Source organism: Nocardia sp. CNY236, from assembly GCF_000482385.1.
Taxonomy (GTDB): Bacteria; Actinomycetota; Actinomycetes; order Mycobacteriales; family Mycobacteriaceae; genus Nocardia.
The window spans coordinates 1-57,671 of sequence record NZ_AXVD01000004.1 but is presented as its reverse complement, the minus strand read 5'-3'; the positions used below and the strand labels follow the sequence as shown (position 1 = coordinate 57,671).

Sequence of the window (57,671 nt, the reverse complement as noted above, 5' to 3'; positions counted from 1 at the left end):
TGGTCTCCGAGTCGCTGTAATCGAGCGTGCCGACCTCGAGGTCGACGCGGCCGTCACGGAGCGAGGCGGTATCTCCGGACACATCGGGAAGGAAGCGCACCGTGACCCCGGGGGCTTGTGCCTGCACGGCGGCCAACAATGGGGTGGCGAGTTCGGCGAGCACGCCCTCGCCTGCCTGCACCGCAAAAGTACGGCGCAGTCCCACTGGATCGGTGGCATTGTTCGGAGCCAACAGCGCGCGACCGCGGGCAACGAGCACACTCACTTCGGAGCGCAGTTCCAGGGCACGTGGCGTCGGGGCCAACGTCCGGCCAGCGCGTACGAGCAGCGGGTCACCCAGTGCTCGACGCAGACGAGCCAATGCGCGGCTCATCGCCGGAGGCGAGCTACCCAGTCGCTGCGCGGCCAGGGTCACGCTGTTGGTATCCAGCAAGGCGTCCAACGCGACGAGAAGGTTCATATCCAGCGTTTCCATGCCAGAACTATCTGGAGACCGGCCCGCGGTCTTCGTCGTAGGCAAGCGATTGCGCCTCCACCGTGGTTGGGCGCGGCCCCGCAGCGGAGTGCCGGTGACCGGCCAGCCTGCGATAGGACTCCGGCCGGATCGGACGCAACCACTGGGCCGCGCGGGTGGCCAGTGGTAGCCGGAACTTCAGGTCGGCGAGCATCTCATCGACGGTCTGAATGGATGCTGGGGTGTTCACGGCTCCGCGTGCGCGTCGCCCGTGAGTGTGTTGCGCCATCCAACGCAGGCGGTCGTCGACCTGCTCGCCCAGTGTGGTGGCGGGAGGCAAGTGCAGCCGCCCGGCGAGCAGCGCCGCGGTCCAGTGTGCGGCGACTTCGGCACTCAGCGTGCTGATCAGTGACGGGTTGTAGCCCACAAAGGTCAGCTTCGGCACATCCAGGGGCAGAATCTGGCGGTACAAACGGAAATTGCCCCGCTCGTCGGTCAGTTTGCGCTGTATGTAGGGAGCGAGAAACGGCACGTGCTGCTGGAAACCAGTAGCACACACGACGACATCGGCTTGCAGCACCTGCCCAGTGGACAGTCCGACGGCCGGAGCGGGCCCCGGGCCGCCGATCATCTCGGTTATCGTCGCATCTCGGTGGACCACTATGCGCCCCGCGGCGACTCGGTCGAAAAAGCCGTTGGTCGCGATGCCGACACCGCTGTCGGCGATCTCTTCGAATCGACCATCGGGCACCAGTCCGAGTTCGCGTAGTCCCAAACGTTTGGTGACCAGCTCCTGGATTAGATCGAAGTTACTGATACGCACCGATTCGCCGGGACCGGCCAGGAAGCGAGCTACCCAGCCAGGCCGCACCGAGTCGAAGTGCGCCTCGCCGAACCGAGTCAGCATCAGCCGTTCGTAGTCGAGCATCCGGCTCGGAGTGCGAGGCACCTTCCACACCAGCCGCCGGGCCACGACATCGGTGGAGGCCGCGACATCGCTGACCGCGGTGGCAATCTCACAGGCGGAAGTGCCGTAGCCAACGACGACGACCGACTTTCCGCGCACCGATTCCACATTCAGAAACTCCGAGGAGTGCCATAGTTGACCGCCGGCCTGCCGAAACCACTCTGCACCGCGGTATTCCGGCATCAGCGGCTCACCGTATGCGCCGTTGGCGACGACCAGATGATCGCACGACCTGCGATGAATTCCCTCCGCATCACGCAGCTGCAAGAGCCATCCGGTGTCCACTGGGTCGGCAGCCAGCACATCCGTGCGCAACCGTAGGTGCTCGGCCAACCCGAAATGCTCCGCATAGGCCGCCAAGTACGCCTGCATGTGGTGTCCGTCCACGACGTGCGGGTAGGTCGCGGGCATCGGGAAGTCCGAGAAGTGGAACGTGGCCTTCGAGTTCTGCGCGCGCAGTCCCGGATATCGTCGGGTCGCACTCCACACACCACCGACATCGGGAGCGCGGTCGAACACCTCGACCGAAAAACCCTCCTGTTTCAGCACTTTTGCGCAAGCGAGACCGGCGACACCCGCACCGACGATCCCGATGCGGTGTTCGCATGTCATGGGCAGGAGATTACGTCGCCGGCGGCCTCCAGCAAAGTCGGTTGGATGAAACCGCTACTCAACTAGGCAGACCGGCCACTGCCACAGGAAGGTCGCGCAGACCGCGGATCACGATGCTCTCTCGCCAGTGCAGGTCCGCAGTGTCGACCGTGAGCCGCATGTGGGGAAAGCGCTGGATCAAACGGGTCAGGGCAACCCGGGCCTCGAGCCGTGCGAGTCCCGCCCCCAGGCAGTAGTGGATTCCGTGTCCGAAAGCCAGGTGACCATGTGCCCCACGGTCCGGGTCGAACGTCGACGGCGCGAGGAATTGCCGTTCGTCATGGTTGGCCGCAGCGACCGAGACGAGAATTACCTCCCCTTCGGGAATCATGGTGTTACGCACGACTATAGGAGCTGCGGTGTAGCGCAGTGTCGCCACGTTCACGGGGCCGTTGTAGCGCAACATTTCTTCTACCAGCGGCGCAACGCCGTCCGGGTTGTCGCGCAGGGCGCGCCATCGGGACGGATCGTCGAGCAGCGCGAGCGCGGTATTGCCGATCAGATTCACCGTGGTCTCGTGTCCGGCCACCAGAATCAGGAATGCCATCGAGATCAGCTCATCATGGCTGAGCCGATCCCCGTCGTCACTGATGCGCAGCAACTCCGACAGCAGATCGTCACCGAGCCCCTGTGATCTGCGCCAGGAAATCATGCCTTCGAAATAGTCGACGATGGCATCGGTGGCAGCGCGCATACTTTCCGGCGTGGACATCGGAAGGTCCACCACCTCCGCCGACCATTTCTGGAAGCGCTCCCGGTCTTCCACGGGCACCCCGAGCAACTCGCAGATCACTGTGACCGGCAGCGGGAACGCGAACTCCTCGAGGAGATCCACGTTCGCGCCGGCGCTCACCTTGCGATCGACGGTATCGAGAAGTGCGTCCGCGATCGCTTCGACACGGGGCTCGAGCGCCGCCATCCGAGCCGGCGCGAATGCCGGGACGACCAGTTTGCGCAGCCGGGAATGCTGCGGCGGATCGGTATTGAGCAGATGATGCCGCAGGCGCTCGTTGACGGCGGTGACACCGCTGTTGCCCACCGAGGTCCGATGCGCACGGGCGCCGGCCGCGGTGTGCGGATCCTTGCACACGTCCGGATGGCGCAGTACCTCCTTGACGACATCGAAATCGACCACCAACCAGGCATTCACGCCGGTGGGCAACTGGATTTGGTGCACCGGCCCTTCTGCGCGAAGCTGCTCGTAGAAGGCATACGGTGTTTGAAAGAAATCCGCTGGTAGCTGCTTCATCCCCATGGGTCCCCTGCATTCGCGAGTGTTGTTGCGGTCCTTCCATAGTGATACATCGATTCGATGACGGCCAGCCCTCTGGTGTGCCGACCGCGTGGGCTCAGCCGAACGTATGCTCTGATAGAACGATGAGCAACCTGCCAGTCATTGTCGACCGGGCCGGGCTGTGGGATGCCGAGGCGCTCAGCGATGTTGCGGCAGCTACCTTTCCGCTCGCCTGTCCTGCAGACGCGACGCCCGATGACATCCAGATCTTCGTGAGCGATGTATTGTCGAGCGAACGCTTCGGCGAGTATTTGAACGACCCGGAGCGAGTCGTGCTCAAGGCGCGGGCGGACGACGAGATCGTCGGCTATGCGATGCTGGTCCTGCGCGATCCCCAAGACCCTGCGGTGGCCGAGGCAGTCGACCTGCACCCCGCCGTCGAGCTCAGCAAGATGTATGTGCTACCCGGTCACCACGGCACCGGGGTGTCCACTGCACTCATGCGGACCTGTCTGCGCTGGGTGCGCGCAGAGGGATACCCCGGTGTGTGGCTCGGCGTCAATCGAGAAAACCTCCGGGCACAACGCTTCTACACTAGGCATGGTTTCGAGGTGGTCGGAGCGAGAACCTTCGTCGTGGGCCGCCAGCTGCACCATGACCATGTGATGCGGTTGATCTTCCGACCCTGACCCGGCGCCACGTCCAGCCGATACCAGCTCACGGATCGGCACTGTGTCGCGCAGCGCTATCAGCACGTCGCGCAGCGCTATCAGCAACGTCGCGCAGCGCTATCAGCAACGTCGTGCAGCGTTATGCAGCAACTTCGAATCGCGACAGTGCGAGCAGCCGTGAAATGGCGCGCAGATACTTCTTGCGATAACCACCTTCGAGCATCTCGGCGGAGAAGATTTCGTCCAGCTTCGCCCCCGACACCGTGACCGGAACGCTGGCGTCGTAGAGCCGGTCGGCCAACACGACGATGCGCAGCGCGACGGCCTGATCGGTCACCGGATGCACATTGTCGAGAAACACCGACGACACCCCGGAGATCAGCGCGCCATACTTCGACGGATGCAATGTGCTCAGGTGTTGTAGAAGCGCATCGAACTCATCGAACGTGGAACTCGTTGTTCGCGCGGCTCGCTCGGCCAACGCTTCGGAGGTCACCGGCGGCGGCGCCGGCGGCAGATCACGGTGGCGGTAGTCCGGGCCGTCGACGCGCACCGGCTCGAAAATCGCGGCGAGCTTTGTGATCTCGCGCAGGAAATCCTGTGCGGCGAAACGCCCTTCACCGAGCTGGCCGGGCAGGGTGTTGGACGTAGCGGCGATGGACACACCTCTTGCGGACAGCTCGGTCAACAACCGAGACACCACCATGGTGTCGCCCGGATCATCGAGTTCGAACTCGTCGATGCACAGTACGCTGTTGCCCGCGAGCCGTTCGACCGCGTTGGTGAAGCCCAGTGCGCCGACGAGATTGGTCAGCTCACCGAAAGTGCCGAAAGACTTGGGAGCGGGCGCCCGATGGAATATCGAGGCCAGTAGGTGGGTCTTGCCGACGCCGAATCCGCCATCCAGGTACAGGCCAACCCCCCTGACCTGCTTCTTCTTGCCGAACAGGCTCTTTCTCTGCGTGGCCTTACCGATCTGGGCGACCCGCACGGCGAACTGCTCGGCTTTGCCGACCGCAGCGGCCTGACTGGCCTCGTCCGGGTCGGGAATGTAGGAGGCGAAACTCACTTCGTCGAACATGGGTGGCGGCACCATTTGGGCGACGAGTTGGTCGGCCGGAACCTCCGGGTGACGATCGACGAGGCGTTCTTGCATGATAGGAGCCTAGAGACGTGATCTGATGTGGTGTCATGCAGCGTAGCCACAATGCGATCCAGCTCACTGACCTGAGCCCGGACCATCTCTCGCGGTTGTACGCCTTCCCCTCGAGCCTCGACGCGCCCTGGGTGCGCGCCAATCTCGTTTCCAGTATCGACGGCGCTGCTACCAGCGCAAACCTATCGGGGGGACTGGGCACACCCGCCGACAAGACGGTGTTCGTCTTGTTGCGCGAACTCGCCGATGTCATCCTGGTCGGCGCCGGCACGGCACGGGCCGAGGACTACGGTGGCGCGCGCACCGACCCACAACGGCGCCGCGCGTTCCACGAGCAAGGCATCGGTGGACACCTCGATGGAGCGCCACCACCGATCGCAGTGGTCACGGCGAGCGCAGCAATCGAACCGAGCGCACGACTGTTCACCGACACCGAGGTGCCGCCATTGATCATCACGACCGCCACCGCGCCCGCCGACCGGAAACGACGACTGGCGGACGCGGGCGCCGAGGTGATCGAGGCCGGCGATGTCGCGGTGACACCCCACCGCCTGGTGCGGGCGCTGGGCGCCCGCGGCCTGCTCCGAGTGCTGACCGAGGGCGGCCCGCATCTGTTCGGCGAACTGTTGGAAGCCGAGTTGATCGACGATTTGTGCCTGACCACGGCTCCAGTGCTGATCGGCGGCGCGGCCCGGCGAATTTCGTTGTCCGCCTACGAGATGCGCACCCAGATGGCCCGTGCACACATCCTGTTGGACGACGACGGGACGATACTCGCGAGATGGGTCCGTCGATGAATCGTCATCGGAACCTGGCAGGCTGTAGCAATGCGCTGGACTCGGGCCGCCGTGCTTGCCGCCACTGTTTCGATAGCGACCGCCGGGTGTGGCGTAGGACCGTCGGATCGCCCGGCGGTCGCGCTGCAGCGTCCGGCTGTCGCCGATACAACGACGACCTCGGCGAACCCGCCTCCGCCACCGGATGCCGAACGACCCGAAACCGATCTCGGGTGGGGCGAGTGCCCTCGGTCCGTCCTGGATTCGCTCGACCTGGAATCCGCGTCCACCGAGGTGATCTTCGACTGCGCGGAATTCGCAACCCGGATCGACGCCGCCGGGGCGATCATCGGCAACTTTCGGGCAGGTGCTATGCGGGCACGGCTGCCCCAGACTCCCACAGATGCGCCGCCGGTGGTTCTGACCTCCGGCGCGAGCCGGGCCTCGACCGCCACGCTGGCCGGGCTGGCATTCGGATCGGCCGCCCCGCTGTTGGCGGCCCACCCCATTGTCGCGGTCGATCGGCGCGGCATCGGCCGATCCCAGCAGATCGACTGCCTGCCACCGGAGATCCGCCGCGGTTTGGCCGACAACGCCCAATTCGGCCCTGACTCCAGCGATCCTGTGGCACAGATGATGGCTCTCAGTCGCGACGCGACCATCGCGTGTCGCGACTTCCTCCAACCGTACGTAGGCACCTTCGACGCACCGCACGCCGCCGACGACATCGATGAGTTGCGCAAACTGTGGCAGGTCGAGCACATCATGCTGCTCGGGATCGGTAACGGCGCGAATGTCGCGCTCAGCTATGCCCGCAAATACGGCGACCACCTCGCACGTCTGATCCTCGATTCCCCGGAACCGGTCGACACCGATGCGGTCACCCGTACCGAATACGCCGTCGAAGGCGCCGAGGCCGCGGTAGCTGCCTTTGCGCAGCGCTGTGTCGGTGTCGGCTGCTCACTGGGCGCCGATCCACGCAGCGCGATCATCGATCTGGTGAGCCGGGCCAGGGCTGGCGAACTCGGCGACATTTCGGCAAGCGCGGTACTCACCGGGCTTGCCGGCTTCCTCGGTGATCCGCGTGCCGATCAGGCCACTCGCGCCGCCGAACTGTCCGACGCGCTCTCCGCCGCCCGCGACGGCGACCTCGATCCGTTGCGTGTCGTGATCGCGCGTGGGACCGCCGCGACCGAGAGCGACGGCCAGTTCGTCAACCGATGCACCGACACCCCACTTCCGCCGACGCCGAGCAAGGCGACCGAACTCGCGAGCACATGGGCCGAGCGGTACCCGATCTTCGGCGAGGGGGCTGCTGTCGCTCTGATGAAATGTGCTGCGTGGCCGACGACGACCGCTGCGCCGATGCCGGAGACATCGACCGTTCCGGTACTCGTGCTCGGTGGCGTCGCGGACCCGGTGGTCGGCCGCGACGGCCAACCGTCGGTGACCGGAGTGCTGGGCGCGGCCGGCGTGCAATTCTCCACACTCACCTGGCAGGGCTTCGGTCACCCGGTATCGACGCATTCCACCTGTGCACAGCAGGTGATGCGCGACTACCTCGAGGGTGGTCGACTTCCCTCCGATGGTTCCGTATGCCCTGCCTGACCCGCGACCAAGCGGCGCGTCTGCCGACTCCACGCAACGAGGAGTAGCCGATCCGGTGTACCGTTCCCAAGTGTTCCTTCGCCAGCTCGAACCCCGTACTGCGCGCACCGCCACCGAGGTGATCACATTCGCTCTGTGGCCCCTGGCGGTCATGACCGTGCTCAACCGGGTCTTCATCAAAGCTGTCAATGGCTTCGTCACCGACGACTTCAAGCCGGTCTACCAGGCTTCTCTCGACTTTCTCAATGGACGGCCGGTCTATACCGCGAACTTCGACTCGGTCGATCCGCACTACCTGTACGCACCGAGTGGAACCCTCCTGATCGCTCCGATCGCGGCGATCGACTACGAGAAGTCACGCTGGCTGTTCATCGCGCTGAACGCACTCGCGATCCTTGCCGCCTGGTACCTGCTGCTTCGGCTGTTTCGCTACACACTGAAATCGGTCGCCGCTCCCGCGCTTCTGCTGGCGATGTTCATGTCCGAGACCGTCACCAATACGCTGGTGTTCACCAATATCAACGGATGCGTGCTGCTCGCCGAACTGGTCTTCATCCATCTGCTGCTACAACGACGAGACTTGTGGGCCGGAGCAGCGCTCGGACTGAGTATCGCAGTCAAGCCGACGCTGGCGCCGCTGTTGCTGATCGCGCTCGTCCGCGGGCAATGGAAGGTGTTCGTCACCGCGCTCGGTGTGCCGGTGGCGCTCACCGCGATCGCATGGCCGCTGTCGAAGGACCCGGAAAAGTTTTTCGAACGTACCGGACCCTATCTGCTCGAAACACGCGACTACTTCAATAGCTCCATTGTCGGCAACAGCGAGTACTACGGCCTGCCTCCATGGTTGGCCTGGGGCATGCGACTCACGTTCGGCGTGCTGGTGCTGCTGTCGCTGTGGTTGCTGTATCGGTACTACCGGCACGATGAATTGTTCTTCGTCTGCACCGCGTCGGGCGTATTGCTGGCCTCCGCGTTCCTGCTCAACTCGCTCGGGCAGATGTACTACTCGATGTTGCTGTTCCCCTTCCTGATGACGGTGGTGCTGCGCAATTCGGTACTGCGCAACTGGCCGGCGTGGCTGGCGATCTTCGGATTCATGAGCTACGACAAGTGGCTGTCCGACCGCTGGCAGCACATAGGTCGCAACCTGGAATACCTGCGCATCACCTTCGGCTGGGGTCTGTTGCTGATCGTGGTGTTCTGCGTGCTCGGTGAACGCTATCTCGCCGCTCGGCGGCAGCACCGACTGCTGATCGGGATCGACCCCGAATGGATGAGTTCCGCACCCGACTCACGTGATCGGCAACCACAGCGGCCGACCGCGGAACCCGGTGTGGCTGCCGGAACGCCGACGACCGAGCCGAGCAAGACTTCGGGGCGGCTGCCCGAGCAGCGAACGGACCAGGAAAATCGTATTAGCGTGGAGTCATGAGCTTCGAAACCGATGCGCCCCAGGCGCCACGTGTTCGCGTCTCGCCGCAACAGTGGCGACTGAAGCTGACCCCAGCGGAGTACGCGGTACTGCGGGAGGCGGCGACCGAGCCCGCGTTCAGCGGTGAATACGACGACACCACAACCGACGGCGCGTATGTCTGCCGGGCGTGTGGCGCCGAGCTGTTTCGCAGCACCGAGAAGTTCGACTCCGGATGCGGTTGGCCGTCCTTCTTCGATCCGGCCACCACGGATGCGGTGATCATTCGACCGGACCTCTCGCTCGGCATGCGTCGAGTCGAGGTGCGCTGCGCGAACTGCCACAGCCACCTCGGTCATGTCTTCGACGGCGAGGGCTATGACACCCCCACCGACAAGCGTTATTGCGTCAACTCCATCGCCCTGCGACTGCAGCCATCGAGCACCGCCACCGCAGCCATCGAACTCCGCGACTGAACCATCGCGCACCGCGACCGCGACCATCGCACACCGCGACCACAGCCATCGCACCAAAGCGATCGGCGACACAGTCCGGCGACGCGCCGAAGCACAGTCCGAATCGCGTCGCCGTCCAGGTGTCGGGCGCCCGAGTACAAGGGCGTCCAGGTGGTCAGGGCCGCCAGGTGATCACGGCAAGGCCGAGAGTAGTTCGTCGATGTCCACCCGAGGACCGGTGAAGAACGGGACTTCTTCTCGCACATGCCGCCTGGCATCCGTGGCCCGCAGATCGCGCATCAGATCGACGATGCGGTGCAGTTCCGGCGCCTCGAACGCGAGAATCCACTCGTAGTCGCCGAGCGCGAACGCACTGACCGTGTTGGCCCGCACGTCTGGGTAGCCACGTGCGGCCTGACCGTGTTCGGCCAAGATCCTGCGACGTTCGTCTCCGGGCAGCAGATACCACTCGTAGGACCGGACGAAGGGGTACACGCAAATGTAGTCGCCCGGTTCTTCACCGGCCAGGAAGGCCGGGATATGGCTCTTGTTGAACTCCGCGGGACGGTGCAACGCCACATTGCTCCACACCGGAGTACTCGCCCGGCCCAGCTCGGTCGTGCGCCGAAAGTCGGCGTAGGCGGCCTGCAGGTCCTGCACACGGTCGGCGTGGGTCCAGATCATGTAGTCGGCATCGGCGCGCATCCCGGCGATGTCGTAGATTCCGCGTACCGCGACGCCACGATCGGCGAGGCCGTCGAAGAACGTCGTTGCCTCCTTGGTTGCCACGCCCCGGTCCTTGCCCAACACTCCGGGCCGCACCTGAAATACCGAGAACATCAGGTAGCGAATGGTGGAGTTGAGAGCTTGGTAGTCGAGTCGCGCCATAGCCCTATCGTGCCACTCGCTCAGGCGCACCGGCATCACCGGGCGTGAACTGCTCGAGGTGCATCCGCGACTGCGGGACTCCCGCGGAACGCAATTGCCGCTGCATCTCGAGCAGGAACCCGGGAGGGCCGCAGACGTAGGCGTCGGCGTCGGCGGGCAGGTTCAGCACCGAGAGATCCACGCGGCCTTCCCGCGCTCCGGGAGTCGATTCCTCGTACCAGATTTCGACGGCGGGTTGCTCGAGCTCGGCGGCGAGCTCGAGCATCCGGTCGCGGAGCGGGTGGGTCTGCGCCCTACGGTCGGCGTGCACGATCACCGTGCGCCGCCCGGGGCTGCGTTCGGCGAGGTATTCCAGCACGCCGATCATCGGTGTCGCACCGATACCGCCCGAGATCAGGATCAGCGGTGTCGTCGCCTCGGTATCGACCGTGACGTCGCCGAACGGCAGCGTGATCTGCAGCGAATCACCGGTCTGCACATTCTCGTGCAACCACGTGGAGACCTCACCTGCCGGGAAACCGTCTTCCGCCTTTACCCGCTTGACCGCAAACGACAACGTCCCGGTGCCAGGGAGACCGATGAGGCTGTATTGGCGCAGTTGGCGCGCACCGTCGGGCAGTCGAACTCCGACCGAAATGTACTGCCCCGGCTCGAACCCCGGAAACTCGACGTCCGGATCGGCCGACTCGACCGTGAATACGGCCACACCGGAGGGATCATCGACCCGCGTCCGGACGCGCGCATCCCGAAACACGTCGCCGGCATCCACACCAGCGTCGGCATACAGACCCTTCTCCTGATCGATCAGGGTGTCCGCCATCAGCCAGTAGACCTGGGACCACGCTGCGGCAACCGACTCGTCGACTGCATCGCCGAGCACCTCTGCGATCGCGCCGAGCAAATTGTCGTGCACGATCTGATACTGGTCGGCAACGATCCCGACCGAGGCGTGCTTGTGCGCGATCCGCGACAACATGGTGGCCGGATGCGGCAGCGCAGGGTCGCTCAGGTACTTCGCGTACATGGCGACGGACGCGGCCAGCGCCTGCTGTTGCGTTCCATTCGCCTGATTGCCTCGATTGAACGTCTCGCGGAGCAGTTCCGGGTGAGCGGTGAACATGTTGTGGTAGAACACTGTGGCGATACGCTCGAGATTCGCGACCACCGCGGGCAGGGTGGTGCGGACGACCTCGGCATTGCGCGGTTCGAGTTCCGGTTCGGCACGGACCACGTCGTCTGTGTTCATGAAACTTCCTCCATCTCATTGGAAACGCTCACCGGAGCATGGGCGAGCAAACGCAACAACTCCGCTGTCGGCGAAGTGACCAAATCCTCTATCGAATAGCGATCGAGTTCGGTATAAAACGCCTTCTTTGCATCGGCGAGGATTCGACGTAGCCGGCAAGCACCGACCATGGGACATGGATGCGGTTCCGTACACGCCACGACCTCGCGATCGCCCTCCAATTCCCGAATGAGCCAACCGGCCGACGCGACACGGCCGGCCGGGGTGATGACCAATCCCCCGGACCGGCCGCGATGCGCCCGCACCAAGCCCAGTTCGACCAGCCGAGACACCGCTTTTGCGACGTACCGTTCGGACGCGCCGACCTGACGCGCGATCAGTTTGGTGGTCACCCGGGAATCCGTTTCGTCGTTCACCGCGAGCCGCATGATCGTGCGCAATCCGATATCGGTGAAGGGCGAGAGTTGCATAGCGATTACCGTACCGGCGTATTTCGCAGATTCGACTCTTCGGACGCGTGTGCTTAATTACTCTGTTCCGTGCATATTTTCGTTGCGACGCCGAAATGCCGCGCACATGAGCGAGGCCAACCCGCGGCAAATATCGTTGTGGCACAGAGAATGCGCTCGTGACATACCGAGGCCCCGTACCTGTCGCGAATCGACATCAGTGCGCAGCAACCGGCGCGGCGGGTCACCGAGGCGATGCCGGATCCGTGCGACGCAGCGCATGCGCGCCAGGACCGTCGACCGGCCGAAGGTGCGACGAGACGGGACGAGTGAAGATTCAGACGAGGATCAGCGCATTGCCTCCGCGCCGACTGCCGCGGCAATTCGCTGCGCTGCAGCATGACCGGAGGCGACGCAGGCGGGAACTCCGACGCCGTGCAGGTATGCGCCGGCAACGGCGACACGATCGAGTGTGGCGACCTCGGCCTCGATGGTGGCAATGCGGTCGGGGTGACCGGGCGCGTACTGGGCGAGCCCACCGGGCCAGCGCTGGACAACCGCCGCCGTCGGTTCGATCGCCACGCCAGTGACCGCCACCAGGTCGTCCACGGCCGCGGCAACGAGCTCGGCGTCCGGCCACGACAACGGAGCCGGGTCGCCGAACTTGCCGAAAGAGGCTCGCACGAGGGCGGTGTCACGCTGTGCGAGATGGGTCCACTTGCGACTGGACAGCGTGAACGCCTTGGCACGGAGCGGTTCTCCGGTGGCGATCAGAATGCCGGAGTTCCATGGCAATGCGGTTTCACGCGGCAAAGCGAGCGCTACGACCACCGACGAGGACACTTCGATGCCTGCCAGCTCCGCCGCTGCGGTCGGGGCAACGGCTGCGAGCAACCCTGCCGACACCGGCGCCGGGGTTGCCAGCACCACCGCGTCGACAGCGCCGAGCGGGTCGACCACCCACCCGCGCCGACCTCGGGCGAGACGAGTCCCCGCCGTCGCTGTGACGAACCGAGCCCCCGAGCTCGCCACCAGCGCATCGAGCAATACCCGGTAGCCATCGCGGAAGCCACCGAAGATCGGCGCGTCCGCAGGCTGCGGGAGCGCCGCTCGGGCGGCGGCGGTCACACTGGTTGCACCGTCGTCGAGTGCGGCGGCCAGCGCTGGGAGCGCGCCGCGGACGCCGATGGAGCGAGAACTGCCCGCGTAGACGCCGCCGAGCAGCGGATCCACGCTGCGTTCGGCAACCTGAACACCGAACCGATCGGCCACCAGACTGTAGACATCGATGTCGGAGCCCGGCGTCCAGGTGAACGGACGGTAGGGTTCCGCGGCAATCCGGGCCGACGTCGCGGCATCGACCAGCCCGTGCATCGGCTCCGCGGCTGTCGGGATTCCCATCAACGTGCCCTCCGGCAACGGATGCGCGACACCACCCGACCACACCAGCGGCCGCAGTCCTACCGGAGTCACCACGTGCGACTCGAGCCCCAGTTCCCGCAGTAGAGCGGGGACCTCCGGTCGGCGAGCGACGAACGCTTCGGCCCCGAGATCCACCGGATGTCCCGCTAGTTCACCGGTGTGGAGGATGCCTCCGACCCGGTCGGCCTGCTCGACCACTACCAGGTCGGCGCTCGGACCCAGCAAGGTCCGTAGCCGATACGCCGCCACCAATCCGCTGATCCCGCCGCCCACCACAGCAATACGCATGCCCCGACCGTATCGCGCGACCGAACCGCAGGTGCCGAGCGGCCGAGGCCCTTGTGCCCCGTCCCACACCCTCCGGCGCTACATTTCGTGAACGAGATCGACCACGGCACCGAGTGCTGCTGGGTCGGTGTCCGGGAGCACCCCGTGGCCCAAGTTGAAGATGTGGCCGGACGCGCCCAACGTGATCGCCTCGTCCGCTTCGCGCAGGATGCGGCGGACATGCGCCTCGATCGCTGCCGTTCCCGCGAACAGCACCGCGGGATCGAGATTGCCCTGCAGCGCTTTTCCAGGTCCGACCCGACGCACGGCATCGTTCAGCGGTACTCGCCAATCGACACCCACCACGTCGGCGCCCGCCTCGGCCATCGCGCCCAGCAGCTCTCCGGTCCCCACGCCGAAGTGGATCCGCGGGACGCCCGCATCGGCGATCTCCGCGAAGACCCGCTGTGAGTGCGGGAGTACGAAGCTACGGTAGTCGGCTTCGGTGAGCGCACCGGCCCACGAGTCGAACAATTGAATCGCATCGACGCCCGCAGCCAGTTGGACCTGGAGGAATGCAATGGTGATGTCGGTGAGTACGCCGAGAAGCGCATGCCAGGTTTGTGGGTCGGCATACATCATCGCCTTGGTGCGCTCATGGTTCTTGCTCGGTCCACCTTCCACCAGGTAGGAAGCGAGGGTGAACGGCGCTCCAGCGAATCCGATCAACGGAGTCTCGCCCAGCGCGTCGACCAACAGGCGCACACCGTCGGCGACTGCGCCCACCTCCTCGGGACGCAAGCGAGGCAACGCGCGTACATCCCCGACCGTGCGTACCGGGGCCGCAACCACCGGACCGGTGCCCGGCAAGATGTCCAGGTCGATTCCTGCGGCTTTGAGCGGCACGACGATATCGGAGAACAAGATGGCCGCATCGACGGCATACCTGCGGATCGGCTGCATCGTGATCTCGCACACCAACTCCGGATCGAAGCACGATTCGAGCATGCCGATGCCTGCACGCACATCGCGGTATTCGGGCAGTGAACGTCCGGCCTGGCGCATGAACCAAACGGGCCGCCGGCTCGGCCTCTCACCGGTGGCAGCGGCCAGGAAGGGGGCATCGGTCAACCGGCGACGGGTTCGAGTGCTCATCAGGGCCATCGTAGGCGGGCCCCGGCCCGGTGACAGCCCCCAGGCCGCCGTGGGTGGCTCACGGCCCGCTCGGCGTGCGGTGCGGCGCGCCTCCGACTGCACTGGGCGGGTACGGTCTACCGTCAGCACTCGTGACACCGCTCGACATCCGCGACGGCGCCGCACCGACCGAGGGACCCCATGGCGAGCCGGCTCAGTTTCGCGCCGCGGTCGAAGCGATGGGCACCGCTACTGTGCATCCCCGGATCGAGCTCGCGCCCATCCGGCCGCCGCAACGACTCGCACCGTATTCCTATGCCATCGGCGCCGAGGTCGCGCACCCGGAGGCCGCATCTGTCCCGGCCGACTCCGAGGGCGACGCCTTCGGCAGACTGATCCTGCTGCACGACCCGGACGGCGACGACACCTGGCACGGCACCCTCCGTCTGGTCGCCTATGTCCAGGCCGACATCGACGCCGCACTGGCGACCGACCCGCTGTTGCCCGAGGTGGCGTGGAGCTGGCTGGTGGATGCGCTGGAATCGCGGACCGAACCGTTCACCGCCCTCGGCGGCACGGTGACCTCGACCAGTTCGGTGCGTTATGGCGACATTGCTGGTCCCCCGCGCGCGCACCAGTTGGAGCTTCGGGCCTCCTGGACTCCGACGACGACCGACCTACGGCCGCACCTGGAAGCATTCTGCGAGGTACTGGCCTACGCGGCCGGGCTCCCTCCGGCCGGAGTGACCCAACTGCAGGTGCGCCCCGGCCCACCCGACGAGCACGCGTAGTCGCAACATCGCGCTCGACTCGCCGTGCAGCGGCGGTCGCATAGACCGACCGATGGACGACAGGTCGGCCACACTGCCAAGCAGGCACGTAGAGTTCAACACCATGTCCGTACCAGACGAATCCGAACTTTCGGCTGCGACGCCTTTGCTCGCGCCTGCCGACGGTGTGCCTCCGGTACTGGACACCGCCGCAGACATCACCGCTGCCGCCGCTCGGCTGAGCGCGGGCACGGGACCTCTGGCCGTGGACGCCGAACGCGCCTCCGGTTTTCGGTATTCGGCCCGCGCGTACCTGATCCAGTTGCGTCGAGCAGGCGCGGGCACATTTCTCATCGACCCGATTCCGGTGGCCGACGGGCTCACGGCACTGGCGGAGGCGATCAACGGCCTGGAATGGGTCCTGCATTCGGCAGACCAAGACCTGCCCGGTCTGGCCGAACTCGGCTTGCGCCCGGCTCGACTGTTCGACACCGAACTGGGTGGGCGCCTGGCAGGCTTCGATCGTGTGGGACTCGCGGCGATGGTGCAGCGCCTACTCGGCCGAGAATTGCGCAAGGGGCACGGTGCGGCCGATTGGTCCAGTCGACCGCTTCCCGACGACTGGCTCAACTATGCAGCGCTCGATGTCGAACTTCTGCTCGAACTCCGCGACGCGGTCGCCGAGACATTGCGGCATCAAGGAAAGACGGCGTGGGCGATACAAGAATTCGAACACATCCGGACGGTCGGCCCGCCGGCGACGAAGGCCGACCGGTGGCGACGCACCTCCGGGATCCACACGCTGCGCCGCGGCCGGCAGCTCGCGATAGTGCGCGAAGTGTGGTCCGTCCGGGACGCGCTGGCCCGGTCCCGTGATGTGGCGCCCGCGCGCATTCTGCCTGATTCGGCGATCATCGCCGCGGCGACCGCCGAGCCCAAATCCCTCACGCAATTGCGGGCCCTGCCGGTATTCGGCGGGCCGCGACAGCGCCGCTACTCGCGTGACTGGTTGGCCGCGGTCGAGCGCGGGCGCACGCTGCCCGACCACGAGTTACCGCCGATGGCTCAGCCCTTCGATGGTCCGCCGCCGGTCAACCGCTGGGAACGACGCGACCCGGCCGCAGCCGCCCGCCTGTCCCGGGCACGCGCCGCGATGAGTGAGCTGTCGACCGAACACTCGATACCGGTGGAGAACCTACTCGCCCCGGATTTGGTCCGCCGGCTGTGCTGGGACGGACTGACCGACTATCGCGATGCCGACCCCCGCGAGGTCGACGACTTTCTCGCCGCCGGCCGTGCCCGGCCCTGGCAACGGGCGCTCACGGTCTCGCGGTTGGCACCCGCAGTGTGCGCCCCGGACTGAGGCCCGAGTCCGTGGATACACCTCTGACTGCAGTCAGAGGGCAGCCAGCCACCCACTGATCTGTCGTGCGACATCAGCAGCGGTCAGGTCGAGTTCGGCATGCACTTCACCCCTGGAGGCGTGGTCCAGAAACTGTTGCGGCACACCGAGATCGCGAGTCGGGATGTCCAGCCCGGAGCTGCGCAGGCGGGCCGACACGGTCGCACCGATCCCACCGTGCAGTCCTCCGTCCTCCACGGTGACCACGAGCCGGTAGTTCTCGGCGAGTTTCACCAGCGTGTCGGACACCGGCAGCACCCAGCGCGGATCGACCACGGTGATCGAAGCCCCCTCGGCGTCCAGGGCATCCGCCGCGTCCAGCGCGACCTTGGCGAACGAGCCCACGGCAATCAGGAGCACGTCGCCGCGGACGGCATGCGCCGAGCCGACCTCGGGATCGGCCATGCGTAAGACGTCCACGTCATCCAGCCGCTCGATCGCTGTGATGTCCTCGGCGACACTCCCCTTCGGAAAGCGCAACGCAGTGGGTCCGTCGCCGACCGCCAGCGCCTCCGCCAATTCATCACGCAGCGTCGTCGCGTCACGCGGGGCAGCGACCCGAATACCGGGAACGATGCCGAGCACCGACAGATCCCACATTCCGTTGTGGCTCGCACCATCGGAGCCGGTGACCCCGGCCCGGTCCAGCACCACGGTCACCGGCTGCTTCAGCAAGGCCACATCCATCAGCAGTTGATCGAAGGCGCGGTTGAGAAACGTCGAATAGATCGCGACCACCGGGTGCATGCCGCCGAGCGCGAGTCCCGCCGCCGAGGTCATGGCGTGCTGCTCGGCGATGCCGACATCGAACATACGGTCGGGAAAGCGCTCGCCGAACGCCGCGAGTCCGGTCGGCCCCGGCATCGCGGCGGTGATCGCGACGATGTCGGCGCGACGCTCGGCGTGCGCGATCAGTTCGGTGGAGAACACCGACGTCCAGTCCACCGTTCGGGGGTTGTCGACGGGAAGCCCGGTCTCCGGGTCGATCGGGCCACACGCGTGCATCTGATCGGCCACATGGTTCTCGGCCGGAGCATAGCCACGGCCTTTCTGCGTCACGGCATGCACCACGACCGGGCCGCCGAAGTCCTTGGCCCGCCGCAGCGCCGCCTCGAGCGCGAGGATATCGTGGCCATCCACCGGACCGACATACTTCAGGCCCAGATCACTGAACAATTCCTGCGGACTGACGGCGTCCTTGATGCCGGCCTTCACCGCGTGTGCCATCGAATACGCCGATTCACCCACCCGGGGGATGCTCTTCAACAGACGCCTGCCCGTGTGCAGAGCATGCTCGTACGCGGGTTGCGTGCGCAGCGCGGTCAACTGGTCTGCCAAGCCACCGATCGTCGGCGCGTAGGACCGACCGTTGTCGTTGACCACAACGACGACCGGACGGTCCGGAGCAGCGGCGATGTTGTTGAGAGCCTCCCAGCACATACCACCGGTGAGCGCCCCGTCCCCCACGATCGCCACCACATGCCGATCCTGCCCACTCAGCGCGAACGCTTTCGCCAGCCCGTCCGCGTAGGACAACGCTGCGGACGCGTGCGAGGACTCCACCCAGTCGTGCGCACTTTCGCTTCGACTCGGGTAGCCGGACAAGCCGCCGCGCTTACGCAATGAATCGAACAGATCTTTGCGACCGGTCAGGATCTTGTGGACGTAGGCCTGGTGCCCGGTATCGAAGATCAGTGGGTCGGCCGGCGAGTCGAAGATTCGGTGCAATGCGATGGTGAGTTCGACGACACCGAGGTTGGGCCCGAGATGCCCACCCGTCGCAGCGACCTTCTGCACCAGAAACCCACGAATGTCCGCTGCCAGTTCGTGCACTTGCGGTATCGTCAGCCGGCGCAGATCTTCGGGCGAGTCGACCCGGGAAAGGACTCCCACCTGTACTAGCTCCCTCCGGATAGCGCATCAGATCCGATCAGTCTACGGAGCGACGACCGGCGCACCCCCGCGAGAGCCGCCTCATCACCCGAAATCGCGACGAAATGCGACTCTCGTCACACCATACTCGGCCCGCGGCGACACTGCGTCGAGTATGTGGGGAACGCTTTTTGCGCCATGGAGCCGGCGGCGCGCCTATATTCGACAACGACACCGATCGGAGGTCGTATGTCGTTCGTGCTCATCGACAGACCGCTGCCATATGTCGCTCTGGTAACGCTCAATCGTCCCGACCGAATGAACGCGATGGCGTTCGACGTGATGATTCCGCTGCGCAGCGCGCTCGAGCAGGTCAGCGCCGACAACACCGTCCGGGTCGTCGTACTGACCGGTGCAGGACACGGATTCTGTTCCGGCGCCGACCTTACCGGCTCGGGAACGGTGCCCAACGTCGAGGGGTTGACCACCACCAGTGTCGCCCGACGCTCGATGGACCTGCTCAACGACGTGATGATCACGTTGCGTCGAATGCATCAACCGGTGATCGCCGCAATCAACGGCCCGGCGATCGGCGGCGGATTCTGTCTCGGTATCGGTACCGATATTCGGATCGCCGCCGAGCACGCGTACTTCCGTGCCGCAGGGATCAACAACGGCCTGACCTCCGCCGAACTCGGTCTCAGCTATCTGCTGCCGCGAGCCGTCGGCTCGTCTCGCGCCTTCGAGATCATGCTCTCCGGTCGTGACGTCGACGCGCGCGAGGCCGAGAGCATCGGACTGGTCTCGCGTACGGTCCCCGCGGAGAAGCTGTTCGACACGTGCTATGAGCTGGCCGAGCGCATCATCGGCTTCAGTCGAGTCGGCACCGAACTCACCAAACGCATGTTGTGGAGCGGAATGGAGGCGGGCGGATTCGAATCGCATATGCAACACGAGGGCACCGCTCAGCTCTACGTGAGTCTCACCACCGGTAATTTCGACGAGGCGATGCGCGCGCACCGTGACCACCGTCCACCCAGGTACGAGGACTGACGCTCAACGCTCCAACAGCGCAAGGCATTCGACGTGATGGGTAGCCGGAAACGCGTCGAACGCACGCAGATCGCCGACTTCGTAGCCTGCGGACCGATACAGGCTCAGATCACGGGCGAACGCCGCGGGGTCACATCCGACGTGGATGATCCGCGTCGGCCCAGCCGCGGTGATCGCGGCAACCACCTGTTTGCCAGCCCCCGCACGAGGCGGATCGAGTACCACCACGTCGGGCGTAGCCGCACCCGCGTGTTCTCGCACCCAACGCTCCACCCGCTGGGCACGCAACTCCACCCCCGGCACGTCGCGCAGCGCGACCGCGCCATCGGCGACCGCAGTCCGAGAGGATTCCACCGCGAGCACTGCGCCGGATCGTCCTGCCTGCTCGGCCAAGCGCGCGGCGAAAACACCCGCTCCGCTGTAGAGATCCCAGGCGCGCCCCCCGACACGGAGCCCCGACCATTGCGCAACCAGGTCCGAATAGCGCTGCGCCGCGCCGCGATGCGCCTGCCAGAAGCCGGTTGCGGCAACCTCCCACCGCCGGCCCGACACGTATTCGATCGCGCGTCCGCTCCCGACCACCACCCACTCGTCCCGCGCGGCGTGCACGGCGGCGCGCCGGGCGACTGCATCCCGCCGGATGTCCTCGCCATCCCCGCGGCCATCCCCGCGATCGTGGCCCTGCGAGCCACGTCGTCCCGATGGCCGATCGCGATCGGGACGGACGCGGGGCGGACCGTCCACACGACCCCGGTGGGCTCGGCCACCGCTGGTCGAACGCCGACTGCCCGGTCCACGCCGGTCGGCGCCACTCCTACCCGGCTCCCCGTCGGACACCGGCGCCACCTCGACGATGTGGCGCACACCGTCGCCGTCGACTGCGATCACCACGTCGGCGCCGGGTGTCCACTGCCGGTCCACGAGTCCTTCCAACGCTCCCGGGACCGGTTGCGGGCATCGCAGATCGGTGATCACGTCGGTACTGCGGTACCGATGCACCCCAACGTGTCCGTGAGCATCGACCGTCAACCGCACGCGGGTGCGCCACCCGCCGGTCGATTCACCCGAGCCGATCGGCTCCACCGCGACCTCGCGGGTGATTCCGGCCAACCGCCGCAACTGTTCGGCCACCACGGCGGCTTTCAGCGCACGCTGCGCCGCGGGGGTGGCGAAAGAGAAATCACAACACCCGGCGCCACCGGGACCGGACACCGCACAGGCCGGCGGGATCCGATCCGGCGAGGCCTCGAGCACCTCGATGGCATCGGCTCGGCAGAACGAGCTCCCCCGATCCTCGGTGACCTGCGCCCGTACCAGCTCGCCGGGAAGCCCGTGTCGGACGAAGACCACACGCCCCTCGTGCCGGGCGACGCAGAAGCCGCCATGCCCTGGCGGTCCGAGCCGTACGTCGAAGATCCGTGTACGCCAATCGCTCATTCGGACTGCCCTGCCACCGTCATGCCCGGTCCTCGAATCCGCGCCGCACCGCACCCGGAGCGTTCACCACACCAGGTGCCTTGGCCCGGGCCGACGAGCTCAGCTGCCACGGCACGCTGGTGACCATCACCCCCGGTTCGAACAGCAACCTGCCTTTCAACCGCAGCGCGCTTTGATTGTGCAACAGCGTCTCCCACCAATGTCCGACGACGTACTCGGGAATGAACACGGTCACGACATCGCGGGGGGCGTCCTTGCGCACTCGTTTGACGTAGTCGAGAACCGGCTTGGTGATCTCTCGATACGGGGATTCGATCACCTTGAGCGGCACAGTGATATCACTGGTCTCCCATTCCCGCACCAGGGTCCGGGTGTCGGCATCGTCGACGTTGACCGTCACAGCTTCCAACGTGTCCGGACGCGTGGCGCGAGCGTAGGCCAGCGCGCGCCGGGTCGGCAGATGTAACCGAGAAACCAAGACGACCGAATGCGAGCGACTCGGCAGCACGCCATCCCATTCGTGCTCGTCCAGTTCGCGCGCGACCGAATCGTAATGCCGGCGAATCGACTTCATCACGACGAAGATCGCGATCATCGTGCAGATGGCAATGTACGCGCCGGCAAAGAACTTGGTGATCACGACGATCACCAGCACCGTGCCCGTCGCGCTGAGACCGACGGCATTGATGATCCGAGACCGTCGCATGCGCGCCCGCTGCCGGGCGTCGACCTCCGTACGCAGTAGCCGAGTCCAATGCCGCAACATCCCCGTCTGGCTGAGGACGAAGGAGACGAATACACCGATGATGTAGAGCTGTATCAGCTTGGTGACTTCGGCGCCGAAGAGCACCACGAATGCGATCGCGGCCCCGGACAACGACAGAATGCCATTGCTGAAAGCCAACCGGTCGCCCCGGGTGTGCAGCTGTCGTGGCAAGTAGCGATCCTGCGCCAGTACCGAGCCGAGGACAGGGAACCCGTTGAAGGCGGTATTGGCGGCGAGCACGAGGATCAACGCGGTCACTATGGTGACGAAGAAGAATCCGACCGGGAAGCCGTGGAATACCGCGTCGGCGACCTGAGCGATGAGTGTCTTCTGCTGATAGTCGGCCGGAGCGCCGGTCAAGTCCGAAACATTGCTGGCATAGACGACGCCGACCTTCTGCGCCAATAAAATGATGCCCATCAACAATACGATCGCGATGATCCCCAACAACAGTAGCGTCGTGGCGGCATTGCGCGACTTGGGCTTGCGGAATGCGGGCACGCCGTTGCTGATCGCTTCCACGCCGGTCAGCGTGGCACAGCCGGAAGAGAACGAACGAGCGAGCAGAAAGGCGAACGCGAGTCCATAGAGATAGCTGTCCTCGTGATCGAGGTCGAAACCGGCCGACTCGGCCCGAAGCTCGTCGCCGAATACGAAAATCCGCAGCAAACCGGTACCCAACATGAGAAACATGCCGACGAGGAACGCGTAGGTGGGAATCGCGAATGCCGTGCCCGATTCGCGCACGCCGCGCAGATTGACGGCAGTCAGGAGCACGATGGCCGCGACAGCGAAGAAAACCTTGTGCGTGGCGACGAACGGAATGGCCGAACCGATGTTGGATGCAGCCGAGGAAATCGACACCGCGACGGTGAGCACGTAGTCCACCAGCAGCGCGCTGCCCACGGTCAGACCAGCATTGGGTCCGAGATTGGTGGTGGCTACCTCGTAATCGCCACCACCGGAGGGATAGGCGTGTACGTTTTGGCGGTAGCTGGCCACCACGACCGCCATCACGAAGGCGACCGCGAGGCCGACCCACGGTGCGTATACGTACGCCGAGATGCCGGCGGCGGACAACACGAGGAAGATCTCCTCGGGCGCGTAGGCGACCGAAGACATGGCGTCGGAGGCGAACACCGGGAGCGCGATTCGCTTCGACAGCAGTGTGCGACCCAGCGAGTCACTGCGGAACGGCCTTCCCAGCAGCACTCGCTTCGCCGCCGTCGTCAACTTGGACACCAGAGCGAGCATAGGCCCTGTAGGGGAGCATGCGGCGGGGTCGTGCCTTTGCGAGATCGTCGAGGGGGAACATGGCCGGCGGAATCTCTCGACGGGTAGCGTTCGACCGGACAGACAACACGTACCGACTCCATGGCTGCAGGAACGAGGTTGCACGGTGCACGTAGTGATCATGGGATGTGGGCGTGTCGGCTCCTCGCTGGCCCATGCCTTGGTCCGCGTCGGTCACCACGTCACCGTGGTCGACCGGGACTCCGGTTCCTTTCGTCGTCTCGGATCGGACTTCCCCGGCGACCAGGTGGTCGGTGTCGGATTCGATCGAGATGTACTGATACGCGCGGGAATCGAGCGGGCCGACGCCTTTGCGGCGGTCTCCTCGGGCGACAACTCCAACATCATTTCCGCGCGCGTCGCCAGAGAAATGTTCGGAGTGCAGCGCGTGGTCGCCCGCATCTACGACGCCAAACGAGCGGCCGTCTACGAGCGGCTCGGCATCCCCACCATCGCCACGGTCCCGTGGACCACCGATCGGCTGCTGCGCATGCTGGTCGGTGACTCCAGCACCACCACCTGGCGTGATCCCACCGGAACAATCGCTGTGACCCAACTGACATTGCACGAACAATGGTATGGCCATTCGGTGGGCGAACTGGAGCAAACGACCGGCGCGAGAGTGGCGTTCATCATCCGATTCGGCCAAGGGCTGCTTCCCGAGAGCAAAACGATCATCCAGGCCGACGACACCGTCTACATCGCGGCAGCCTCGGGTGCCGTGGGTGAGGCCGTCGCCCTGGCCACGAAGCCTCCCACAATCGAGGAATGAACATGAAAGTGGCCATCGCCGGAGCCGGCGCGGTCGGCCGATCCATCGCCCGGGAGTTGCTGCGCGCCGGGCACCAGGTCATGCTGCTCGAGCGTCAACTCGACCACATCGATCCCCCGGCGGTTCCGGACGCAGTCTGGATACATGCCGACGCGTGCGAGCTGGCACTGCTCGAGTATGCCGGATTGGAGACCTACGAGGTGGTGATCGCAGCCACCGGTGACGACAAGGCGAACTTGGTGCACAGCCTGCTCGCCAAGACCGAATTCGGCGTGCGGCGTGTGGTGGCGCGGGTGAACGAACCGCGCAACGAATGGCTCTTCGACGACTCCTGGGGCGTCGATGTCGCGGTATCCACGCCGCGCCTGCTCGCGTCACTGGTCGAGGAAGCGGTGTCGGTCGGCGATCTGGTGCGCCTGATGACACTGCGCCAAGGTCAGGCCCACCTGGTGGAGATGACGCTGCCCACGGATACCGCGCTGGCGGGTAAGCCGGTACGCACGCTGACCCTCCCCCGCGACACCGCCCTGGTGACGATCCTGCGCGGAGGCCGGGTGATCGTGCCGCAACCCGATGATCCGTTCGAAGGCGACGACGAACTCCTGTTCGTCACCTCTGTGGAGGCCGAGGACGATCTTCGATCGGAACTCGCCGAGCACGGCATCAGACCCTAGATTTCTGCAGTGTCGACAACACGTCAGTGATCGACAATACATCGCAGCGACGCCACGCCTGGCTACGCAGCCGGCGCCAACTCGGCGCGCAGCTTGTTCAGTGCGCGATGCTGCATCACCCGAACCACCCCAGGGCTGGTGCCGATGGCCTCTGCGGTTCGGGCCGCCGACCAGCCGAGCACGATGCGCATCACCAAGACCTTGCGATGTGAGGGTGCGAGCACCTTCATGAGTTCCCGCGTGGCAGCACGCCGTTCGTTGGCCAGCGCCCACTCTTCGGGGCCGGCGGTCGGGGATGCGCGATCGGGAACATCGGCCATCGGGTAGATGGGGTGTTGTTGCGAGCGGCGGAAGGCGTCGGCGACCTTGTTGGCGGCGATGCCGTAGACGAAGGCCAGAAACGACTTTCCTTGGTCGCGGTAGCGGGGGACGGCATCGACGGTGGCCAGGAGAATTTCCTGCACCACGTCATCGACGGTGACCTGCAAATGCGCGGTGTTGCCCAGGCGGGAACGGCAGTAGCGTCTCACGAGGGGATGCACGAGCCGAACGATTTCGGCGACTGCCCGACGGTCACCCGCCGCCGCCGGTTCGATCAACTCTTCCAGCCGGTCCGATACTCGGCGGCTCTCCGAGGAAGCGGGATGGTTGTGGTCGGACTGAGCCAAGGTACCGCGCTCGGTAGCCATATCCGAGTCCCTCCTTGCCGATCGATGTGCCTGCGGCCGATACACATCGATCGTCTGCAGAAATCGCAGCGACAACCAGGCACCCCAGGGTGAGTTCGTCCCCACCTCGGCGGGGACGAACTCACCACCTGTTTGTTCGCCGGATCGTGGAAGAGCTCGCCGGGTCGTGGAGAACTCAACGCCTCATGCCGACGCGGTCCCGGGCGTGGGACCGACCGATTGCCGACCTACACGACGGACCACCCAGATGGTCAGAACCAGCACGGTCGCGGTCAATGGCCAGCCCATGGCGATACGCGCAAACGCCAGCCACCCGGTCCGGTCGGTGTCGTAGAGCTGCGACTGCACCAGATAGCGGGCACCGAAGACGACCACGTAGGCAGCGGTGGCCAGATCGTAGAGTCGTACCGTTCGTCGGTTGGATCGCCAGGACGAGCCGTGGCCGTTGAGCACGCTCCAGACCACTCCGACCAATGGCCACCGCACCAGAATGGATGCCAAGGACACCGCCGCGTAGAGCAAGCTGGTGTAGATACCGAAGAGGAAGAATCCCTTGGCCTCCCCCACCATATAGGCGATCAGGGCGCAGATACCCACGCCGAAGAAACCGGATACGGCGGGCTGGACAGGATCGCGGCGCACCAAACGCCAGACCAGGATGGCGGCCGCCGCACCCAGCGCGACCCAGATCGCCGCGGTCAAACCGGCAACGCTGTTGACCGGAATGAACACGAGAACCGGAAGTGTCGAGTAGATCAGGCCACTGAAGCCGCCCAGCTGTTCGAGCAGGGTCTGTCGGGAGCGGTTCTCGTTGTCGCCGGGCGGCACGAACTCGATGGAATCACCAGCGTTTGCGTCGTCGTCGCTCGATGGCATGTGCTCAGCTGTTCCCGCGCAATTCGTAGTAGGGGTTGAAGATCACCTTGCGGCCGTCACGGTCACCCACGCGACCACGAACCAAGATGCGACGCCCCGGTTCGATACCGGGAATACGCCTGCGCCCGATCCAGACCAGTGTGATGGCGTCCGTGCCGTCGAAGAACTCCGCCTGCACGGTGGCACCCGCGGATTTGGAACATGCCTCGACACAACGCAGCCTACCGACCATCGTCGCCTCATCGCCGCGCCGACACTCCGATGCTCGGCGCGCTCCCGAGGCCTTGGAAGTCTCGGCCAGTTCCTGAGCATCCAGCTGATCGATGTCTTCGGTGAGTCTGCGGCCCAGACGTCGAAAGTATCCTGAGGCAGCGGGTGACATCGTGCGCGCTCTCCTGCATAGAGCAGATGGAGTGCGGATCGCACGCCATCGTGGGGGTTTCCGGCTGTACAGCCGATGGGGCCGTACACCGCCACTGTAGATGGCTCGCGCCGCCCCCGCTACGCTCGGACCGGTGTTCGACTCCCGAGATGCCGTTCGTGTCGTGGCGTTGCCCGGCACCGGATCCGATGCCCACTTCGCTCGCCAGGCTTTCGGACCTGCGTGCACTGCGCGCGACATCGAGCTGATCGCGATCGAACCCGATCCGCGCCGCGTGGTGGCCAGCTACCGGGCCGGCTTGGCCGCGGCGGCGCACTCGGGGCCGATCATCGCTGCGGGAGTGTCGCTGGGCGCCGCCATCGCCGTGGAATGGGCGGCCGAACATACCGAACAGGTCGCCGGGATCATCGCGGCGTTGCCCGCCTGGACGGGCTCGGACGCCGGGTCCTGTCCGGCCGCGCTCAGCGCCGCGGCGACCGCGGCGCAGCTGCGCACCGATGGGCTGGCAGCGACCGTCGAACACATGCGGGCGAGCACTCCTGAATGGCTGTCCGACGCGCTGACCCGATCGTGGAATGCACAGTGGCCGCATCTGCCCGAGGCGCTGGAGGAAGCCGCGCGATATCCGTGGCCCGACACCGACCTGTTGACGGGATTGAACCTCCCGATCGCCGTGGTCGCGGCGATCGACGACCCGGTGCATCCGGTGGCGGTCGGCGAACAGTGGGCGGCGCTGGCCGCCTGGGCGCACCTGAGCCCGATCACCCTCGACGACATCGGCGCCGACCCAGCAATCCTGGGCCACAAGGGCTTCGATGCACTCCACCGAGTCCACCGCGACGCCGGGTTCAGCTCTGACCGAGCTGCTGCATTGCCGAACCCTCCGCGCCGCGCCGCGGCCCCGGCGCGATCCGCGGTGGCGACACCGGCTGTGGCCCGGATTGCGCCGCAGCCGCCCGCGCGGCCGATGTCTGCTGCTGGGCATCGACCTGGCGCTGATGAGCAGCGGCCAACTGCTCGGACAGCTGTTGTGGCAGCACCACGGGCAACGGCTCACGTACCGGCAAGGGATCCTCGCCACGCCGGACCACCGTCTCGCTGAGAATGGCGCGCGCCGCCTCGACCAGCGAGCTGCCGTCGTCGGCCGCGCGGGAGGGGCCCGCGGCAACCAACCGCACCATCCACCGATAACCGTCGACACCGATGAAACGCAGATCCGCGCCCTCGGTCACCGCAAGCAACTCCCGCCCCCACGGACCGTTCTCCACCGAGACCTTCGCCCCGTCCTGTCGCAACGACTCCGCGAGATCGGCGGCGACCAGACGCCATTGACCCGACGTCTTCGGCGCGGCGTAGGCCGCCACGGTGATCCGGCCGTGCTCGGTGGCCAAGTGCACCGCCTGCGGCAGACCTTCCGGGGTCATCTCGACCTGCAATTGGCCGCCCTCCGGGACGGGCAAAAGCACCGACCCCAGGTCGAGCCGCTGCTCGGCCACCGTCTCGAGCAGCTCGGCGACATCGTTGTAGTCGTAGGGACCCGGCTGCCCCTGCGGCATGTCGGCATCGAAGTCCACTCCCGCATACGAGCGCTCATCGGTGGGAGCGTCGTCGTAATACTCGTCGGTGTAGAAATGCTCGTCCGCACCGTCGGTGTAGTCGGACTCGTAGCCGGCGGTGTCACCTGCCTCCTCGTACCGACCGCCCGCGTGCCGGCTCGACGATTTCTTCTTCCCGAACACCTTCGTCATTCCTCCTTGCCGGTCACTCGGCCCGCCCCGATCACAGCTGCGTGGTCAAACTCGCGTGACCGCCACTGGAGCCGTAACCGCTCGCACCCCGGGTGGTCTCGGCAAGCACGTCGACTTCGACGAAGTCCACCAGCTCGACGCGCTGGACGACCAGTTGTGCGATCCGGTCGCCACGCCGTAGTTCGATCGGCGTGCGCAGGTCGTGATTGATCACACACACCCGAATCTCGCCGCGGTATCCGGCATCGACCGTGCCAGGTGTGTTCACCACCGACAATCCGGTCTTGGCCGCCAGCCCCGAGCGCGGGTGGATCAGACCGACCGTGCCGACCGGGAGCGCCACAGCGACGCCGGTGCCGACCAGAGCCCGCTCCCCCGGCTCCAGAATCACATCTTGGGTAGTACACAGGTCCACACCCGCATCGCCCGGATGAGCACGCGTAGGCACAGGAATGCCCGGGTCCAGCCGCTGCAATGGTATCGGTGAAAGTGTGCTCACGGTGCACGAGCCTACGCGTCGCAGGTTTTTCGCGTGACTTAGTGTTGACTCGTGTCGGATCAGCCCCAACCCGCGACCCTGGGCCGTGAGCAGCCCGCCTCCACCTATCGCGAACGCTTGTGGGTTCCGCTGTGGTGGTGGCCGTTGGTGCTCGCCCTGACCGGGCTGCTCGCCGCGGAGATCCATATGGGAGCGCCCGGACTGCGCGCGTGGTTGCCCTACCTGGTGTTGTTTCCGATCCCGATCTGGGTGCTGCTATGGCTGAGTCGCCATCGAGTCGAAGTGGCACCGGACCGTGCCGGCACGGCCGAGCTTCGTGCTGGCCGCGCTCATCTGCCGGTGAATTTCGTCGCCCGCGCGGCCGCGGTCGCCCCGGCCGCAAAGAGTGCGGCGCTGGGTCGCCAGCTCGACCCCGCCGCCTTCGTTCGCCATCGTCCCTGGATTGGGCCGATGGTCTTGCTCGTGCTCGACGACCCGGACGATCCGACGCCGTATTGGCTGGTCAGTACACGTCGGCCCGAACGAGTCCTGGCCGCCCTCGGTATCGCGAACGCAGGCTGATACGACGCAGGCCGACACACGGTCACATCCGCGGTGTCGACGCGATTCGCCCACGATGCCGTCGCAAGCCTGTCGAACGCAGGCCTGTCGAACGCAGACCTGTCGAAATCAGGCGGCGCAATCCATGCAGATCAACTGGCCGCCCTTGTCGCTGGCCAGCCGGCTCCGGTGGTGGACCAGAAAGCAGCTGGAACAGGTGAACTCGTCGGCTTGCTTCGGAATCACCCGAACCGTCAGCACTTCTTCGGACAGGTCTGCGCCGGGAAGCTCGAACGACTCCGCGGTATCGGATTCGTCGATGTCCACGACGGCAGACTGCGCCTCGTTACGCCGAGCTTTCAGCTCCTCCAGCGAATCCTCCGACACTTCGTCGGATTCGGTGCGCCTCGGTGCGTCATAGTCGGTTGCCATGTCGTCTTCCCCTCGTCCAAACTCCGTATATCCCGGACCAGTCCGTTCATGCGCGATTCCTGCCGGAATCGGCACGACCGATACCGCCCCGCCAGTGGTGCACGTCACACGTACACCGGTCACCTATCAGAGTGGGTCTGATCGATCCACTCAGGACAGCGCTCGGTAAACGCAGGACATGCCCTTCTTGTTCCCGCGACCGATCACCGATTGCAGCTCCGGTGATTCGATCTGGGCCGCCAGACAATAGCGGACCGCGGAGGAAAAGACGCAATCAAAACACAGCCGAGTCGAAACTGACGGACAATCGACACCGGCGCAGGACCCACCGAGACCTTGCGCGCGACTCGGGACACATTTTCGTAGAGTGTATCGGTGGTTTCACTGATCACCGAAGGCAGCGCACTGGACTCCCAGGGTCGGCCGTTCGTCCGTCGCCGCCGCCTACCCTGGCTCATCATGATCTACGGCCTCGCCCTGATCTGCGGGATCGTCTGGTTGGCGGCATTCGTGACCAACGACTCCGCTACCACCGCGATGACCTGCAACTCTCCGAGTCCCCCCAATGATTCCGACGCGCCCTCCACAATGTCGCTCGGCCAACGTGTCGACCCCGGTCGGCTGGAGGATGTGGAACCGGCGCCGTTGGCGGCGAGCGCGGTACGGGTGTTGAATGCGAACAATCAACGCGGCCAAGCCGCGCACGTCGCCGCCCAGCTCGGCGATCTCGGTTTCGCGAGCGTCCCGGGAACGCCATACGGCAACGATTCGATATACGTCAATGGCGACCTGGAGTGCACCGGACAGATCCGCTTCGGTGTCGGCGGCCGACCCGCTGCTGCCGCCGTGCAACTGGTCGCACCGTGTGCCGAGCTCATCGAGGATCAACGCGGCGACGACACGGTCGATCTGGTGCTCGGCTCGCTGTTTCGAGACGTCCGACCGAGCACCGATGCCGAAGAAGTGCTGCGGTCGCTGAAGAACCCTGCGCCAGGCAACTCACCGGCGATCGACACCAAGTTGCTCGACGCAGCGCGACAGGCCCACTGCTGACCAGTGGCCGGCGCAGCTGATCGGTGACGACGGCCGATCAGTGGTCGGGAAGAGGCGCTGTGGCACCGACGCCGGCCAACAGCGCCTCGAATTCGTCGGCGATACCAGGCGCAGCAGCCGAGACCAGGTCGCCATCACCGCCGGATGCCGTCGCGGGCGGCAGGCACAGCCGTGCGCCGGCCTCCGCGGCGATCAGCGCGCCCGCTCCCCAGTCCCAGACATTGAGGCCGTGCTCGTAGTACGCATCGACACGGCCGGCGGCGACGTGACACAGGTCCAGCGCCGCAGCCCCGAACCGGCGGATGTCGCGGACCTCGGGCAGTACTCGCGCAACCAGTTCGGCCTGCCTGGTTCTGCGTCGCGTGCCGTAGCCGAACCCCGTGGCCACCAACGACATGGCAACCGACTCGGCCGAGGTGGGGCGCAGACGCTCGACCACGCCGTCGGCGCCCACGCACCGCGCGCCGAGGCCGAGGGCGGCACTGTAGGTGGCCGCGGCCTCGACATCCACGACCGCGCCCGCCACCGGCCGCCCTCCTCGGACGGCGGCGACCGACACGGCATAGCCCGGAACGCCGTAGAGAAAGTTGACCGTGCCATCGATCGGGTCCACGACCCAGTGCACGGTGTCCGTACTCGCCTCGTCGATCCGGCCACCACCTTCTTCGCCGACGATCGGGTCACCGGGCCGCTGGTCGGCCAACGAACGTCGAATCAATTCTTCGGTCTCGGTGTCGACGATGGTGACCGGGTCGGTCGCATGTCGCTTGGTTCGTACTGTTCGTTCGGGACGAGGGCCGGGCGACCCGAAGACCTCGAGCCGACGGCGGCGCACATGAGCCGCCGCGGTCTCGGCCAGATCGACAGCGACGCGGCGCAGCTCGGCCTCGTCCCCGCGCGCGACAACAGGGACCGTGCTGTCGGAGGAACGGTCGGATGCTGGTAGTGAGGATTTCCGCACCCATCCATCGGATCACAGATCCTGCGCGCACGCCCAGTCCCGGTATCGCATTACTCTTGTCGGGCACGACACAGCGGCGTCGTCGGGCAGCCCGCCACGTTTGCACAGCACGCACGGATTTCGCGGGGCCAGTGCGATGATGCCGTCAGCACACCGGCCACCACAAGGAACGAGGGGTTGATCATGTCCGCTCGGGGGCACGCGTTCGGCATCGATATCGGCGGCAGTGGTGTCAAAGGAGCCGCCGTGGACCTATCCACCGGTGAGTTGGTCCATGAGCGGATCAAGATTGCGACGCCGCACCCGGCGACACCTGAAGCGGTTGCCGGTGCAGTCGCACAGCTGGTCGCGCAGGCGCACTGGGACGGACCGGTGGGTCTCACGTTGCCTGCCGTGGTCACCGACGGCATCGCACGCACCGCAGCCAACATCAGCCGATCCTGGATCGGCACGGACGCCCGGGCACTGTTCTCCGATGTCCTCGGCGATCGTCGGGTCACGGTACTCAACGACGCGGACGCCGCCGGATTGGCCGAGGACCGCTACGGCGCGGCAAGGGATTTCGTCGGACCGGTCATGGTGTTGACCTTCGGCACCGGTATCGGGTCTGCATTGCTCTACCGTGGCACGCTCGTGCCCAATACCGAACTCGGGCACCTGAAAATCGATGGGGTGAGCAGTGAACACTACGCGGCGGCCTCGGTGAAGGAACGCGACGGGCTGTCCTACGCACAATGGGCCACCCGAGTCGGTCGCGTTCTGACCACACTGGAGAACTTGTTCTTCCCTGCCGTGTTCGTCGCCGGCGGCGGCATCAGCCGTAAGGCCGACCAGTGGATCCCGTTGCTCACCAATCGAACCACGGTAGTGCCAGCGGCGCTGCGAAACACCGCAGGCATCGTCGGCGCCGCAATGGCGATCGACGAGAACATCCTCGCTCGGGCCACGTGACACCGAGCAGACATACCATTCGAGGCGCGCACACGACACCGAGATCCCCTCGAGGCGCGCGGGCGATATGCAGATGCAGTTCCCAGCGTCGCGCCATAGGTACCCTGGTTGGATCGTTACAATGGAACGTGCCCGGCTGAGCCGGAGAACCCCGACCGGCCCTCCGCCGGTGAAACCCGACAGATCGCTCCGCCGGAATATCACTCTGGCGTGACGCCGCACGAGACCGTCACGAAAGGGCGTACGTGGTAGCCACGAATACCCGTCAGACCGCCGAATCGGCCGAAGCCGACTCCGCAGAAGTAACCCCAGCCCGGCCGGTCCGCAAGGCTGCCGCAAAGAAGGCTCCGGCGAAAAAGGCCGCTGCCAAGAAGACCCCTGGTAAGAAGGCACCCGCCAAGAAGACCGCCAAGGCGACCAAGGGTCCGGCAAAGAAAGCCGCCGCCAAGAAGGCCGGCGCCGATGGCGACGCCGGAGCCGACGAGTCGCTCGAACTCGACGACCTCGGTGAATTGGAGGTTGCCGAGGAAGACCTCGCCGACGGTGACGAGCTGGTCGACGTCGCCGACGGTGACGAGGCCGAGACCGAGGAGCCGAGCGCAGCGGACAAGGCCTCCGGCGACTTCGTCTGGGACGAAGAAGAATCGGAAGCACTGCGCCAAGCCCGCAAAGACGCCGAGCTCACCGCTTCTGCCGATTCGGTCCGCGCATATCTCAAGCAGATCGGTAAGGTGGCCCTGCTCAACGCCGAGGAGGAGGTCGAACTCGCCAAACGCATCGAAGCGGGTCTCTACGCCGCGGAGAAGGTGCGCGAGTTCGCCGACCAGGGTGAAAAGCTACCGGTTGCGATGCGCCGCGACTACAACTGGATCGTCCGCGATGGTAACCGGGCAAAGAACCACTTGCTCGAGGCGAACCTTCGCTTGGTCGTGTCGCTCGCCAAGCGGTATACCGGTCGCGGTATGGCTTTTCTGGATCTGATCCAAGAAGGCAACCTGGGCCTGATTCGAGCGGTGGAGAAGTTCGACTACACCAAAGGCTACAAGTTCTCCACCTATGCAACCTGGTGGATTCGTCAGGCCATCACCCGCGCGATGGCCGACCAGGCTCGCACTATCCGCATCCCGGTGCACATGGTCGAGGTCATCAACAAGCTCGGCCGTATCCAACGCGAACTGCTCCAGGATCTCGGCCGGGAGCCGACGCCGGAAGAGCTGGCCAAAGAGATGGACATCACGCCGGAAAAAGTGCTGGAAATCCAGCAGTACGCGCGTGAGCCCATCTCTTTGGACCAGACGATCGGCGACGAAGGCGACAGCCAACTCGGCGACTTCATCGAGGATTCCGAGGCTGTGGTTGCCGTCGACGCGGTGAGCTTCACGCTGTTGCAGGATCAGCTGCAGTCGGTGCTGGAAACGCTCTCCGAACGTGAGGCTGGTGTCGTCCGGCTCCGTTTCGGCCTCACCGACGGCCAGCCGCGCACTCTCGACGAGATCGGCCAAGTGTACGGAGTCACCCGTGAGCGCATCCGCCAGATCGAGTCGAAGACGATGAGCAAGCTGCGCCACCCCAGCCGATCACAGGTGCTGCGCGACTACCTGGACTGAGCCCCCCTGGAATGAGCCGCTGCTTCGCGCGGCTCATTCCAACGACGTCGTGGCGAAGCACTGTGCCAGCGTCGCCCGGTAGGCCCGAATCCCGCCCGAGCAGTCCTGCATCAACCGTGGGACAAGATCCGGGCGGCGGCATCGAGACCTTCCGGGGTGCCGACGACGACCAGCAGGTCACCTTCGGTGAACAGGAAGTCGGGGCCAGGGGAAGGGTGTAGTTGCCCTGCCCGCATCACCGCGACGATCGAGACCTTCGTGCGGGTCCGCATCTCGGTCTCCCCTAGGGCGCGGCCGTTGTAGGGGGACTCGTTGCCGATCCCCAACTGGCGGGTCGTTATGCCCGGCAGGTCGCGCTGATCATCTTTGAGCTTGGCGACCAGTTGCGGGGCGCCCAGCAGATTGACGAGCACCGACGCCTCGTCGGTGGTCAACCGGATCTGCGCAACGCAGGCATCGGGGTCATCGAGCTTGGAGATGATCAAGTCGATATCGCCGTTGCGGTGGGCGACCACGCCGACCCGGCGACCGGACCGGACTTCGAAGTCCTTGCGGACACCGATTCCGGGTAGTGCAGTGACATCGACGTTCACGCTCTCAAGACTAGCCGGATGTCGGTATCGCTAAACGGTTCGGTCGGCGTTTCGGCCGACATGCCGTTCCGCCGGTCGACAACGACCATCGCGGCGCCCATTCAGAGACGCCGGTCACCCATCGAGGGAGACCGGCGTCTCACGGCCCATCGCGCCCGAGTCCCGTGCGACGGCGGAGCTCATCGATCAGAACGCCACGTCGGCCGGCACGACCTACACGACGCAGCACCGACGCCCTAGGCGTGCCGACAACAGTCATGGGACGACAATGTGGTCCAGTTCCGCGGGACCGGCACCAGGTGGATGCCACACGCGTGGTGGCCATTTCGGTGCGCATGCGCGAACTGTCCATCTGGCCATGGCGAACTCGCCCGCCGCTATTCGACGATCCGGCGTGCACACCGAATCGTGTTGCGGTACAACCGGTTGTGCTGTGACATACCGGCCGGCCACGGCGCCCGCTGCGCTGGACGGCTGCGTGTGCGGCAGTATCGACAGCGTCTCCTGCGCGAGAGGTCGCCTCCGCCAGAGGCGGTGCGCGCGGCTCGCGACGAAACTGGCTGGGCGCCAGTCGTCCACGGCCGAGCGAGCAACCAACGTGTGAGTGTCGTAGGTCACGGGTAATCTCCCGGTAGACAACTGAATCAGCTGATCGAGAAGATGGCGAGCACACTCGGATACCGAACCCGTGGTGTTCGCTCAGAGCGAAAAACGCAGGTCGTGTTAGCGAAAACACACTGAGTAGCTCACGGGAACAAAGTCCCCCGTCTCGAACGTCTGACAAAGTAGTCCTACCCCTGCTGGGAAGTAGCGGTAGCGAGCCCGTGGTGAGTGACCACGAGCCCTACACCAGGCAAACGGTCGTCGGTACCGGGAGCCAGGACGGAGGAGTCATGCCAGGAACCCTGACAAGCACCCCACTGACCGCGGTGGATCGCTGCGACCGGTGCGGCGCAGCGGCCCGAGTGCGGGCCACCTTGCCCGCCGGTGGAGAGTTGCTCTTCTGCCAGCACCACGCGAATGAACACATGGATCGATTGCGTGAGCTCGACGCCGTCATCGATACGGAGTCCGCTCCGGAGCTCTGATCCGCTCCTCGCGTCCTGAGACAACAGCATCCGACAACAGAACACCGTTTCCCCAGGCAGCGGACGATCGGTGCATCGTCCGCTGCCGTTGTGTCGGCAGCCCTCCCCGAGCGGCGCGGCGACGGCTATTTGCGCCCACGGCTATTTCCGGCGCACGACTATTTCCGGCGCAGAGCGGCGATCCGCTCGTCGAGTTGTTCCGCAGTTGCCAACGCGGTCGGCGGACCTCCACATTCGCGACGCAACTCACCGTGGATCACGCCGTGCGGTTTGCCGGTGCGGTGGTGATGCAAAGCCACCAGGCTATTGAGCTCACGTCGAAGCTCACCGAGCCGATCAGCGATCACGGCGCGCTGCGCGGGACGAGCGACCGGAGGATCGGGCGCGGGCGCGGCGGCGACCGCGCTGCGATCGGCGACCTGCCTGGCCTGCCGTTCGCGCAGCAATGTCCGCATTTGCTCGGCATCGAGCAGCCCGGGAATGCCCAGGTAGTCGGCTTCTTCGTCACTTCCGGCGACCGTGGCCGTGCCGAACGACGACCCGTCATAGATGACTTGGTCGAGTTCAGCGTCCGCTGCTAGAGCGACGAAGGACTTCTCCTGCTCACCCGGCTCGTCCTGCGGTGTGCGAGCCTGCACCAACAACTCGTCGGCAAAACCGTTGCGCTCCCGGTGCGGTTTGCCGATGACGTGGTCACGCTGCAGCTCGAGTTGTGCGGCCAGATCCAACAGCACGGGCACCGACGGTAGGAATACGCTGGCCGTCTCGCCCGGCCTGCGCGCCCGGACGAAGCGGCCGATCGCCTGGGCGAAATACAGTGGAGTGGCAGCGCTGGTCGCGTAGACACCAACGGCAAGACGTGGCACATCCACGCCCTCCGATACCATGCGGACCGCGACCATCCAAGGCTGCGTGCCCGTGCCGAATTCTGCGATCCGGTTCGAAGAGTCGGGGTCGTCGGACAGCACCAACACCGGCTTCTCGCCCGAAAGATGTTCCAGTAGTTCGGCATAATGACGCGCCCGGTCCTGGTCCGTGGCGATCACCAGTCCACCCGCGTCGGGCATACCGGAGGCACGCTTCTGGCGCAGCCGGGTATCCGCGGCGCGAAGCACAGCCGACATCCAATCGCCGGCCGGATCCAGTGCGGTTCGCCACGCCCGTGCGGTCTGCTCGGCATCGAGTGGCTCACCGAGCCTGGCGGAGTATTCTGCGCCCGCGCTGTCGCGCCAATGCGCCTCGCCGGAATACGCCAGAAAGACCACCGGCCGCACCACACCGTCGGCAAGCGCCTCGGCGTACCCATAGGAATGATCGGCGCGCGACTTCGCGAAGCCGGATTCGTCGGGTTCGTAGACGACGAACGGAATCCGACTGTCGTCGCTGCGGAACGGGGTACCGGTCAGCGCCAGGCGACGAGTCGCATCGGCGAATGCCTCGGCTGTCGCCTCACCCCAGCTCTTGGCGTCGCCCGCGTGGTGGATCTCATCGAGCACCACTAGCGTCCGACGATTTTCGGTACGCACCCGGTGCCGAGCAGGATGAGCGGCGACCTGCGCATACGTGACGACGACCCCGTGATAGTCCCCCGAGGTGGCCCCCGTGGTGTTGGAGAATCGCGAGTCCAAGGCGATCCCGATCCGCGAGGCGGACTGCGCCCACTGGTGCTTGAGGTGTTCGGTCGGCGTGACCACCGTGATCTGGTCCACGGTGCGATCGGCCAGCAGCTCCGCGGCGACGCGGAGCGCGAATGTGGTTTTCCCGGCTCCTGGAGTGGCAACCGCCAGGAAATCTCGCGGCCTGGTGGCCAAGTACCGCGTCAACGCCCGTCGCTGCCAGGTACGAAGAGGAGGTCCGGGCGGCGTGGCTGCGATCGGGCCTCCCGGCGTTCCTGCTTCTGCTGCCGCAGCACGGTCCGACCCAGTCACGTATACGACCCTAATGGTCCGATACGGCCTGAAGCCAAACCAAGCGGGGCCGCCCGATCCGACATCACATACCTCCGGCCTGCGCGAGGGCCGGCCCCACCGACATGCCCTACCCGCGCCGTGCGGACTGTCGATGCAGTGCGCGATGCTGTAGGTCACGATGACCGAGCACGAGACCATTGCCGGCACCGCGTCGGGCGCCGACGCTGTGGCGAGTCGCGCCGACGCTGTGGCGAGTCGCGCCGACGCGCTGCAATCGCGAACCGCGCGCGACCGAGCGAGCGCTTGGCCAGGGCATGTCGCCCGGCAGACGGCCAACGTGATCGTGCACGTCGCGAAGAAGGCCTGGGTGGATTCGATCTTCGCCAAATCGGCGGCAGCAGCCTTCTGGCAGACGCTGTCGCTGGCACCGCTGTTGCTCGGAGTACTGGGCAGTCTCGGCTATGTCGGGGGGTGGTTCGGTCCGGACACGGTGCAGGTCGTCGAGTCCAAGATCATCGGGTTCAGCCGGGAACTGTTCAGTGCGACCGTGGTCTCCGACCTCATCGAGCCCACGGTGCACGATGTCCTCGGGCGTGGACGCGGGGCGGTGGTCTCGGTCGGCTTCGTGCTGTCGCTGTGGGCGGGATCCTCGGCCATGGCAACCTTCGTCGCCGCTATCGTCGAGGCCCACGACCAGCAGGATGCACGGCACCCGATATGGCAGCGGATCTTCGCACTGCTGCTGTATGTGCTGTTGCTGGTAGCAGCTGTGTTCATCCTGCCTTTGGTGGCACTGGGGCCGACTTTGCTCGGCCAAGCGCTTCCAGCTGGATGGCGAGCGACCGGACTACGGCTGCTGGATTTCTGTTACTACCCGGGCGTCGGTCTTCTCCTGATCGTCGGGCTCACCACGCTGTACAAACTGGCTCTGCACGCCCCACTGCCATGGCGTCGACTCTTCGGCGGAGCGCTGGTCGCCGGAGTATTCTTCATGACCGCCAGCGAGCTGCTTCGCCGCTACTTGACATGGATCTCGCGAACAGGTGTCACCTATGGCGCGCTCTCGACGCCGATTGCATTCCTGTTGTTCGCCTTCTTCCTCGGTTTCGCGGTGATTCTCGGTGCGGAGTTCAACGCCGTCGTGCAGCAGATCTGGCCGGCCCACGCCTCGCGCGTGGCACGAATCCCCGCCCATGCCACGCGGGTGGAGCGAGTCACGATATGGCTGATGGACCAGTTGATGCGAACCAGTGACGCGAGGGCCGATACCCGAGCGCAGGAACAGGTCCACACCACTGCCCCCTCCAGCGACTCCACCGGCTGCCATGCGTCAGTGGCCAGTGGCGGCCCCATTCCGAGCCCGGAAAATGGGAGCGGGCCTCGGCCGCCCTGGCCTCAGTCCCCCTTGCGTAAGCGGTCGTAGACCTTCTTGCATTCCGGACACACGGGAGAACCGGGTTTCGGCGAGCGAGTCACCGGGAATACCTCGCCGCACAGCGCTACCACGTGGGTGCCCATCACGGCACTCTCGGCGATCTTGTCCTTCTTGACGTAGTGGAAGAACTTCGGGGTGTCGTCGTCCGTCGTCTCGTCGGTCGTCGCATCTGGGCGAACCAAGGTGTCGGTGCTCACGTACTCCATGATGCCGCATCCGGAGATCGAAATGCCGACCGCGGTGTGCGTCGAAACCGCGCTAGTGGAAGACTCGGGGTATGCAGCACAACGGCGACTCCCCTTCCGCCGACGGCCGCGACCGCGAGCAGCACCCGCAGGTGGCGATGCCGACGCAGCCTCGCGGTTCTTCGGGGTATTTCCCGGGCAGTGATAGCAGGCACCCGGCACTCATCACCGAGGCGGCGCCGTCGCTGCAGGACCAGCACCGTTCGCGAGTGCGGCGGTACATGATCATCATGTCGTTTCGGATCCCGTGTCTGTTGCTCGCTGCGATCGCCTACAGCGCGGTCGGCAGTCCGCTGTTGTCCATCCTGATCATCGTTGCATCCATTCCATTGCCGTGGATCGCGGTTCTGATCGCCAATGATCGCCCACCCCGTCGCAAAGACGAACCGAGCCGGTGGGATCGCCCCCGCCCGGCCATCGAACCTCGTCCCCATCACGTCATCGGGGGCTGAACAGCCACCTCGGGACGAGCTGCAGGGCTGGATCGAGCGAACGAACGGCCCCGCGCCGTCGATCTGGTTCCCCGACACGCCGTACGCGATCGCCCCGGCTGCCGACAACACGAAACCGACCGGCGAAAATGCCCTGTACCACAGTGTTCGTCTCGAGTACCGCAGCTGCACTCTGCTCGACAAGCCCCACGCCGATACCTAGGGTGTCGCGAGGAACGAGACAGGAGTGGACATGATTCGGTGGATCTGGGTCTTCCTGGACCGGCCGGCGCAACGCTTCGACGATTGCGCACGGTTCTGGTCCGCGGTCACCGGCACCCAGCCGTCTCCGCGACGCGGTGCCCACGCCGAGTTCCTCACCCTGTTGCCCGATCCGGCACTGTTCGCCGCGGCGAACATCAAGATGCAGGCGGTGACCGGCCTTGGCGGCGTCCACCTCGACCTCGACGTCGACGACATCCCCTCCGCCGTCCGTATCGCGCTCGACTTGGGTGCCGAACTGGTCGCCAACCATACCCGATATGCCGTAGTGCGCTCCCCCGCCGGCCACTGTTTCTGTTTCACTTCCAGCAGCGCAGTCACCAGCCCCTCGGCGCCGGCAACACGGGCGCCGGACGGCACGATCTCTCGTCTGGCTCGAGTGTGCATCGACATCGGCCCCGCCGATGTCGATGTCGAAACCCGATTCTGGACATTGTTGACCGGCTGGACCTCGAGTCGCACCCGGCGTCCGGAGTTCGCACGATTGCACTCCGACGAGCAACTGCCGGTGCAACTGCTGTTCCAACGCCTCGGCGAGAATCGCCCGGCCAACGCACACGTCGACCTGGCAACCGACGATATCGCGGCCACTGCTGCTCGCCATGAGCGGCTCGGCGCGACGGTTGTGCAACGCCATGAGCACTGGATCGTCCTCAGCGACCCGAGCGACGCGCCGTACTGCGTCACCGCGAGTGATCCCCGCGAGGTCTGACTGCCGTCCGGCGCCGGCGCCGGTATGTCCGTCCGTCAGCGGTATCCGCCGCAGGAGCGGTCGCCGATGTTCCACAATCCGGAGCTTCTCAGGAACTTCTCAGACGTTAGGCAATAAAACCGCAGCTCAGAGCGGTTTACGCCGGGCGCAGCGGGGAACTTTCTCGGTGTCGGGTCCGTTGATCGGAGTGAGACACCACCGACAGGAGGCAAGTCATGACAAGCCCCGCCACCACTCGCGTGCGCGCCAGCGATTCGGACCTCGACGCCCAGAGCCCCGCCGCCGACTTGGTACGTGTGTACCTGAACGGAATCGGCCGCACGGCGCTGCTGACGGCCGCCGACGAGGTCGAGCTGGCCAAACGCATCGAGGCGGGACTCTACGCGCAGTTCTTATTGGAGACCGGCAAGCGACTGTCCGCGGTGCGCAAGCGCGATCTGGCCGTCATAGTGCGTGAAGGTCAGGCCGCTCGCTCCCATCTACTCGAGGCGAATCTACGTCTGGTCGTTTCACTCGCCAAGCGGTACACCGGTCGCGGAATGCCTCTGCTCGACCTCATTCAAGAGGGCAACCTCGGGTTGATTCGCGCCATGGAAAAGTTCGACTACACCAAGGGCTTCAAATTCTCGACCTATGCCACCTGGTGGATCAGGCAGGCCATCACTCGCGGCATGGCCGATCAAAGCCGGACGATCCGACTGCCGGTCCACCTCGTCGAGCAGGTGAACAAGCTTGCCAGGATCAAACGCGAACTGCACCAGCAGTTGGGCCGAGAAGCCACCGACGACGAACTCGCCGTCGAATCCGGTATTCCGGTGGAGAAAATCTCCGACCTGCTCGACCACAGCCGCGATCCGGTGAGTCTGGACATGCCGGTAGGCAACGACGAAGAGGCTCCGCTGGGTGATTTCATCGAAGACTCCGAGGCGACCTCGGCCGAATCGGCGGTCATTGCCGGCCTGCTGCACCATGATGTGCGCAGTGTGCTGGCCACGCTGGACGAGCGAGAACAGCAGGTCATCCGACTGCGGTTCGGCCTGGACGACGGTCAGCCGCGAACCCTGGACCAGATCGGCAAACTCTTCGGCCTGTCCCGCGAACGGGTCCGCCAGATCGAGCGTGAGGTCATGACCAAACTTCGCAAGGGCGAACGTGCCGATCGACTGCGCGCCTACGCCAGCTGAACCGCCAGCTGAACCACGGGTCCCTATGAATCGATCCCCGGGCCGCTGGCCAGTGTCCGAGTCGGGTGTAGCTCGGCACCGCCCGCGACCGGGCTACATCAGTCGGCGGGGGCCGGTGTCGAAACGGCTGGGCTCCGGGCCGATGCGGCCGCGCGCGTAGATGATCTCGGCCGAGTTCGGTGAGGCCAGGACAGGATCGAAGAACAGGTCCCGCATCTCCGGCAAGTCGTCGAACAAGGCCGAGATCCGCTGGGCCAGCTCGGCGAGGGCGGCTTTGTCGACGCGCGGACTCGCCGGAGTTCCAGACAGCAAAGGTGCCGCACGTGGTGCGTCGATCAGAGCGGCGGCTTCGTCGGCGGTCAGCGGTAGCGCGCGGTAGGCACGGTCTCCCAGCAGTTCGATTATCAAACCGGAGAGGCCGAACTCGATCACCGAGCCGAACGACGGATCGTCCTGGACGCGCAGAATGACGCCGACTCCTCTGGTCGCCATCTTCTGGATGTGCAACACGGGATCACCGCACAGGTCGACCAGGTCGGCATACCCCTGCCGGACTGCGTCGGGCCGCCAGAGATCCAGTCGCACTCCATTGAGGTCCGGCCTGGTGCGCCACAGTTCTCCAGTCGCCTTGGCCGCGACCGGATAGCCGAGTTCCTCCGATGCCGCGACTGCCTCCTCGGCAGTGCGCACCTCCCGGAACTCCACGACCGAGATGCCGTAGCAGGCCAGCAGTTGCACCGTTTCGAGATCGGTGAGCCAGCGTCCGCCGGATTCGGGCATCCACCCCGCCACCAGCGCACGCGCGCGCTCGGTGTCCATCCCTGGCGGTCGCACCACCGGGGACACCGGCCTGGTGCGCCATTCCGCGTACCGCCGCGCCCGGGCCAGCGCCTGTGCCGCGCGCTCGGGGTCGGGATACGACGGTATGGATCCGCGCACAGCACCACCGCCCACGCCACGGACCGCGAGCAGGTTCGGAACCCCCTGCTCGGCGACGAAGGTGGTGAGAATCGGCTTGTGTGCGCTGGGTACGGCAACCGCAGCGGTTCGGATCGCCTCGGCGAACGGCGCGGTCGGCAGTGGCACCGGCGGCGCGAAGACCACGATGACGGAGTCATAGTCCTCTGACCGCAGGGCAGCGACGAGCGCGTCCAGGTAGGTACCTGGAGTCGCCTGCGGTCCGAGGTTCACCGGGGCACACACCTGCAGCCCTTCGCCCTGGGCTGCCCCGACTGCCAATCGATTGAGGGTCGCGCTGTTACCGACGACAGCCAACCGTGAGCCACGTGGCAGGGGCTGGTAGCCCAGCAGCGCGGCACAATCGAAGAGTTCGGAGACCGAGTCGACCTGGATTATTCCGGCTTGAGCGAACAGATCCCGGACAATGGAGCGATCCATGTCCCCCGCCGATTGGGCTACCGCACGACCGGTACTCACCGCGACGATGGGTTTGGTCCTGGCTACCCGGCGAGCGATCCGAGAGAACTTGCGCGGATTGCCGAAGCTTTCGAGATACAACAGCACCACATCGGTGTCCGGGTCGGTGTCCCAATACTGCAACAGGTCGTTTCCCGAAACGTCCGCCCGGTTACCCGCCGCCACGAAGGTCGACAGACCGAGATTGCGCATCGCAGCTTCACCGAGAATGACTGCCCCGAGCGGGCCGGATTGGCAGAAGAATCCGATCCGCCCCCGGGTGGGCAGCAGCGGCGCCAACGTCGCGTTCAGCGCTACCGTCGGGTCGGTGTTCGCTATACCGAGTGCGCTCGGGCCGACCACACGCATGCCATGGCCGCGCGCGGCCGCGATCAGTTCGCCTTCGGCCGTCGCACCGTCGTCGCCGGCCTCGCTGAATCCCACGGTCAACACGACCAAGCCCTTGACGCCCTTGTCCATACAGTCGTTGAGGGCCGAACCGATCGCTGCGGGCGGCACCGTCACCACCGCGAGATCGACCTCGTCCGGAATCTCCCGCAATGTCGTGTATGCGCGTACCCCGCACACCGACGTACGGTTCGGATTCACCGGAAATACCGGCCCCTGAAATGCACCGGACAACAGGTTCTCCAGAACCACTCTGCCGATCCGCCCCGCGGCGGGCGTCGCACCGAGAACCGCCACCGACCGTGGTGTCAGCAGATTTCCCACACTCCGCGCCTCGGATGCCCGCTCACGGGAGTCGCGCACCGACAGCAGCGCCTCGGTCGGGTCGATGGCGAACTCCAGGTGCAGCACCGAGCCGTCTCTGTTGCGCTCCACCTGGTAGCCCGCGTCGCGGAATACCGTCACCATCACGCTGTTTTCCGCCAGCACGTCGGCGACGAAAGTTTCGATCTTGTTCTCCGCGGCAGCTCCAGCCAGATGTTCGAGCAGGATCGAGCCCAAACCACGTCCTTGGTGCCCATCGGCCACGACGAATGCGACCTCCGCAGCACGTGGGCCGGCCCGGTCCAAGAGTTCGTAGCGACCCACGGCCACGATCGCCGCGCCCAATTCCAACAGCAGTCCGACCCGGTCGTGATAGTCCAGGTGTGTGGTCCGATACAGCTCTGTGGGCGAGATCTGGGGGTATGGGCCGAAATACCGAAGGTATTTGGTGCGCTCGGATAGCGACCGATGGAAGTCCTGCAGTCGATCGGCGTCGTCGGGCGTGATCGGCCGCAGTCGTACGACGCCGCCGTCGGAAGCCAGGACGTCGGCGAACCAGTGCTGAGGAGGGGCCGAGACAGCAGCGGAGGTGTTGGTGAAATCAGTCACGAGGATCCTCCGGATCGAGCCCTAGGAGCCCGAAGGTGGCCCGGCGGGTGGCAAGCACCGCCATGTCGACAGCGCGCCGGGCACGGTCGAGCTGCGCGTCACCGATTTCACCCGCGCCTCCGGGGCCATCCCATGGGCGATAGGCGACGTCACCGCCGTCTCCCATGGTCCGCGGCAGATCCACCTGCGGTGCCGCGATCCGGATACCGTCGATCCAGCTCTGAGGGATCGGCGTCGAGGGGGCGATGGTGCGGTCCAACGCCAGAGCCAGCAGATGAGTCCAGGCTCGCGGAACGACTCGGATCAGACCGTATCCGCCACCACCGACGGCCAACCAGCGTCCTTCAGCGTAACGGTCGGCGAGTTCGCGCATGGCCAGAAAAGCCGCGCGCTGACCGTCCACGGTGAGTTCCAAGTCGGCCAGGGGGTCTTCTCGGTGAGTGTCCACGCCGCATTGGCTGACCACGATTTGCGGACCGAACGCAGCCACCACGCCGGGGACGACCGCGTGGAAACCCCGCAGCCATTGCGCGTCCCGACTTCCGGGCAACAAGGCCAGATTGACCGATGTTCCTTCCGCCGCGCCGATGCCGGTTTCTTCGGGCCACCCTGTATTCGGCCACAAGGTCGCGGGGTGTTGGTGCACCGAAATCGTGAGCACTCGAGGGTCGCCGTAGAAGGTACGCTGCACACCGTCGCCGTGATGGACATCCACGTCGATGTAGGCGATCCGATCGAAGCCGTGGTCCAGCAACCACGAGATGGCCACGGCAGCGTCGTTGTAGATGCAGAACCCGGCAGCCGAGTCGGCTCTGGCGTGGTGCATGCCGCCACCGATGCTCACCGCCCGCCGAGTGCGACCGTGCGCGATCTCACGGGCCGCGGCAAGCGTTCCACCGACGATCGCCGAGGCCGCTTCGTGCATATGGGGAAACACCGGATTGTCGGTCGACCCCAGACCGAAAGGCGGCGCTACCGGCGAACCGATCGGCTGCACGGCATGTTCGACCGCGTCGAGGTAGTCGGGTGTGTGGACGCGCAACAAGTCCGGTCGTTCGGCGGTGGCGGGCTCGAGCAGTTCGACACCCTCGAGCAGTCCGAGGCTGCGCGCCAGCGCCATGGTGAACTTCAACCGCGCCGGCTGCATCGGGTGCTCGGGGGTCCAGGTGTAGTCCAGGAACCGTTCGGTCCACACGACAGTTCCCGACCGGGCCGCACGGGACGGAGTCGACATCGGGGATTCACCACGCGATGCAGTGTCCATACTCGCAACGCTAGTGGGAAGCAGGGGAGCCTGCGCAATGTTCGTATGCAGTACAAATACAGACAAGGCGACCGCGGCCGGCTGGCGCGGACCGCCTGGTTCGTCGTGGCTCGACGGAGATCACGTGCGGAGCACGAGGCGACACGGTCCGGCACACCGGGAGTGCCGAACGTCCGTGGGTAGAATTCGTGCCGACGAAGGGGTAACAAGTGAAGGATTTGGTCGATACGACGGAGATGTATCTCCGTACAATCTACGACCTCGAAGAGGAGGGCGTGGTGCCCCTGCGCGCCCGAATCGCCGAGCGCCTCGAGCAGAGCGGTCCGACGGTGAGCCAGACTGTTGCGCGGATGGAGCGTGACGGTCTACTCCTGGTCGCTGGAGATCGCCACCTCGAACTGACCGAGAAGGGCCGCAGCATGGCCGTTGCGGTGATGCGCAAACACCGATTGGCCGAACGGCTACTCGTCGACATCGTCGGCCTCGACTGGCAGAACGTACACGCGGAGGCTTGTCGGTGGGAGCACGTGATGAGCGAGGACGTCGAGCGGCGTCTGGTCGAAGTACTCAACCACCCCACCACCTCTCCGTACGGCAACCCGATCCCCGGCCTGGACGAGCTCGGCGTCGTGCCGACCTCCGGCGCAGACGAGAAGTTGGTGCGGTTGTCGGATCTTCCGCCTGGCCCGATCCATGCCGTGGTGGTGCGTCGGCTCGCCGAGCACATTCAGACCGACCCGGAGGTCATCGGTCGCCTGCGGGAAGCGGGCGTCGTACCGGATGCGCGAGTCACCGTCGAGAACAAACCCGGTGCGGTCGTCATCACCGTGCCGGGCCATCACGGCTTCGAGCTGTCCGACGAGATGGCGCACGCCGTTCAGGTGAAGCTGGTCTGACGAGTGAAACTTCTGGTAACCGGCGGTGCCGGCTATGTCGGTGGCGTGTGCGCTCGGGTTCTGGTCGAAGCCGGGCACGAGGTGGTCGTGGTCGATGACTTGTCCACCGGCAATGTGGATGGAGTCCCTTCCGACGTACGGTTCGTCGAGGGCGATGTGGCGGCCGCAGCACCTGCGCTGTTGAGCTCGGAAGTCTTCGATGGTGTGCTGCACTTCGCCGCGCAGTCGCTGGTCGGCGAATCGGTGCAGCAGCCTGAGAAGTATTGGCGCGGCAACGTGGTGAAGACGTTCGAACTGCTGGAAGCTATGCGGCGCAGCGGCACGCCACGACTGGTGTTCTCCTCCACCGCGGCAGTTTACGGAGAACCCGAGCAGGTGCCGATCACCGAGTCCGCGCCGACCCGACCGACCAATCCCTACGGCGCTTCGAAGTTGGCCGTCGACCATGCCATCACCTCCTACGCGATCGCGCACGGACTGGCAGCGACCAGCCTCCGATACTTCAATGTCGCGGGAGCATACGGGGGTCTCGGCGAAAACCGAGTCGTGGAAACTCACCTCATCCCGCTGGTTTTGCAGGTCGCGGCAGGGCACCGCAAGGCGATCTCGGTTTTCGGCACCGACTGGCCCACACCCGACGGCACTGCAATACGCGATTACATCCATATCCGCGACCTCGCGCAGGCCCATCTGCTGGCGCTTGCGGCCGCGCGCGAAGGCACCCATGGGATCTACAATCTGGGCACCGGCACCGGCTTCTCCGTTCGTGATGTGATCTCGGCGTGTGAGCGCGTCACCGGTCTGCCGATTGCCGTCCAGGAAGCTCCCCGACGTCTCGGGGATCCGGCGGTGTTGATCGCCTCCAGCGCCCGCGCTGTCGCCGAATTGGGTTGGCGCCCCGACCATGAGGACCTCGACGAGATCGTCAGCGACGCTTGGGAATTTCTACGGTCATTGGGCTCTGGCGCACACAGCGCGAAACAGTGAGCGGCGAGCGCCGCGCGCCGATCTCTCACCACCGCGGCCTCTCGAGGTCGACACCGACGCTCCCCGCGATCCGGTAGCCGCTACGGGCGAGTCGACGTAGCTGGCGTGGGTGCATACCGACTCGCCGGGCGGCATCGAGGAGTCCCGCCATCGAATGTCCCGAATCAGCCGCCAACGCGGCCTCGAGCGCGATACCGGCGAGTGGACCATCACCCCGAACATAGGCACTGTAGGCGAGCAGCACGGCCGCGTCGGCGCGGTCGGTACCGGACAATGCGCGGGTCAGCGTGCCCCATAGCTGTTCGGCCGCACCGGCATGTTCACCGACTGCCAAGGCGAACATGGCGTCGCGCACGGCTCGAACACGCAAGGTTGCAGCAAGTTTCGCAAGTTCGGGCGGCGTCGGTGTAGCGCCGGAGGCGACAGTGGCCACCTGCCACAGGACGTAGTCGAGTGCCTGCCCGACGTAGCCACGCGGATCACCCTCACGCGCTGCCCGTGCGTATTGTTCACCAGCCAGGTCGAGCGCGGCTCGCAGATGGTCCGCTACCTCGGCGCACGCCTGTGGATCCACCGAGACCGCGCTGGTGAGCTCGGCACGCGACCCACGTAGCGGCCTGCCATCGAGTACCTGCAGCAACGCAACCGGCGAGGCGGCCGGATCAGGCAGCACGCCGTGCCGATCCGAGCCGAGCAGCGTCCACCATCGTTGCCCGCCGGCGATCATGCGGATCGCCCACACCGCGCCCAATTCGACACCGAACGTGGCCAGGCGATCGCCGAGCGCACCTCCCAACGCACCCTGACCGTCGTCGGCGCCACCGCGACAGTCGGGATCCGCCGGTCGCGGTCCGAACATGCGGTCATCGACCAGGACCGCGAACACATCCACCGCGAAGGTCTGCGCGCAGATCCTTGCCACGGCGGTAGCCACCATCTCGGCACGCGCGCTATGGTCATCGGTCGAATCCAGGTCGAACCGAACGACCGAATACACCTGCGCACCGGCGGCGCCTCGACGCCGCAAAACGAACACGACTATCGATCGTTGCGGGGTGAAGCCCAACATCGCCGGCACCGCGCAGATCAATTCTCCTGGATCGTGCACCCATACCGAGCGTTCCGGCGAAGCCGGAACGCCTCGCTTCGCGGCGGCATCGCTTCGGCCGCGTATGACCCTGTGCGTTGCACCTGCCCGTGGCCCGGTCCCGGAATCCGGCGCCAGCGAACGTTCATCCCGCGCATCGGTACGGTCGGATCCGGTCTCGGGCCGAGCGTTCGCCGACGCCGGGCAGGTCCACATGTCTCGACTTCGCGGTCCACGGTGGGACGAGCCGCCCGTGTCGTCGGCGGGCCCAGCATCGAGCGATCCAGCATCGACCGATCTGGCATCGACCGATCTGGCATCGACCGATCTGGCATCGAGCGATCCAGCATCGAATGATTCAGAAGGAAACGGTGTCGCAGAAGTCATACGTCGAGCCTGCCGGTCGGTGTCTCGGGAGGCACAGCTACGACCAGGCCGGCAATCATGGCTGGGAACACTGCTGACAGTGTGCACTACCCGACGGGAAGCGGGATCCGATCTGCGGCAATGTCAGGGTCACCCGCTATGCTGGCGCGGAATGCACGCCAGCGCAGCCGACTATCGGTGCTCCGATACTTTTGCGACGGCAGTTGAGAACACTGCGTCCAACGCCTCCGAGTCGGGTTCGTGACCGGTAAACGACATGTACGTTGCCGAGATCCGCACGTCGCCGACTTGACCGGCGAGTGTCCACATGGATTGGACCGGCCCGGTCGCGCCAGGAGGGGGGCGCACGGTCCTGTGCAGGGCCATGACATCGTCGGCCTCGACCCGGGGAGGCGCGTACAGCTGCGTCGTCACAACCGTCACGGCGCCGCCACGGCCGACTCGGACCACTCTGCATTCGGTCACCCGAGTTCGCAGTGCGGCCAACGGCTCGTCGGTGCGGATCAACTCGACTGTCAGGGTGGCACGAGTGGCCTCGTCCGCACCGACCGCCATTACCGCGGAGTTCGGCCCGACCACTCGGTCCGGCGTCCCGCACCCGCGGGGCTGCACATGCGCGCCGCGCCCCACGCCGTCCAGGTCACCGGCCGCCTGTAATACGGCCTGCGGGGGCAGAACCACCGCCTCGTAGGGCGCGGGAAATTGCCCAGGGTCCAGCAACAAAGTACTCAGTTCGGCCTGCACGGGTCGAGTGACGACGGTCGGCGCGAGCGGTACCGGACGGCCGGGCACCAGCGCCCCACATCCGGCCAGCAGCACCGCGCACGCGACAGCCGCAGCGCTGTGCGGCCGCATCCGCGGCAGAACCGCCATGGTCACAGCCTCACTGTGCCAAATCGGGGACCGCGGCCGACGTCGCCACGCCGGGGGATCGGGAATGCACGGGCCGGCGTTGCTGTTGGCTCCCAGCGTGGGCTGGTGCCGGGCCGTGCGCGGTGGCCGTCATCGGCATAGGGGACAATGGATACCAGTCCCGGCCGGGCCGCCGATCGGTGCGCCCCGCCACCACGGGCAACGTGTGGGCGAGCGACGTATCGACCTCGGAGGCGCACGTCCCGGCCGCAGGAACCGCGCAGGAAGGAGTACGCGATGGATCACGAGTCGCGAATGTACGAATTGGAGTTCCCCGCTCCTCAGCTGTCGGCTGCCGACGGCGCCGGCCCGGTCTTGGTACACGGTCTGGAGGGCTTCACCGACGCCGGACACGCGGTGCGGTTGGCGACCACACACCTGCGCGAAAGCCTGGAAACCGAGTTGGTTGCCGCGTTCGACGTGGACGAGCTGCTCGACTACCGCTCTCGGCGTCCGCTGATGACATTCAAATCGGATCACTTTTCGGATTACAGCGAGCCGGAACTCAACCTCTGGGCGCTACGCGACACCGCTGGTACCCCGTTCCTGTTGCTCGCCGGCTTGGAGCCCGACCTGCGCTGGGAGAAGTTCACCACGGCGGTCCGGCGACTCGCCGAACAACTGGGCGTTCGCCGCAGCATCGGGCTCAGTGCAATCCCCATGGCGATCCCACACACGCGTCCACTCGGAGTGACTGCGCATTCCGCCGACCGCAGCCTGATCGCCGATCATCAGCGGTGGCCGGGCGAGCTCGAGCTTCCGGGTAGCGTGTCGTCGTTGCTCGAGTTCCGAATGGCTCAACACGGCCACGAGTCGGTGGGTTTTTCGGTCCACGTCCCGCACTACCTGGCGCAGACGGCCTACCCAGAAGCGGCACAGACCTTGTTGGAGAATGTCTCGAGCAACGCCGGACTGGAGATTCCGCTGGCCGCGCTCGACGAGGCCGCAGCACGGGTGCGCGAACAGGTCAACGATCACATCGCGGGTAATGCCGAGGTAGAAACCGTCGTGCACGCCTTGGAACGGCAATACGACAGCTTCGTCACGTCCCAGGAGCGGCAGTCGAGCCTGTTGGTGACCGACGGAACATTACCCAGCGGTGACGAACTGGGCGCCGAATTCGAGCGGTTCCTCGCCGAGCAGGGTGGCTACGACGGCGAAGACCAGACCGACCGGGGATGACTCGGACACGGTCCGACCACCCTGATCGACCCTGGATACGCGCCTGACTTCGAGGCCGTAGGGTGGTCGGAGTGGATTTGACCGAACTGCTCGACATCCCGGGTACCGACGCCGACGCACTCTACGAGTCGTTCGGAATGTGGGCCGCCGAGCAGGGTACGCCGTTGTACTCGGCACAGGACGAAGCATTGCTGGAGTTGGCGTCCGGGTCCCATGTCATTCTCGCCACGCCGACCGGTTCCGGAAAGTCACTCGTCGCCGTCGGCGCGCACCTGTTCGCACTCGCTCAGGGCCTGCGCACCTATTACACCGCGCCGATCAAGGCGCTGGTGAGCGAGAAGTTCTTCGCGCTATGTGCGGCCTTCGGCGCAGACAGAGTCGGCATGGTCACCGGTGATGCTGCAGTGAACCCCGAGGCGCCGATCATCTGCGCCACGGCGGAAATACTGGCCAACCTGGCCCTGCGTGAAGGCGCGGACGCCGATATCGGCCAGGTGGTCATGGACGAGTTCCACTTCTACGCCGACCCCGAGCGCGGTTGGGCGTGGCAGATCCCGTTGCTGGAATTGCGGCACGCTCAGTTCCTGCTGATGTCGGCGACCCTCGGCGCGGTCGATTTCTTTGCCACCGATCTCGAGCGCCGTACCGGTCGCTCCACCGCGATCGTCGCCGGTACCGAGCGCCCTGTGCCGCTGAGCTTCTCCTATGCCCGCACCCCGATCACCGAAACATTGGAAGAGCTGGTCACCACCCACCAGGCACCGGTGTACGTCGTGCATTTCACTCAGGCTGCCGCGCTCGAACGCGCACAGGCGCTGACCAGCATGAATTTCGCTTCTCGTGCAGAAAAAGCCGCGATTGCCGCGGCAGTGGGCGACTTCCGGTTCTCTGCGGGGTTCGGCAAGACCTTGTCTCGGCTGATCCGACATGCCGTGGGTGTGCATCACGCGGGGATGCTGCCGAAATACCGGCGCCTGGTGGAACGACTCGCCCAGGAAGGCCTGCTGAAAGTCGTGTGCGGCACCGACACCCTCGGGGTGGGCATCAACGTGCCCATCCGTACGGTGCTGCTGACCGGTCTGACCAAGTTCGACGGCGTACGCACACGGCGACTGAAGGCACGTGAATTCCACCAGATCTCCGGTCGCGCGGGTCGGGCAGGATACGACACCATGGGCACCGTGGTGGTGCAGGCGCCCGATCACGAGGTGGAGAACACACGGCTGCTGGCCAAAGCGGGCGACGATCCGAAGAAGCAGCGCAAAGTGCAGCGGCGTCGTCCACCCGAAGGATTCGTCTCCTGGAGCCAGGAGACCTTCGAACGCTTGGTCGCAGCACAACCGGAACCGATGGTGTCTCGCTTCACCGTGACCAATGCCATGCTGCTGAATGTGATCGCGCGACCGGGTAACTGCTTCACCGCCATGCGTCATCTACTCGAGGACAATCACGAACCACGTGGCGCTCAACGCCGACACATCATCCGGGCCATCCGACTCTACCGGGCGTTGCGCGACGCCGGAGTCGTCCAGCAGCTACCGCAGCCGGATGCATTGGGCCGCCACGCCCGCCTGACGGTCGATCTGCAACGTGATTTCGCCCTCGACCAACCATTGTCCCCCTTTGCACTGGCGGCGTTCGAATTGTTGGACAAGAACTCGACCAGTTATACCCTCGATGTGGTGTCGCTCATCGAGTCCACGTTGGAGGATCCGCGTCAACTGTTGCTGGCTCAGCAACACAAAGCCCGCGGCGAGGCGGTTGCCGAGATGAAGGCCGATGGCCTCGACTACGACGAACGAATGTATTTGCTCGACGAGGTAACCTGGCCGAAGCCGCTGGCCGAATTGATCGAACCCGCATACGAGACCTACCGAACCGGACACCCGTGGGTATCGGAATTCACCCCCGCACCGAAGTCTGTCGTACGCGACATGATCGAGCGCTCCATGACCTTCGCCGAGCTGATCTCCTTCTACGGACTGTCTCGCTCCGAAGGCATCGTCCTGCGTTACCTGGCGGACGCCTATCGCGCCCTGCGACGCACGGTGCCCGAGTCCGCTCGCACCGAAGAACTCGACGACATCACCGAGTGGCTCGGAGAAGTCGTCCGCCAAGTGGATTCGAGTCTGCTCGATGAATGGGAGCAACTGACCAATCCGGGCGCACAGACCGACACCGGCCAGGTCGCTGTCGGAGCGGACACAACGCGCCCGATCTCCGCGAATGAGCGCGCGTTTCGCGTGATGGTTCGCAATGCCATGTTCCGCCGAGTCGAACTGGCCGCCCGACGCCGGTGGGACAGTCTGACCGAGCTGAACCCGAGCCTGGACTGGGCGGAAGCGCTCGTAGAGTACTTCGCGGAGTACGAATTCATCGGGACCGGGTCCGATGCCAGAGGCCCCCAGTTGTTCCACATTCAACGAAGACCGGGGTTCTGGCAGGTGCGACAAGTACTCGACGACCCGGCGGGCGACCACGGCTGGTCGATCGACGCGGTGGTCGATCTCACCGAGTCCGACGTCGCCGGCGAGGTCGTGTTCGACGACATCACCATATCGGCCGGTTGAGTCGGTACCGCTTCCGCGCGGTCCGCCCACGTAGTCCAGCCGCTGAGACGCAGTTCGGCGAGCCAGCAGTGCCCACCGGAGTCGGCGTCGGACGAGGAGCCGATGACCATCTCGTTCATCCCTACGGAGTCTCGTTCAACCCTGTCGAGTGAAAGTCTCGTATGCCCGAAACGCCTTACCTGGCCATCTATCCCGAGCGTGTGCGCGAAAACTATCGTGCCCTTGCCGCTTTGTCCGCCCGCGCTGTCGGTTGGGCCAGAATTCGTTTCGCGGTCAAGGCGAGTCCAGTGGCAGAGGTCATCCGGCTGTTGGACCACGAGGGCGCAGAATTCGACGTGGCCGGTGTCGGCGAGGTCGACCTGTGCCTGCGGCTCGGAGTAGCACCGGAAAAGTTGTGCTACGGCAATCCGGTCAAAAAGACAGCCGACATCGCTGCGGCATACGCCTCGGGCGTGCGCCGCTTCGCTTTCGACACCGAAGACGAACTGGTGCGTATCGGTGCGCACGCTCCTGGTTCCGAAGTGGAATGCCGCCTTCTGCCAGCGACGCCACAGTCGCGCACACCGTTCGGCGCCAAGTTCGGCTGCACCGTGGATGAAGCGGTCCGACTGCTGGCGCGGGCAGCAGGTCTCGGTCTCGCCATCGCCGGACCATGCTTCCACGTCGGTTCCCAGCAACTGGACCCCGCCGCGTGGCGCATCGGAATCGAACAAGCCGGCCGCGTGGCGGATGCATTGACGAAGAAGGACATTGCAGTCGCTTCGGTGAATATCGGCGGCGGAATACCGATCACCTACGCCGATCCCGCGCCTGCGACGGAGGATGTCGTCGGAGTGATCGGGCGCGCTGCCGCAGAGTTTTTGCCCCGACACATCGAATTGGTCATCGAGCCGGGACGAGCGCTGGTCGGTTCGGCCGGCATTCTGCACACCGACGTCATTGGTGTGCGAACCGCGCCCGATGGCCGACGCTGGGTATATCTCGACGTCGGCCGCTACAACGGGCTGGCCGAGACCGAGAACGAGTACATCGTCTACAGGTTCGTCACCGACCGCGACGACGACCCCGTCGATGTGGCCGTGGTGGCCGGTCCGACGTGCGATGGCGACGATGTGCTGTACCAACACACACGAGTCCTTCTACCGACCACAGTGCAGGCGGGTGATCGCATTCGAATTCTGGACACCGGTGCCTATACCGCGAGTTATTCATCGGTGTCGTTCAACGGTTTTCCGCCCTTGACCGTATGGGTCGCGGGCGCCGAGTGAGAGTGAGTTGCCCATGAAAGCGGAATTCGCCGGTTGGCATGTACTGGCGGAGTTCAGTGGAGTCGATCCAGCCTTGTGTGACGATCCCGGACGCCTCGAGTCGGCATTGCGTGCGTCCTTGACCGAGGCCGGAGCCACTCTCTGCGATGTGGTACACAAGAAGTTCGACCCGGGCGGGGTGACCGTGCTTGCACTGCTGTCGGAGTCACACGCCTCGATACACACCTACCCGGAATCCGGTGACATCTTTGTGGACGTGTTCACCTGCGGCGATGGTGACCAGGCCGCGAAGGCCGTCGAGTTCCTCCGAAACGCATTGTCGCCCGGACAGGTGCGTGCACAGTCCGTCCGCAGAGGACACGCCGCACAAAGAATCACCGAACCGGTCGGGGCGGGGCTGACTCGCGTCTGGCACCTGCACGAGGTGGTCGCCGACACGCACACGGCGTATCAGCACGTGGTGATCGCGCGGACCGAGCAGGGCATCGGTCTGTTCTGCGACGGTGATCGCCAGTCCACCGAGCTATCTCAGCTGACCTATCACGAGGCACTGCTGGTGCCGGCCTTCGTGCTGGCCGAGAAGCTGGACACTGTGCTGATCATCGGCTCCGGCGAGGGTGTGGCCAGTCAGATGTCGGTCGCCGCTGGCGCCACCCACGTCGATCATGTCGACATCGATCGGCGTGCGGTCGAGTTGTGCGCTCGGCATCTGCCCTATGGCTACACCGTGGACGAGCTCGCGGCCGCAGTCGAGGGGACCGGACCTATCGCGATGCACTACGCGGACGGTTGGGATTTTCTGGCCACTGCCGAGAGGTCGAAGACCCGTTACGACGTCATAGTGATCGACCTACCGGATGAACGCGTCGAGCACGCGCAGCACAACCGGTTGTACGAGGTGCATTTCCTGTCCCGATGCCGTTCGCTGCTCGCCCCCGGCGGCGTGCTCGGCGCTCAAGCGGGATGTGCGGCCGCTTGGCGCAACGAGACCCTGAAACGATCGTGGCAGCGTTTCCATGAGCAATTCGATACCGTCGTGCACTACGGCAGTGACGAACACGAGTGGTCGTTCTTGTTCGGATCGGTCGATACCATCGACAACCCGGTGGCGGGAATGCGCGATCGACTGGCACTGCTGCCGTACAAGGCTACGACGATCGATGCGCGGGCGCTGATACGCGGCGCGATCGAACCGCATGCACTACGCGCGGCGGAGAACGGTCGGGCAAGAAAAGGAACGTTCACGTAAGCAAAACGTGACGCTGGATGAACGCGCGAGACGGCATCGAAACCCTGCTCGGTCATTTTCTCGGAACGAATCGGGTGCATGCACCGAATTTGACCTTTCTCGCTGCTCCCTGCGTCGGGAATGTGCCTTGTGTGGGGTACGGCCTTGCTCTTGCAAGAATTCTGTCGATCGGACCAATCGAACCGATCCACCTGAATCAAGATCTAAAATAACGAGACGCTCACAAAAAATTCTGTGGCAACCATTTCGAGATATTTCTTGCCGTCTATTCGATGGATTGCAATACCTGCGCCCCGTGGTAGATTGCCCATCAGCGCTGAGCGACCGAATTCTGGTTTCGCTCTGAGCCCAATCTGACAGAAGTCCGCGTCCAGAGATCCGCCGCCGCAGCCGGTCGAGGATTCGCGGACACAGTGTTTGTGTCGGCCAGGAGTCACAGTGTCTGATATCGCTATCGTTGGAATCGGATGCCGCTATGCGGGTGGTATCGAATCTCCGGAATCGTTCTGGGATTTTGTCGTCAACAAACGCGACGGGGTTCGTGAGATACCGCCCGACCGGTGGGATTGGCGGCGCTTCTACGATCCGGAGAAGCGTGCACCTGGGAAGATGTATACGAAGCGGGCGGCGTTCATGACTTCTGATCCGTGGGCGTTCGATCCGGAC

The 57,671-nt window shown here is 65.4% G+C and carries 53 protein-coding genes (1 of these 53 running past the window's edge); 26 read left to right on the top strand and 27 right to left on the bottom strand.

The window, feature by feature from the left end; genetic code table 11:
• The 3 genes in view from K940_RS0104995 to K940_RS0104985 are tightly spaced (at most 58 nt apart) and all read right to left on the bottom strand, a layout consistent with a single transcriptional unit that may run on beyond the window.
• Positions 1–475, bottom strand: the 5' portion of a protein-coding gene (locus K940_RS0104995; protein WP_028476632.1) for a LysR family transcriptional regulator. It extends 446 nt beyond the left edge of the window; only the first 475 of its 921 coding nucleotides appear in the window; the start codon lies at positions 473–475; the stop codon falls past the left edge of the window.
• Positions 476–482: 7 nt separating this feature from the next.
• On the bottom strand, positions 483–2,033 hold the full coding sequence (locus K940_RS26995; protein ID WP_051406891.1) for an NAD(P)/FAD-dependent oxidoreductase: 1,551 nt from the start codon (positions 2,031–2,033) through the stop codon (positions 483–485).
• Positions 2,034–2,091: 58 nt separating this feature from the next.
• Positions 2,092–3,321, bottom strand: coding sequence for a cytochrome P450 (locus K940_RS0104985; RefSeq protein ID WP_051406890.1), 1,230 nt, complete (start codon positions 3,319–3,321; stop codon positions 2,092–2,094).
• A 128-nt stretch (positions 3,322–3,449) separates the two neighbouring features.
• Here K940_RS0104985 and K940_RS0104980 point away from each other — a divergent pair, with 128 nt between their 5' ends.
• The gene (locus K940_RS0104980; RefSeq protein WP_196812101.1) at positions 3,450–3,995 is read left to right on the top strand and encodes a GNAT family N-acetyltransferase; all 546 of its coding nucleotides are present in this window, start codon (positions 3,450–3,452) and stop codon (positions 3,993–3,995) included.
• A 121-nt stretch (positions 3,996–4,116) separates the two neighbouring features.
• Here K940_RS0104980 and zapE read toward each other — a convergent pair whose 3' ends face one another.
• The gene (gene zapE, locus K940_RS0104975; RefSeq protein WP_028476629.1) at positions 4,117–5,133 is read right to left on the bottom strand and encodes a cell division protein ZapE; all 1,017 of its coding nucleotides are present in this window, start codon (positions 5,131–5,133) and stop codon (positions 4,117–4,119) included.
• Positions 5,134–5,168: 35 nt separating this feature from the next.
• Between zapE and K940_RS0104970 the strand changes: the two genes are divergently transcribed.
• From K940_RS0104970 to msrB, 4 genes are all read left to right on the top strand, one after another.
• A complete protein-coding gene (locus tag K940_RS0104970) occupies positions 5,169–5,930 on the top strand; it encodes a pyrimidine reductase family protein (RefSeq protein ID WP_028476628.1) in 762 nt (253 codons plus the stop codon).
• A gap of 30 nt (positions 5,931–5,960) precedes the next feature.
• Positions 5,961–7,517, top strand: a complete 1,557-nt coding sequence (locus K940_RS0104965; protein ID WP_028476627.1) for an alpha/beta hydrolase — start codon at positions 5,961–5,963, stop codon at positions 7,515–7,517.
• Positions 7,518–7,587: 70 nt separating this feature from the next.
• Entirely contained in the window at positions 7,588–8,949 is a 1,362-nt protein-coding gene (locus tag K940_RS26990) for a glycosyltransferase family 87 protein (RefSeq protein WP_231390248.1), read from the top strand.
• Entirely contained in the window at positions 8,946–9,404 is a 459-nt protein-coding gene (msrB, locus tag K940_RS0104955; protein ID WP_028476626.1) for a peptide-methionine (R)-S-oxide reductase MsrB, read from the top strand. The genes K940_RS26990 and msrB overlap by 4 nt, the downstream gene beginning before the upstream one ends.
• A gap of 171 nt (positions 9,405–9,575) precedes the next feature.
• On the opposite strand, the gene hemQ is transcribed toward msrB, so the two are convergent.
• The 5 genes from hemQ to hemE all read right to left on the bottom strand — a co-directional run bounded on the left by hemQ (position 9,576) and on the right by hemE (position 14,819).
• Positions 9,576–10,271: a hydrogen peroxide-dependent heme synthase gene (gene hemQ, locus K940_RS0104950; protein WP_028476625.1), complete on the bottom strand. Its 696-nt coding sequence runs from the start codon at positions 10,269–10,271 to the stop codon at positions 9,576–9,578.
• A 4-nt stretch (positions 10,272–10,275) separates the two neighbouring features.
• Complete coding sequence (locus tag K940_RS0104945) at positions 10,276–11,517, bottom strand: globin domain-containing protein (protein ID WP_028476624.1); 1,242 nt, start codon at positions 11,515–11,517, stop codon at positions 10,276–10,278.
• Positions 11,514–11,987, bottom strand: coding sequence for an Rrf2 family transcriptional regulator (locus K940_RS0104940; protein ID WP_028476623.1), 474 nt, complete (start codon positions 11,985–11,987; stop codon positions 11,514–11,516). Before K940_RS0104940 ends, K940_RS0104945 begins: the two co-directional genes overlap by 4 nt.
• Before the next feature lie 327 nt (positions 11,988–12,314).
• Positions 12,315–13,676 (bottom strand): protoporphyrinogen oxidase, encoded by a 1,362-nt coding sequence (locus K940_RS0104930; RefSeq protein ID WP_028476621.1) that lies wholly within the window; start codon positions 13,674–13,676, stop codon positions 12,315–12,317.
• A gap of 78 nt (positions 13,677–13,754) precedes the next feature.
• Entirely contained in the window at positions 13,755–14,819 is a 1,065-nt protein-coding gene (gene hemE / locus K940_RS0104925; RefSeq protein ID WP_036527570.1) for a uroporphyrinogen decarboxylase, read from the bottom strand.
• A gap of 122 nt (positions 14,820–14,941) precedes the next feature.
• On the opposite strand from hemE, the gene K940_RS26985 reads away from it, so the two are divergent.
• Positions 14,942–15,580: a DUF3000 domain-containing protein gene (locus K940_RS26985; protein ID WP_081706169.1), complete on the top strand. Its 639-nt coding sequence runs from the start codon at positions 14,942–14,944 to the stop codon at positions 15,578–15,580.
• A 103-nt stretch (positions 15,581–15,683) separates the two neighbouring features.
• A complete protein-coding gene (locus K940_RS0104915; protein ID WP_028476619.1) occupies positions 15,684–16,922 on the top strand; it encodes a ribonuclease D in 1,239 nt (412 codons plus the stop codon).
• Positions 16,923–16,955: 33 nt separating this feature from the next.
• Here the strand turns inward: K940_RS0104915 and dxs are convergent, their stop codons facing one another.
• Positions 16,956–18,854 carry a 1-deoxy-D-xylulose-5-phosphate synthase gene (gene dxs / locus K940_RS0104910; protein WP_028476618.1) on the bottom strand — a complete coding sequence of 633 codons (1,899 nt, stop codon included), beginning with the start codon at positions 18,852–18,854 and terminating at the stop codon, positions 16,956–16,958.
• Positions 18,855–19,082: 228 nt separating this feature from the next.
• Between dxs and K940_RS0104905 the strand changes: the two genes are divergently transcribed.
• Complete coding sequence (locus K940_RS0104905) at positions 19,083–19,886, top strand: enoyl-CoA hydratase (RefSeq protein ID WP_028476617.1); 804 nt, start codon at positions 19,083–19,085, stop codon at positions 19,884–19,886.
• A gap of 3 nt (positions 19,887–19,889) precedes the next feature.
• Here the strand turns inward: K940_RS0104905 and K940_RS0104900 are convergent, their stop codons facing one another.
• Together K940_RS0104900 and K940_RS0104895 are read right to left on the bottom strand one after the other, a co-directional pair.
• Complete coding sequence (locus K940_RS0104900) at positions 19,890–21,323, bottom strand: class I SAM-dependent RNA methyltransferase (protein WP_028476616.1); 1,434 nt, start codon at positions 21,321–21,323, stop codon at positions 19,890–19,892.
• A 19-nt stretch (positions 21,324–21,342) separates the two neighbouring features.
• Complete coding sequence (locus K940_RS0104895) at positions 21,343–23,331, bottom strand: APC family permease (RefSeq protein WP_028476615.1); 1,989 nt, start codon at positions 23,329–23,331, stop codon at positions 21,343–21,345.
• Here K940_RS0104895 and K940_RS0104890 point away from each other — a divergent pair.
• The gene (locus tag K940_RS0104890) at positions 23,258–24,154 is read left to right on the top strand and encodes a TrkA family potassium uptake protein (protein WP_255342573.1); all 897 of its coding nucleotides are present in this window, start codon (positions 23,258–23,260) and stop codon (positions 24,152–24,154) included. The two genes, K940_RS0104895 and K940_RS0104890, sit on opposite strands and share 74 nt — an antisense overlap.
• 2 nt (positions 24,155–24,156) lie before the next feature.
• Entirely contained in the window at positions 24,157–24,828 is a 672-nt protein-coding gene (locus K940_RS0104885) for a TrkA family potassium uptake protein (protein ID WP_028476613.1), read from the top strand.
• Positions 24,829–24,890: 62 nt separating this feature from the next.
• On the opposite strand, the gene K940_RS0104880 is transcribed toward K940_RS0104885, so the two are convergent.
• From K940_RS0104880 to dut, 6 genes are all read right to left on the bottom strand, one after another.
• Positions 24,891–25,517, bottom strand: a complete 627-nt coding sequence (locus K940_RS0104880; protein ID WP_028476612.1) for a sigma-70 family RNA polymerase sigma factor — start codon at positions 25,515–25,517, stop codon at positions 24,891–24,893.
• A gap of 183 nt (positions 25,518–25,700) precedes the next feature.
• Complete coding sequence (locus K940_RS26980) at positions 25,701–26,393, bottom strand: DUF3159 domain-containing protein (RefSeq protein WP_081706168.1); 693 nt, start codon at positions 26,391–26,393, stop codon at positions 25,701–25,703.
• Positions 26,394–26,397: 4 nt separating this feature from the next.
• Entirely contained in the window at positions 26,398–26,775 is a 378-nt protein-coding gene (locus K940_RS0104870; protein WP_028476611.1) for an OB-fold nucleic acid binding domain-containing protein, read from the bottom strand.
• A gap of 285 nt (positions 26,776–27,060) precedes the next feature.
• Positions 27,061–27,300 carry a hypothetical protein gene (locus tag K940_RS34085; RefSeq protein WP_155980750.1) on the bottom strand — a complete coding sequence of 80 codons (240 nt, stop codon included), beginning with the start codon at positions 27,298–27,300 and terminating at the stop codon, positions 27,061–27,063.
• Positions 27,301–27,623: 323 nt separating this feature from the next.
• Positions 27,624–28,523 (bottom strand): DUF3710 domain-containing protein, encoded by a 900-nt coding sequence (locus K940_RS0104860; RefSeq protein WP_081706167.1) that lies wholly within the window; start codon positions 28,521–28,523, stop codon positions 27,624–27,626.
• Positions 28,524–28,554: 31 nt separating this feature from the next.
• Positions 28,555–29,022: a dUTP diphosphatase gene (dut, locus tag K940_RS0104855; RefSeq protein WP_028476608.1), complete on the bottom strand. Its 468-nt coding sequence runs from the start codon at positions 29,020–29,022 to the stop codon at positions 28,555–28,557.
• Positions 29,023–29,073: 51 nt separating this feature from the next.
• On the opposite strand from dut, the gene K940_RS0104850 reads away from it, so the two are divergent.
• Positions 29,074–29,583, top strand: coding sequence for a DUF3093 domain-containing protein (locus K940_RS0104850; protein WP_231390247.1), 510 nt, complete (start codon positions 29,074–29,076; stop codon positions 29,581–29,583).
• A gap of 108 nt (positions 29,584–29,691) precedes the next feature.
• On the opposite strand, the gene K940_RS0104845 is transcribed toward K940_RS0104850, so the two are convergent.
• Positions 29,692–29,994, bottom strand: coding sequence for a DUF4193 domain-containing protein (locus tag K940_RS0104845; protein ID WP_028476606.1), 303 nt, complete (start codon positions 29,992–29,994; stop codon positions 29,692–29,694).
• 375 nt (positions 29,995–30,369) lie between these two features.
• On the opposite strand from K940_RS0104845, the gene cei reads away from it, so the two are divergent.
• Positions 30,370–31,047, top strand: coding sequence for an envelope integrity protein Cei (gene cei, locus K940_RS0104840; RefSeq protein ID WP_028476605.1), 678 nt, complete (start codon positions 30,370–30,372; stop codon positions 31,045–31,047).
• Between the two features lie 37 nt (positions 31,048–31,084).
• Here the strand turns inward: cei and K940_RS0104835 are convergent, their stop codons facing one another.
• Positions 31,085–32,008 (bottom strand): inositol monophosphatase family protein, encoded by a 924-nt coding sequence (locus tag K940_RS0104835; RefSeq protein WP_081706166.1) that lies wholly within the window; start codon positions 32,006–32,008, stop codon positions 31,085–31,087.
• Between the two features lie 183 nt (positions 32,009–32,191).
• Here K940_RS0104835 and ppgK point away from each other — a divergent pair, with 183 nt between their 5' ends.
• Together ppgK and K940_RS0104825 are read left to right on the top strand one after the other, a co-directional pair.
• On the top strand, positions 32,192–32,959 hold the full coding sequence (gene ppgK, locus K940_RS0104830) for a polyphosphate--glucose phosphotransferase (protein WP_028476603.1): 768 nt from the start codon (positions 32,192–32,194) through the stop codon (positions 32,957–32,959).
• Positions 32,960–33,204: 245 nt separating this feature from the next.
• Positions 33,205–34,566, top strand: a complete 1,362-nt coding sequence (locus K940_RS0104825) for an RNA polymerase sigma factor (RefSeq protein ID WP_028476602.1) — start codon at positions 33,205–33,207, stop codon at positions 34,564–34,566.
• A gap of 110 nt (positions 34,567–34,676) precedes the next feature.
• On the opposite strand, the gene K940_RS0104820 is transcribed toward K940_RS0104825, so the two are convergent.
• Entirely contained in the window at positions 34,677–35,159 is a 483-nt protein-coding gene (locus K940_RS0104820; RefSeq protein ID WP_028476601.1) for a TrkA C-terminal domain-containing protein, read from the bottom strand.
• A gap of 893 nt (positions 35,160–36,052) precedes the next feature.
• Between K940_RS0104820 and K940_RS0104805 the strand changes: the two genes are divergently transcribed.
• Entirely contained in the window at positions 36,053–36,247 is a 195-nt protein-coding gene (locus tag K940_RS0104805) for a hypothetical protein (RefSeq protein ID WP_028476599.1), read from the top strand.
• Positions 36,248–36,405: 158 nt separating this feature from the next.
• Here the strand turns inward: K940_RS0104805 and K940_RS0104800 are convergent, their stop codons facing one another.
• Entirely contained in the window at positions 36,406–38,121 is a 1,716-nt protein-coding gene (locus tag K940_RS0104800) for a DEAD/DEAH box helicase (RefSeq protein ID WP_028476598.1), read from the bottom strand.
• A 373-nt stretch (positions 38,122–38,494) separates the two neighbouring features.
• Between K940_RS0104800 and K940_RS26975 the strand changes: the two genes are divergently transcribed.
• On the top strand, positions 38,495–39,580 hold the full coding sequence (locus tag K940_RS26975) for a YihY/virulence factor BrkB family protein (RefSeq protein WP_369797470.1): 1,086 nt from the start codon (positions 38,495–38,497) through the stop codon (positions 39,578–39,580).
• Here K940_RS26975 and K940_RS0104790 read toward each other — a convergent pair.
• Positions 39,553–39,789 (bottom strand): DUF3039 domain-containing protein, encoded by a 237-nt coding sequence (locus tag K940_RS0104790; RefSeq protein WP_028476597.1) that lies wholly within the window; start codon positions 39,787–39,789, stop codon positions 39,553–39,555. The genes K940_RS26975 and K940_RS0104790 overlap by 28 nt on opposite strands.
• A gap of 80 nt (positions 39,790–39,869) precedes the next feature.
• On the opposite strand from K940_RS0104790, the gene K940_RS0104785 reads away from it, so the two are divergent.
• From K940_RS0104785 to K940_RS0104770, 3 genes are all read left to right on the top strand, one after another.
• Positions 39,870–40,289: a DUF3099 domain-containing protein gene (locus K940_RS0104785; protein WP_028476596.1), complete on the top strand. Its 420-nt coding sequence runs from the start codon at positions 39,870–39,872 to the stop codon at positions 40,287–40,289.
• Between the two features lie 232 nt (positions 40,290–40,521).
• Positions 40,522–41,262, top strand: coding sequence for a VOC family protein (locus K940_RS0104775; protein WP_028476594.1), 741 nt, complete (start codon positions 40,522–40,524; stop codon positions 41,260–41,262).
• A gap of 215 nt (positions 41,263–41,477) precedes the next feature.
• Positions 41,478–42,446: a sigma-70 family RNA polymerase sigma factor gene (locus K940_RS0104770; protein WP_028476593.1), complete on the top strand. Its 969-nt coding sequence runs from the start codon at positions 41,478–41,480 to the stop codon at positions 42,444–42,446.
• Positions 42,447–42,539: 93 nt separating this feature from the next.
• Here the strand turns inward: K940_RS0104770 and K940_RS26970 are convergent, their stop codons facing one another.
• Positions 42,540–45,203, bottom strand: a complete 2,664-nt coding sequence (locus K940_RS26970) for a GNAT family N-acetyltransferase (protein ID WP_231390246.1) — start codon at positions 45,201–45,203, stop codon at positions 42,540–42,542.
• Entirely contained in the window at positions 45,196–46,437 is a 1,242-nt protein-coding gene (locus K940_RS0104760) for an acetoin utilization protein AcuC (RefSeq protein ID WP_028476592.1), read from the bottom strand. The genes K940_RS26970 and K940_RS0104760 overlap by 8 nt, the downstream gene beginning before the upstream one ends.
• A 239-nt stretch (positions 46,438–46,676) precedes the next feature.
• On the opposite strand from K940_RS0104760, the gene K940_RS0104755 reads away from it, so the two are divergent.
• Both K940_RS0104755 and galE read left to right on the top strand, forming a co-directional pair.
• Positions 46,677–47,363, top strand: a complete 687-nt coding sequence (locus K940_RS0104755) for a metal-dependent transcriptional regulator (RefSeq protein ID WP_028476591.1) — start codon at positions 46,677–46,679, stop codon at positions 47,361–47,363.
• Between the two features lie 3 nt (positions 47,364–47,366).
• Positions 47,367–48,350, top strand: a complete 984-nt coding sequence (gene galE / locus K940_RS0104750) for a UDP-glucose 4-epimerase GalE (RefSeq protein WP_028476590.1) — start codon at positions 47,367–47,369, stop codon at positions 48,348–48,350.
• A 25-nt stretch (positions 48,351–48,375) separates the two neighbouring features.
• Here the strand turns inward: galE and K940_RS26965 are convergent, their stop codons facing one another.
• Both K940_RS26965 and K940_RS0104740 read right to left on the bottom strand, forming a co-directional pair.
• Positions 48,376–49,458 carry a DUF4192 domain-containing protein gene (locus K940_RS26965; RefSeq protein WP_036527612.1) on the bottom strand — a complete coding sequence of 361 codons (1,083 nt, stop codon included), beginning with the start codon at positions 49,456–49,458 and terminating at the stop codon, positions 48,376–48,378.
• A 537-nt stretch (positions 49,459–49,995) separates the two neighbouring features.
• A complete protein-coding gene (locus K940_RS0104740) occupies positions 49,996–50,697 on the bottom strand; it encodes a hypothetical protein (RefSeq protein ID WP_051406918.1) in 702 nt (233 codons plus the stop codon).
• A 276-nt stretch (positions 50,698–50,973) separates the two neighbouring features.
• Between K940_RS0104740 and K940_RS0104735 the strand changes: the two genes are divergently transcribed.
• From K940_RS0104735 to K940_RS26960, 5 genes are all read left to right on the top strand, one after another.
• Entirely contained in the window at positions 50,974–51,918 is a 945-nt protein-coding gene (locus K940_RS0104735) for a PAC2 family protein (RefSeq protein WP_028476588.1), read from the top strand.
• Positions 51,919–51,989: 71 nt separating this feature from the next.
• Entirely contained in the window at positions 51,990–54,488 is a 2,499-nt protein-coding gene (locus K940_RS0104730) for an RNA helicase (RefSeq protein ID WP_028476587.1), read from the top strand.
• Positions 54,489–54,649: 161 nt separating this feature from the next.
• Positions 54,650–55,756 (top strand): type III PLP-dependent enzyme, encoded by a 1,107-nt coding sequence (locus K940_RS0104725; protein WP_028476586.1) that lies wholly within the window; start codon positions 54,650–54,652, stop codon positions 55,754–55,756.
• Positions 55,757–55,769: 13 nt separating this feature from the next.
• The gene (gene speD / locus K940_RS0104720; protein ID WP_028476585.1) at positions 55,770–57,005 is read left to right on the top strand and encodes an adenosylmethionine decarboxylase; all 1,236 of its coding nucleotides are present in this window, start codon (positions 55,770–55,772) and stop codon (positions 57,003–57,005) included.
• A 438-nt stretch (positions 57,006–57,443) separates the two neighbouring features.
• A partial coding sequence (locus K940_RS26960; RefSeq protein WP_036527565.1) for a beta-ketoacyl synthase N-terminal-like domain-containing protein occupies positions 57,444–57,671 on the top strand: 228 nt, incomplete at its 3' end.

Bases quoted from the DNA above. Each gene is read 5' to 3' on its own strand.
- K940_RS0104740 (WP_051406918.1), bottom strand. From the start codon at position 50,697: ATGGCGGTTCTGCCGCGGATGCGGCCGCACAGCGCTGCGGCTGTCGCG.
- K940_RS0104980 (WP_196812101.1), top strand. From the start codon at position 3,450: ATGAGCAACCTGCCAGTCATTGTCGACCGGGCCGGGCTGTGGGATGCC.
- K940_RS0104760 (WP_028476592.1), bottom strand. From the start codon at position 46,437: ATGTCGACTCCGTCCCGTGCGGCCCGGTCGGGAACTGTCGTGTGGACC.
- K940_RS0104775 (WP_028476594.1), top strand. From the start codon at position 40,522: ATGATTCGGTGGATCTGGGTCTTCCTGGACCGGCCGGCGCAACGCTTC.
- K940_RS0104965 (WP_028476627.1), top strand. From the start codon at position 5,961: ATGCGCTGGACTCGGGCCGCCGTGCTTGCCGCCACTGTTTCGATAGCG.
- hemE (WP_036527570.1), bottom strand. From the start codon at position 14,819: ATGGCCCTGATGAGCACTCGAACCCGTCGCCGGTTGACCGATGCCCCC.
- K940_RS0104785 (WP_028476596.1), top strand. From the start codon at position 39,870: ATGCAGCACAACGGCGACTCCCCTTCCGCCGACGGCCGCGACCGCGAG.
- K940_RS0104940 (WP_028476623.1), bottom strand. From the start codon at position 11,987: ATGCAACTCTCGCCCTTCACCGATATCGGATTGCGCACGATCATGCGG.
- K940_RS26995 (WP_051406891.1), bottom strand. From the start codon at position 2,033: ATGACATGCGAACACCGCATCGGGATCGTCGGTGCGGGTGTCGCCGGT.
- ppgK (WP_028476603.1), top strand. From the start codon at position 32,192: ATGTCCGCTCGGGGGCACGCGTTCGGCATCGATATCGGCGGCAGTGGT.
- K940_RS0104735 (WP_028476588.1), top strand. From the start codon at position 50,974: ATGGATCACGAGTCGCGAATGTACGAATTGGAGTTCCCCGCTCCTCAG.
- K940_RS0104725 (WP_028476586.1), top strand. From the start codon at position 54,650: ATGCCCGAAACGCCTTACCTGGCCATCTATCCCGAGCGTGTGCGCGAA.
- K940_RS0104905 (WP_028476617.1), top strand. From the start codon at position 19,083: ATGTCGTTCGTGCTCATCGACAGACCGCTGCCATATGTCGCTCTGGTA.
- K940_RS0104860 (WP_081706167.1), bottom strand. From the start codon at position 28,523: ATGACGAAGGTGTTCGGGAAGAAGAAATCGTCGAGCCGGCACGCGGGC.
- zapE (WP_028476629.1), bottom strand. From the start codon at position 5,133: ATGCAAGAACGCCTCGTCGATCGTCACCCGGAGGTTCCGGCCGACCAA.
- K940_RS0104900 (WP_028476616.1), bottom strand. From the start codon at position 21,323: ATGAGCGATTGGCGTACACGGATCTTCGACGTACGGCTCGGACCGCCA.
- K940_RS26980 (WP_081706168.1), bottom strand. From the start codon at position 26,393: ATGCCATCGAGCGACGACGACGCAAACGCTGGTGATTCCATCGAGTTC.
- K940_RS0104945 (WP_028476624.1), bottom strand. From the start codon at position 11,517: ATGAACACAGACGACGTGGTCCGTGCCGAACCGGAACTCGAACCGCGC.
- K940_RS0104870 (WP_028476611.1), bottom strand. From the start codon at position 26,775: ATGTCACCCGCTGCCTCAGGATACTTTCGACGTCTGGGCCGCAGACTC.
- K940_RS0104885 (WP_028476613.1), top strand. From the start codon at position 24,157: ATGAAAGTGGCCATCGCCGGAGCCGGCGCGGTCGGCCGATCCATCGCC.
- K940_RS0104915 (WP_028476619.1), top strand. From the start codon at position 15,684: ATGTCCGTACCAGACGAATCCGAACTTTCGGCTGCGACGCCTTTGCTC.
- hemQ (WP_028476625.1), bottom strand. From the start codon at position 10,271: ATGGCGCGACTCGACTACCAAGCTCTCAACTCCACCATTCGCTACCTG.
- msrB (WP_028476626.1), top strand. From the start codon at position 8,946: ATGAGCTTCGAAACCGATGCGCCCCAGGCGCCACGTGTTCGCGTCTCG.
- speD (WP_028476585.1), top strand. From the start codon at position 55,770: ATGAAAGCGGAATTCGCCGGTTGGCATGTACTGGCGGAGTTCAGTGGA.
- K940_RS0104985 (WP_051406890.1), bottom strand. From the start codon at position 3,321: ATGAAGCAGCTACCAGCGGATTTCTTTCAAACACCGTATGCCTTCTAC.
- K940_RS0104930 (WP_028476621.1), bottom strand. From the start codon at position 13,676: ATGCGTATTGCTGTGGTGGGCGGCGGGATCAGCGGATTGGTGGCGGCG.
- K940_RS0104970 (WP_028476628.1), top strand. From the start codon at position 5,169: ATGCAGCGTAGCCACAATGCGATCCAGCTCACTGACCTGAGCCCGGAC.
- K940_RS0104805 (WP_028476599.1), top strand. From the start codon at position 36,053: ATGCCAGGAACCCTGACAAGCACCCCACTGACCGCGGTGGATCGCTGC.
- K940_RS34085 (WP_155980750.1), bottom strand. From the start codon at position 27,300: ATGTGTTCGACGGTCGCTGCCAGCCCATCGGTGCGCAGCTGCGCCGCG.
- K940_RS0104770 (WP_028476593.1), top strand. From the start codon at position 41,478: ATGACAAGCCCCGCCACCACTCGCGTGCGCGCCAGCGATTCGGACCTC.
- K940_RS0104845 (WP_028476606.1), bottom strand. From the start codon at position 29,994: ATGGCAACCGACTATGACGCACCGAGGCGCACCGAATCCGACGAAGTG.
- K940_RS0104880 (WP_028476612.1), bottom strand. From the start codon at position 25,517: ATGGCTACCGAGCGCGGTACCTTGGCTCAGTCCGACCACAACCATCCC.